Below are 56,575 nucleotides of genomic sequence, written 5' to 3'. Positions count from 1 at the left end.
GTCCACCAGCAGAAGGTCGCCGAACTCACCCTCGAACTGCTCGGCCCGGAAGGCGCGTTGGACGAACCCGCCGCCGGGCAGCGCGCCCTGCACGGCTTCCTGCTGTCCCGCTGCCTGACCATCGCGGGCGGCACCACCCAGGTCCAGCTCAACGTCGTCGCCGAACGCGTCCTCGGGCTCCCCCGGGACTGACGGCATGACAGAGGAAAGAGGACGGAAGAAGATGAAGGCCTACATCGTCGGCGTCGGGATGACGAAGTTCGAGAAGCCCGAGACCCGCGACTGGAGTTACCCGGACATGGTCCGCGAGGCGGCCTCCGCGGCCCTCGACGACGCGGGCGTCCGCTACGAGCAGGTCGAACAAGTCCCCGTCGGCCACTGCTTCCAGCCCTCCACCGCCGGACAGCGCGCCGTCTACGAACTCGGCCTGACCGGCGTGCCCGTCTACAACGTCGACAACAACTGCGCCACCGGCTCCACCGCGCTGATGCTGGCCCGCCAGTTCGTCGAGGGCGGCGCGGCCGACTGCGTACTCGCCGTCGGCTTCGAGAAGATGGCCCGCGGCGCGCTCGGCGGTTCCTCGCGCGGCGGCGACCTCGCGGCCTCACCCGTCGCCCGGCACTACGGGATCATGGCCGCCGCCCACGGCTTCGAGGCGTCACCGCCCACCGCGCAGATCTTCGGCAACGCAGCCCGCGAGCACATGGACCGCTACGGGACGACACCCGCCCAGCTCGCGGCCGTCGGAGCCAAGAACCACCGCCACTCGGTGAACAACCCCTACGCCCAGTTCCAGGACGCGTACACGGTCGAGGAGGTGCTGGCGTCCCGTACCGTCCACCGGCCGCTCACCAAACTCCAGTGCTCGCCCACCTCCGACGGCGCGGCGGCGGCCGTCGTCGTCTCCGAGCGCTTCGCCGACCGCCACGGCCTCGGCGCACGGGCCGTGGAGATCGCCGCCCAGGCCATGACGACCGACACCGCCGCCTCCTTCGCCTCGGGCGCCTGCATCGACGCCGTCGGAGCGCCGATGTCCCGGGCCGCCGCCCAGCGGGTCTACGAGAGCGCCGGCGTCGGCCCCGGGGACCTCGACGTCATCGAGCTGCACGACTGCTTCTCCATCAACGAACTCCTCACCTACGAAGCCCTCGGCCTGTGCGGCGAGGGCGAGTCCGGCAAGCTCGTGGAGTCCGGGGCCACCACCTACGGCGGGCGCTGGGTGGTCAACCCGTCCGGCGGGCTGATCTCCAAGGGCCACCCGCTGGGCGCGACCGGCATCGCCCAGGTCGCCGAACTGACCTGGCAGCTCCGCGGCGAGGCCGGCGCGCGCCAGGTGACCGGCGCGCGCACCGCCCTCGCCCACAACATCGGCCTCGGCGGCGCGGCCGTGGTGACGCTGCTGCGCCGCTGACCGCCCGGCCGTCCGAGCCCTCCCGGGCGCGGCTCCGAGCCGGACGGGGGACCCGATGTACGGGCCGTTCGGGGCCTGCGACCATGACTGCCATGGCAGAAGTCTCGGCACACGTCCCGGCGTCCGCGTCCCTCCGCACCGACCCTCCGCGAATACCGCCCCGCACCTGGGCCGTCGTACTCGCCGCCTGCACCGGACAGTTCCTGGTCGTCCTGGACGTGTCCGTCGTCAACGTGGCGCTGCCCTCCATGCGGACCGACCTGGGGCTGAGCGCCGCGGCCCTCCAGTGGGTCGTCAACGCCTACGCGATCGCCTTCGCCGGGTTCATGCTGCTGGGCGGACGTGCCGCCGACATCTACGGGCGCAAGCTGATGTTCCTCGTCGGGCTCGGCGTCTTCACCCTCGCCTCCCTCGCCGGGGGCCTCGCCCAGGAGGGCTGGCAGCTCCTCGCCGCCCGTGCCGCGCAGGGCCTCGGGGCAGCCGTCCTCGCGCCCGCCACCCTCACCATCCTGACCGCCGCCGTGCCCGAGGGCCCCGCCCGGACGAAGGCCATCGGCACCTGGATGGCGGTCGGCGCGGGCGGGGGAGCGGCCGGCGGGCTCATCGGCGGCGTGCTCACCGACGCCCTCTCCTGGCGCTGGGTGCTCCTGATCAACGTGCCGATCGGCGCGCTCGTCCTGATCGCCGCCGCCCTGCGGATCACCGAGGGCCGGGCGGGCGACCGCCGCCGCATCGACCTGCTGGGCGCGGTGCTCGTCACCGCGGGCCTCGCCACCGTCTCGTACGGGATCGTCCAGACCGAGGCCGAGGGATGGACGGCCGCCGCCACGCTCGTGCCGCTGTCGGCCGGAACGGCGCTGCTCGCCGCCTTCGTGCTGGTCGAGGCGCGGACGGCGGTGCCGCTGATCCCGCTGCGGGTCTTCTCCGCGCGGGCGGTGTCCTCGGCCAACGCGTCGATGCTCCTCATGGGGTCGGCGACCTTCTCCATGTGGTACTTCATGACCGTCTACGCCCAGAACGTGCTGGGCTACACACCGTTGCGGGCCGGCCTGGCCCTGCTGCCCACCTCGGTCGCCGTCGTCATCGGCTCCAAGCTCGCGCCGCGCCTCATGGCGCGCACCGGAGCGAAGAGCCTCGCCGTCGCGGGTGTCCTCGTCACCGCCGCGGGCTTCGGCTGGCAGTCCACGATGGGCGTCGACGGCTCCTACCTCACCGCGATCTGCCTGCCCGGGATCCTGATGATGGCCGGGGCCGGCCTCGCCTCCACGCCGCTCGCCGCCCTCGCCACCTCCGGCGCGGACCCCGGCGACGCCGGGCTCGTCTCCGGGCTGGTCAACACCTCCCGCACCATGGGCGGCGCGCTCGGCCTCGCCGTGCTCTCCACCGTCGCCGCCGCCCGGACCGCGGGCTCCGCCGACGCGGCCGACATCACCGCCGGGTACGCGCTGGCCTTCCGCACCGCGAGCGGGGTCCTCCTCGCCGGTGTCCTGCTGATGCTGCTCTGGCTGCCCGCCCGCCGAAGGCCCCGGCCCTGAGCAGGCCGGACCTGGGAGCACCGGCCGAATCCGTTGTGGCGGAAGGGATCTGACGTAGCGTCAGCACTCTTCCCAACATCCGGGGGCTGCGTTATACATGGGCCATCGGCTAGAACGCGTTCCAGAGGGCGTGCCCTGCCGGTCCCGCACGACCTCGGTGCGGTCGACGGTGCGGACGGCCGCGCCGAGGTCTTCCACCCCAAGGAGCGGCTCCGCCATGCCCATCGACGCCCGCGCGGCCCTCGCCGCGGAACCCCGCCGAGCCGAGATCGCCTGGAACCACAAGGACGTCCTCCTGTACCACCTCGGCATCGGCGCCGGCCGCCCCGCCACCGACCCCCGGGAACTGCGCTACACGCTGGAGTCCCGGCTCCAGGTGCTGCCGAGCTTCGCCACCGTCGCGGGAGCGGGCACCGCCGCGTTCGGCGGCATGGGGGCCCCGGGCATCGACGTCGACCGCGCCGCGATCCTGCACGGCGGGCAGACCGTCCGCGTGCACCGCCCGATCCCGGTCACCGGGAGCGCCGTGCAGACCTCGAAGGTCGCGGCGGTGTACGACAAGGGCAAAGCCGCCGTCATCGTGCTGCGCACCGAGGCGGGCGACGACGACGGGCCGCTGTGGACCAACGACGCCGAGATCTTCGTCCGCGGCGAGGGCGGCTTCGGCGGCGAACGCGGCCCCTCCGCCCGCCCCGACGCTCCACAGGGCCCCCCGGACCACACCGTCGAACAGCCCGTCCGCGAGGACCAGGCGCTGCTCTACCGCCTGTCGGGGGACTGGAACCCGCTGCACGCCGACCCCGCCTTCGCCGAGTCGGCCGGCTTCGACCGCCCGATCCTGCACGGACTGTGCACCTACGGCATCACCCTGAAGGCCGTCACCGACACCCTGCTCGACGGCGACGCCTCCCGCGTCACCGCCTGCCGCACCCGCTTCGCCGGCGTGGTCCTGCCCGGCGAGACCCTCCGCATCCGGATGTGGGCCGGCGACGGCCGGATCCGGGTGGCGGTCACCGCCGCCGAGCGGAACGACGCACCGGTCCTCGCCGACACGTCCGTCGAACACTCCTGAGCACACCACGATCCGAGGGGAGCCGCACCATGCGCGCAGCCGTACTGCACGAGATCGGCCAGGGCGAACTGGAAGTACTCGACGACGTCGAGGCGGTGGGCTTCGGCCCCGGCAAGGTCAGACTCCGGATCCGGGCCACCGGCCTTTGCCACTCCGACGTCTCCGCCATGAGCGGCGTCCTCCCGCAGCCGGCCCCCTTCATCCCCGGCCACGAGGGCGCGGGCGAGGTCGTCGACGTCGGCGACGGCGTGAGCGGACTCAGCGCGGGGGACCGGGTGCTCGTGTGCTGGCTGCCGGCCTGCGGCGCGTGTCCGTCGTGCCGGCGCGGGCAGAGCCACCTCTGCCTGGCCGGCTTCCTGAACGCGGGCACCCCCAACTTCAGGCGGCCCGGCGGCGACGTCTTCGGCTTCGCCGGCACCGGCACCTTCACCGAGGAGGTCGTCGTCGGCGCGGGCTGCGCGGTGCCCATCCCCGACGACGTACCGTTCGAGATCGCCGCCCTGATCGGCTGCGGCGTCACCACCGGCCTCGGCGCGGCCATCAACACGGCACAGGTGGAGGCCGGTTCGTCGGTCGCCGTGATCGGCTGCGGCGGCGTCGGCATCTCCACGATCCAGGGGGCACGCGTCCAGGGCGCCGCCCAGATCATCGCCGTCGACCCGGTCGCCTCCCGGCGCGAGGCCGCCCTGCGCTTCGGCGCCACCGAGGCCGTCGCCCCCGACGCGCTGACCGACGCCAAGCAGCGGATCACCGGCGGCGAGGGCTTCGACTACGTCTTCGAGGTCGTCGGCAAGTCCGCCACCACCCGCACCGCCTACGAGCAGACCCGGCGCGGCGGCACCCTCTGCGTCGTCGGGGCCGGAGCCATGGACGACAACTTCCAGGCCAACATGTTCGAGCTGTTCTTCGACGAGAAGCGCATCCTGCCCTCCCTGTACGGCGGCGGGGACGTGCTGCGCTCCTACGAACGGGCCATCGCCCTGTGGCGGGCGGGCCGGATCGACCTGGAGTCGATGATCACCCACCGGGTGCGGCTCGACGGCGTCAACGACGCCCTGGACCAGATGCGGACCGGTCAGTCGCTGCGCACCTGCATCGAACTCTGACCCCGTCCGGCAGGCACCGACCGTGAGGAACGCGAAGACCGTGAGGAACGCGATGCCCCTCCCCGATCACCTTCCGCTGGACGGACTGTCCGCGATCGTCACCGGCGCCGGCCGCGGTCTGGGCCGCGCCGAAGCCCTCGAACTGGCCCGGCTCGGCGCGGCCGTCGTCGTCAACGACCACGGCCGGCCCGGCCGCGACGGCTCCGGCGAGGCGTCGGCCGGGCCCGCCGAGGAGGTCGCCGCCGAGATCCGGGCGGCGGGCGGCCGGGCCGTCGCCCACCTCGGCGACGTCGCCGACCACGAACAGGCCCGCGCGCTGGTGGAGCTGGCCGTCACCACGTACGGAAAGCTCGACGTCCTGGTCAACAACGCGGGCATCCTGCGCGACCGGATGATCTTCTCCATGACCGAGGAGGAGTGGGACACGGTGATCCGCGTCCACCTCAAGGGCCACTTCAACACCACCCGCTTCGCCGCCGCGCACTGGCGCGAGCGCTCCAAGGCAGCGGGCTCCCCGGTGTACGGGCGGATCGTCAACACCTCCTCGGAGGCGTTCCTCGCGGGCTCGGCGGGCCAGCCGAACTACGCGGCGGCCAAGGGCGGGATCGTCGGCCTCACCACCTCCACCGCGCTCGCCCTGGCCAAGTACGGCGTCACCGCCAACGTCATCTGCCCGCGCGCCCGGACCCGGATGACCGAGGACGTGTTCGCGGGCTTCCAGGAACCGGCGGACGGCACGCTCGACGCGCTGGCCCCCGAGCACGTCTCCCCGCTCGTCGGCTATCTCGCCTCACCCGCGGCGGCCGGGGTCAACGGACAACTGCTCGTCGTCCACGGCGGCATGGTCGCCGTCGTCGAACGGCCGCGGGGGCGGCCAGGTTCGACGCGGCGAAGGAGGCGTTCACCTTCGCCGAACTGGACGGAGCGCTCACCCCGTACTACGCGGACCGGCCGCCGAACGAGACCTTCGCGGCGGCCGAAGTCCTCGGCCTGAAACGGGAGTAGGACTCCGGGACGGGTGGCTCTCGCCCCTGACCTCGGCCGCCGGAGCGGGGCAGGAGCCAGGGGTACGCAGGGCGCAGAGCGCGGGGCGGAACGGAGACGGGGCCCGGACCGGCCTTCCCGCCGGTCCGGGCCCCGAGGCCCCTGTCGCTGGTGCCGCTGGTGCCGCTGGTGCCGCTGGTGCTCAGCGGCTCAGGCCGCCCTCGTCTCCCCCTCGTCGGGGCGGCGGTGGCGGCCGTGCGGCTGCACCGAGGTGTTCTCCATCGACGCACCCCCTCGGTGCCTTCCGGAGCCGCCGGTTTCGGCCCGCTCCGCGTCCGCCCCCTGGGGACGCGTCTGGGTCGTGTCGGTTCGGGCTTCAGACATGTGGGAAGTCACCCCGTCGTGATCGCTAACGTGTGTGTCGCAAGCCCCGCCACCGCCATCCGCCGCGGTCACCGTCGGCGCCCGCCCGGTACGGCCGCGTAGCCCAGGGCCCAGAGTTTAATCAGGTCGCGCCGCTCGGTGCAGAGGCGCCTGCCCCAACGGAACGGGCCTGCGCGCGGCGGGTGCCGCCACGGCGGCGGACGGCTCCGCTCCGCCGTCTCCGGCGCACCGCCCACCGGGCGCCGGCGGCGGTTCCTCGTCCGTCGGCGCGCGGAGCCGCGCCACCGCGCACGGCGTCGCCCCGTTCGCGTACGGCAGGTGCAGCACCCCGTCCCGGCTCCAGTAACCGGCCCCCGCCGACCAGCCCTCCGGCGCGGCGAACCGGTGCAGCCGGCGGCCCGCCGGACGCCACACGCCCACGCCGCCGCCCGCGCTCCCGTCGATGCGCAGGGCCACGGCGCAGTTCTCCGGCGTCAGCATCTGACCGGGCTGCACCGCGAACGGGGTCGCCACCGCGTCCGCCGGACGCAGGCACTCCGGGAACCGCACCGGCAGGCAACTGCCGAGCACGCCCCAGCCGAGCCGGTCGTGCCCCGGCGCGTCGGAGCGCAGCAGCAGCAGGCCGCTGTCCGGGTCGGCGAGCAGCAGCCGGTCGTCGCTGTCCGGCGCGATCTGAAGCAGCGGCGTCACCTCGCCCTGCCGCCCCAGGTCCACGGCGACCGCCTTGACCGGACCGCCGCCCGGCTGCTGCCGGTCCAGCGCCAGCATCCGGCCCGCCCGGTCCAGCCACACCCCGCCCCCGCAGCGCCCCGGGATCTCCGCCACCCGCTCCGGCCCGAAGAGGCCCCCGGCCACCCGCCACAGCACGCAGGAGTGGTCACCGGCCGCCAGGCCGTACACGCTGACGCCGTCCGGCGAGGGCGGCAGCAGCGTCATCCGGGTGCACACGACCGCGCCCAGACGCAGCTCGCCGGTGCCGGGCCCGGTCGGATAGAGCAGGGAGAACATCTCCCGGTCCGCCACCCGCCGCCGGATCAGCACCCGCCCGTCCGCGAGCGGCGCCACCTGAGCGTCCGGCTCCTCGGGCTGGTCCAGCGGGAGCGGGACCGCGTACGGTTCCGGCCCGTCCAGGGTCCACCGCTCCGGATACCAGGCCCGCTGCCCGCCCGCCCTGACCGGGGCCGCGGTGAGCCGGGCCGCGTAACCGCCGTCCGCGGTGAGCGTGAACGCCGCGGGGTCGCGGGGCGGCGCGGGCGCGCGCGACGGCCGCGCCGTCCGTCCGCCCGGTCCCGCCGTCACGACGCGGGTCCAGCGGCCGGCGCCGGGCGCGGCCGATCCGGACGGGCCGGGCGCTCTCGCCCCGGCGGGTTCCTCGGGCCCCGCGGACTCTTCGGGTCCGGGATCCGCCGTCGTGGCGGTCCCGGCGGTTCCGCCCTCGATGGCACAGGCAGTCATGGACTGGTCACCTCCGGCTACGAAAGCTAGTTTTCGCACTTCCTGCCGAACAACACGAGCCACGCCACTTCACACATAAGGGTGGCAAAGCGTGCATTCTCCTGAGGGGGCGGGTCCGAATGTGCCTGCACGCGGAACGATTCACCGCCCGGCCGTCCGCCCTCACCCTGCGCCCGCCCTCCGTCCCGTTCTCCGGTCCGCCCTCCGGTCCGGCCGTCAGGGGCGGCGGGCCACGGCGTACAGGTAGCCTTTCCCCCGTGCCCCGTCTGTCTGAAGTCATCGCCGCCCTCGACGCTCTCTGGCCCCCCGAGCGGGCCGAGGGATGGGACGCGGTCGGCACGGTCTGCGGCGAACCCGACGCCGAGGTCGACCGGGTGCTGTTCGCCGTCGATCCGGTCCACGAGATCGTCGACGAGGCCCGCGAGCTCGGGGCCCAGCTGATCGTCGCCCACCACCCGCTCTATCTGCGCGGGACGACGACGGTCGCCGCCGACACCTTCAAGGGCCGGGTCGTGCACACCCTCATCCGGCACGGCATCGCCCTGCACGTCGCGCACACCAACGCCGACACCGCCGACCCCGGCGTCTCCGACGCCCTCGCCGGCGCCCTGGACCTGCGCGTCACCGGACCCCTCGTACCGGACCCAACCGACCCCGCCGGGCGACGCGGACTCGGCCGGATCTGCGAACTCGACCGCCCCGAGACACTGGCCGAGTTCGCCGCCCGCGCCGCCGCCCGGCTCCCCGCCACCGCGCAGGGCGTCCGGCTGGCCGGCGACCCCGGGGCGACGGTCCGCACGGTCGCCGTCAGCGGCGGTTCCGGCGACAGCCTCTTCGATGCCGTGCGCGCCGCGGGCGTCGACGCCTTCCTCACCGCCGACCTGCGCCACCACCCGGCGTCCGAGGCCGTGCGGCACTCGCCGCTCGGCCTGGTCGACGCCGCGCACTGGGCCACCGAGTGGCCCTGGTGCGAACAGGCGGCGGCCCAGCTCGACGCGCTTTCCGACCGCCACGGATGGGACCTGCGGGTCCACGTCTCGAAGCGGGTCACCGACCCCTGGACCACCCACCATTCCTCTGGAGCCCCCAACTGAACGCCGCGCCCGCCGACCAGATCCGACTCCTCGACGTCCAGGCCCTCGACGTACGCCTCGCCCAGCTCTCCCACAAGCGCACCTCGCTGCCGGAGCACGCCGAGATCGAGTCGCTGAGCAGCGACCTCGCCCAGCTGCGCGACCTGCTCGTCGCCTCCACCACCGAGGAGAGCGACACCACCCGCGAGCAGACCAAGGCCGAGCAGGACGTCGACCAGGTGCGCCAGCGCGCCGTCCGCGACCAGCAGCGCCTCGACTCCGGCGCGGTCTCCTCGCCCAAGGACCTGGAGAGCCTCCAGCGCGAGATCACCTCGCTCGCCAAGCGCCAGGGCGACCTGGAGGACGTCGTCCTCGAAATCATGGAGCGCCGCGAGGCCGCCCAGGAGCGGGTCGCCGAGCTGACCGGGCGGGTCTCCGCCGTCCAGGCCAAGGTCGACGACGCCACCGCCCGCCGGGACGCCGCCACCGCCGAACTCGACGCCGAGGCCGCCGCGGTGGCCAAGGACCGCCAGGTCGTCGCCGAGGTGATCCCCGCCGACCTGATGAAGCTGTACGACAAGCTCCGCGCCCAGCAGGGCGGCGTCGGCGCGGCCCGCCTCTACCAGCGCCGCTGCGAGGGCTGCCGACTGGAACTGAACATGGCCGAGGTCAACGACGTGAAGTCCGCGTCCCCGGAGACCGTCCTGCGCTGCGAGAACTGCCACCGCATCCTGGTGCGCACCTCGGAGTCGGGCCTGTAATGCCCGCCACCCGCCGGCTCGTCGTCGAGGCCGACGGCGGCTCCCGGGGCAACCCGGGGCCCGCCGGATACGGCGCCGCCGTGATCGACCCGGACACCGGCGAGACGCTCGCCGAGGCCGCCGAGTACATCGGCGTCGCGACGAACAACGTCGCCGAGTACCGGGGGCTGATCGCCGGACTCACGGCCGCGAAGGCGCTGTTCCCGGACGCGGAGGACTCCTTGGAGGTCCGCGTCCGGATGGACTCCAAGCTGGTGGTCGAGCAGATGTCGGGCCGCTGGCAGATCAAGCACCCCGACATGAAGCCGCTGGCCGCCCGCGCCGCCGAGATCCTGCCGCGGTCGGCGGTCACCTACGAGTGGATCCCGCGCGCGCGGAACCAGCACGCGGACCGGCTCGCCAACGAGGCGATGGACGCGGGCGTCAACGGCGGGCGGTGGGAGCCGTCCGCCTCGACGGCCGCACTGGACGCACCCGCCCGGAGCGCCGCGACCGCGCCGCCACTGGTCCAGGGCCCGCCCGGCGACGCGGTCGCCGGGGCGGCGAAGGCGCGCGCCGCGCTGGCCGCCGCGCGCACCGCGCGGACGTCCGGCCCGGTGCGGCCGGCGGCCGGGACTCCGCAGGTGGGCTGGGCATCCGCCCCCGACCTGGGCGAACCGGCCACCTTCATCCTGCTCCGGCACGGCGAGACGGCGCTCACGCCCGAGAAGCGGTTCTCCGGCAGCGGCGGCACCGACCCCGAACTCTCGGCCACCGGACGCGGGCAGGCCGAGCGGGCCGCGGCGCACTTCGCCGCCCTGGGCGCCGTCCAGGAGATCGTCTCCTCCCCGCTGCGGCGCTGCCGCGAGACGGCGGACGCCGTCGCCGGCCGCCTCGGTCTGGACGTCGCCGTCGAGGACGGCCTGCGCGAGACGGACTTCGGGGCCTGGGAGGGGCTGACCTTCGCCGAGACGCGGGAACGGTACGCCGACGACCTCACCGCCTGGCTGGCCTCGCCGGACACGGCCCCGACAGGCGGCGGCGAGAGCTTCACGGAGGTGGCCGAACGGGTCGCGGCGGCCCGGGACCGGCTGATCGCCCGCTACGCGGGGCGCACGGTGCTGGTCGTCACCCACGTGACGCCGATCAAGACCCTGGTCCGGCTCGCCCTGGAGGCTCCGGCGCAGGCGGTGTTCCGGATGGAGCTGTCGGCGGCCTCGATCTCGACGGTCGCCTACTACGGGGACGGCAACGCCTCCGTACGCCTGCTCAACGACACCTCGCACCTGCGTTAGGACCGGCGCCACGGGGAGCGCCCGCGGGGAACCGCCCCGGGGGAGGCGTCGCGGGAGACGCCCCCGGCGGCGGTGTCACCCGCGTGTCACCCGCGCAGCGCCGCGGCCTCCGCCGCCAGGCGGGCCACCCGGTCCCAGTCCTTCGCCTCGATCGCGTCGCCCGGCACCATCCAACTCCCGCCCACGCAGCCGACGTTCGGAAGCGCGAGGTAGGAGGGGGCCGAGGCGGGCGAGATGCCGCCGGTCGGGCAGAAGCGGGCCCGGGGGAGCGGGGCGGCCAGGGCCGTGAGATAGGCCGTGCCGCCCGCAGCCTCGGCCGGGAAGAACTTCATCTCGTGCACGCCGCGCTCCAGCAGGGCCACCACCTCGGACGCGGTCGAGACGCCGGGCAGGAACGGCACACCGGACGCCTTCATCGCGTCGAGCAGCACGTCCGTCCACCCCGGGCTGACCAGGAAGCGCGCCCCGGCGGCGACCGAGTCCCGCACCTGCTCCGGCGAGACCACGGTGCCAGCGCCGACGACCGCGCCGGGGACCTCCGCGGCCATGGCCCGGATGGACTCCAACGCGGCGGGAGTGCGCAGCGTGACCTCGATCGCCGGAAGACCGCCGGCGACCAGCGCCCGTGCCAGGGGCGCCGCGTCGGCCGCGTCGTGCAGGACGACGACGGGGACGACGGGCGCGAGATCCAGCACGGAGACGGGCGGTGCGGCGGCGGACGCGGCGGACGGCACGGAGGAGGTCATGGGGGCCATCCTGCCGCGCGCGCAGCGATATCTGCAACGAGCGTTGCGCACTGCACAACGCCACTCGGTGAACGCCATCCGATCCCAGTGGATCCCACTGGGATCTCAGTGGATCTCCGTCACCACCACGTCGAGCGACCACGACCGCCCGGCCCGCGCCGGAGCCTCGGCCTCGACCGCGTACCCGAGGTCCCGCAACGCCTCGACCAGCTCCGCCGGACCCGTCGGCCGCGCGCCCGCCACCAGCAGGTCGCGTACCAGCCGGCCCTTGGTCGCCTTGTTGAAGTGGCTCACCACGGACCGCTTCTCCACCCCGTCGACCATCCGCGCGTGGAGCACCCGCACGCTCGCGGTGCGCTCGGCCACCTCGCCCCCGGGCTTCCAGGCGGCGGCGTACGCCGCCGACCGCAGGTCCAGGACGAGCCCGCCGCCCGCCACCTCCGGCAGCACCTGCGCCATCGGGGCCCGCCAGTACGCGCCGAGCGCACCGAGGGCCGGCAGCTTCACGCCCATCGAGCAGCGGTAGGGCGGAATCCGGTCACCGACGCGGACCGCGCCCCACAGCCCGGAGAAGACCAGCAGCGACCTGCCCGCCCGCCGCCGCGCCTCCGCGTCCAACGAGCCCAGATCCAGGGCGTCGTACAGCACCCCCGTGTACAGCTCCCCGGCCGGCCGCGTCCCGGCGGTCCGCAGCTCGGCGTTCTTCGCGACCTCGCCCCGCAGCCCCACACTCAGCCCGAGGACATCACGGGCCTTCTCCTCGTCCGCCTGGCACAGCTCGACCAGCTCCTCCAGCACCGCCGCCCGGGCCTCGGCCAGCCCGGGCAACGACAGCGACTCCGGCTGCAACGGAGCGCCGCGCCCCGAGGCGGCCTTTCCTTCGGAGGGCGGCAACAGCACGAGCACTGCGGTTCTCCTTCGCACACGAGCCAAGGCCCCGGCCTGCGCACGGGGTCCCCGGCAAGGGTACGGCGACCACCCCGGCCACCCGGGCCGCCTCCGACCGGTACGGGGGCGCGGGCGGGGACGTACGCGGGCGCGGAGGCGGGGTCCGTATGGAGCAGTGGCCACGGTTCGGTGGCGAGCGCGCCGAGCCCTACGAGCCCGGTCACCGGGAACGGTCCGCGCCCGGCGCGGGCCCCGTCTCCTTCCCCGAGAGCGCGGCGACCACGGCACGCGGGTCGTCCGCGTGGAATCGCAGAGTCCGGGCCGTCCCGCGCTTCCCGAGTGGTCGCGTGAACTCCACCGGTCCGGTCAGCTCCACCGTGACCGTCGTCCGGCCACCCACCGCGAGGTCGAGCGTTCCGTCGTCTCCCAGCCGCATCATCCCGCCGTCCGGGAAGCGCTGCTCGACCCGGGCGGACGCCACGGCGGAGGCGGGCACCCGGAGGTCGAACAGGGCGCCGTACCGTACCCGCAGGGAACCGTCCGCACCGACGACATGCGGCCGTGTCACGCACCCCGCGTGGTGCGCGAGGACCAGCACCATGCCGTACACGTCCACCGCGAGCAGGACCGCGTCTACCGGCGGCCAGGGGATCACCAGAGCCAGAACCGCGGTCTCCACGGCGCAGACGAACAGCAGCACGTATACCGTCCCCGTCTGCGGTCCGGTATAGGCGACCGGTGACGCGCCCTCCGGGATGCGGTGGCGCCGCCGCAGCAGCCACAGCCCGAGGCTGTGCAGCGTCCGCAACTCGTTCACGACGAGTCGCCCCACGGCCACCGGCACCAGAGCGGACACCGTCTCGCGCCACGCCTCCCCGCGCTCCGTGCCCGCCCGGCGTCGGGCCGCGTACAGCCGCCCCAGCACCGAGACCTCCACCGCGAGCAGCGCCACGACCACGACCTGGGCCCCGACCAGGACCGCGCCGGGCATCCGCACCCCGGCCGCCCCGACGGCAACCAGCACCAGTTCAGCGGGCAGGGCCGCCCACACCGCGTACCGGCCCACCCGGACCCCCGTTCCGCCTGCGCCGACCGCCCCGGCGCTCACGGCGTCCGCCCGCGCGCCCGCTCCGTCAGTGCGGCCATCACCCCGCGCACCACTTCGCGCTGCGCGGGCGGATAGTCCTCCAGCAGAGCCGTTCCCACACCGGAAGCCCGCGGCTCTCCTTGAGGCAGGTACGCCAGCACCTCGTCCGGTACGGCGGCGGCGAGATCGGCCGCCAGCGGCGCGACGCGGGGATCGTCCACCGCCGCGCCTTCCAGTTCGTCCAGCCGCTCGTACAGGTCGAGGACACCTGGGTCCTCGACCAGGGGGTGCAGTGCCGCGAACACGTCACTCGCGTCACCGGCCGCGTCCAACAGCTCAAGGTGCCGGCGGTCCTTGGCCGCGGCCCTGGACGTGGTGGCGGGCGAGCGGTCCAGGAGCGCGGCGAGCGCGGGGGAGAACGGCCCGCCCGGGGTGAGCGGGCCGGCCAGGAGAGCCGACAGCACTCGTCGCCGTTCGCGGATCGCGTCCTCCTGCCGGGCGAGATCCGCGTCCAACTCGGCCAGCACTTCTGAGAGTTCCCGCCCGGCGTCGTCCGCCAGCGCGTCCCGCACCTCGTCGAGGGAGAGGCCCAGTTCGGTGAGCCGTCGGATCCGGGCGAGGAGGACGGCGTCGCGGACGCCGTATACGCGGTAGCCGTTGGACCGCCGCGCGGGCTCCGGTAGCAGGCCGACGTGGTGGTAGTGCCGGACGGCCCTTGAGGTCACTCCGACGAGTCCGGCGATCTCTCCGATACGCATACGGGCCAGTAGAAACCCTGACGCCGCGACAAGGTCAAGCCCTTGCCACCGGGACCGGCTAGGATGGCGGGCACGGCAGACGAGCCGGGCGGACGGCCGCGTGGGGATCTCCGATCCTCCCGAGGAACGTCCGGGCTCCACAGAGCAGGGTGGTGGCTAACGGCCACCCGGGGTGACCCGCGGGACAGTGCCACAGAAAGCAGACCGCCCGGGACCTCGGTCCCGGGTAAGGGTGAAACGGTGGTGTAAGAGACCACCAGCGCCTGAGGCGACTCAGGCGGCTAGGTAAACCCCACCCGGAGCAAGGTCAAGAGGGGTCGTCCCAGGACGGCCCTGCGCGAACGTCCGAGGGCTGCTCGCCCGAGTTCGCGGGTAGACCGCACGAGGCCGGCAGCAATGCCGGCCCTAGATGGATGGCCGTCTCCCCGGCCGCCGCGAGGCGACCGGGTGACAGAACCCGGCGTACAGCCCGACTCGTCTGCCGCCACCCGTGGCTCCGCCTCAGAATGGATCACCGGCGCATCATGGTCGCCGCCGCGTGCGAGGTCGTTCACCGCCCGCCGCTCCCTGAAGTTCCGGTCGACGGCGCCGTGGGGCGCCTTGCTCCGGTGGCCGTCGCGAAGAGCATGGACAGGACCGAGACGCCGGCCAGCAGAAGGAAGAGACGAGGGTAGCCGCCCAGCAGCGGGGCCAGCGCCGCGGTGATGAAGGGTGTCAGGGCACTGGTGACGGTGACGGGAGCGGCCAGGAGTGCCGAGAGGCGGCCGTAGGCGGCGATGCCCCAGCGGTCGGAGACGGCGGTGGCTTGCAGCAGTGTGAGGTTGCCGCGGACGATGCCGGCGAACGCCGCCAGCACGAGGAGCAGCCAGATCGGTCCGCGTACGAGACCCAGCAGGGCCGTGCTGACGCCGCCGGCCCCGATGAGCAGACAGGTGCGGGTGGCGACAGTCGTCCGGCGGGCGACTGCGGCGTAACAGGCGCGCCCGACCGCTTGGCCCACACCGCACAACCCCAGCGCCCAGGCGGCCGTCGTGACACTGGCGCCGCGTTCGATCATCAGCGGCACCATCGCGATGAGGACGGCCCAGATGGTGAACCCGGAGAGCGTCATGGCACACGTCAGGAGGACGAAGGGACGGGAACGGGCGATGTGCTCCTCGGGCTTGCGGGCCGTCGAATCGGTGCTCTCGGGCAGCGGCGGCCAAGGGGCGCGCAGAGCCAGAGCGTGCGCGGGGATGGTGATGAGAGCGAGCACCAGGGCGAGGACGACGTAGGTGCCACGCCAGCCGAGGGGGCCGACGAGCAGGGCGGTGAGCGGTGAGAAGACCGTGGACGCCAATCCGCCGGTGAGCGTCACGGCCGTCAGCGCTTTGACCCGGCTCTCCCCCCACCACCGCGTCACGGCGGCGAACGCGGGTTGATAGAAGGTCGCGGCCATCGCGGTGCCCGCGGCGAACCAGGCCGCGACGAAGAGGGGCAGCGTGGGCGCGGCGGCCACCGCGAGAAGTGACAGGGAGGCCAGTACGGATCCGCCCGTCATGACGGCGCGGGGCCCGTTGCGGTCGAGGACCCGGCCGAGGGGGATGCCCACCGCCGCGGACGTGAGAAGTGCTGCTGAGAAGGCCGCGGTGGTGACGGTGGCGGACCATCCGGTCTCTGCGGTGATGGCTGACCGCAGGTTGGGAAAGGCGTAGTAGAGAACGCCCCAGCTGGTGATCTGGGTGGCGCACAGGGCGGGTAACACAGCACGTGGAACGGATGGAATCGCGGGTTTCGCGCTCTCCGCCTCGATCGGCTGACGGCGCGCGCGGGCCTCAGGCATCGGACCTCGTCGAATCGGCTGGGGCAGGTGCTCGGGCGGGTGCGGGGCGGCTCACGGGTGCTGCTCCAGGAAGTCTCGAACGCGGGCTCCGGCGATGTCGCGGAACTCGTCGAAGTAGGCGTGTCTGGCTCCCGGGAGGAGGTGCAGGACGGCGCGGGGAATGCGTTCGCGCAGAAGCCGCGCGTTGGCCACCGGATTGAGCCGGTCGGCGTCACCGTGCAGGACGAGGGTGGGCGCGCCGATGCTCGGCAGCACGTGCCACGCGTCGTGCTGGTCGCCGGCCAGTCGGTGTCGCCGCCGTGCGTGAGCGGGCATCGTGGCGTCACCGAGGACGTGGTACGGCCCGGGGTGGCTTCCCAGCCACCCCGGCGTGTACATCAGGTCCAGAAGCGCTTGCCGGGCGGCGGTCGGGCAGGGCTGGGACAGCGCACGACGCACCTCCGCGTCCCGCTCGACGGAGTGGGCGCCGCCGGGCGAGGTGCAACCGAGGACGAGGGCACGGACCCGGTCCGGGTTGCGGACGGCGAGCCACTGCGCGACCCGTCCGCCCATGGACGTGCCGTAGACGTCCGCCCGGTCCACATCCAGCGCGTCGAGCACCGCGACGGCGTCCCGGGCGAACAACTCGGTGCTGTACGCCTCGTCGGGCCGGTCGCTCGACCCGGTGCCTCGATAGTCGAGGGTGATGGTGCGGCGCGCTGTGTGGAAGTCCTCGCGGACGCCGTCCCACCAGTGGTGGCTGTTGGCCTGGCCGGACAGGAGGAGAAGGGGAGGACCGCTGCCCTGTGACTGATACGCGATACGGGCCCCGTCTTCGGCCACGGCGTACGGCACCCGTGAAGGTCCTCTCGCTCGAACTCGATGAACGCCCTCGGGACACCCGGGGCCGCCGCGATCACGGGCCCGGCGTCCGTCATCGAGCCGCATCCCCCCGTCATGGTGCGAGGCGGCTCCGCGGGCAGACTAGTCGGCTTTCGTCTCGTGCGAGAAGTATCCGGTCGAGGACTTCTTCGCGTCGAGGTGCGACCCCTCCTGGATCTGGTAGAGGGAGTTGAACTCGGCGGCAGCCAGGGGCAACTGCCATACGCCTTCCTCGCAACGCGCGGTCGTGGCTTGCCTGCCCCGCACCAGCTTGGCCGTGGGTTCGTTGTGCGCTGCGTGCGGGCCGTAGTAGATGGGCAGGGCGTCGGCACTGCGGAATGCGGGGATGAACACGCGGCGGTAGCGGTCCGACGTGTTCTTCTCCGAGGCGTGGGCCGCGAGGGGATGCAGGAAGACCACGGTGCCGGCGGGTCCGGGGCAGTCGACCACGGTGGATTCGTCGACACCGACGTCGGCCAGCGAGGTGATCTTCCCCCCGAAATGCTCGTCGACGTGGTGACTCAGGATGCCCTGCCGGTGCGAGCCGGCCGCCACCTTCAGGCAGGAGTTCTCCGGAGTCGCATCGTCGAGGTAGATCAGGCAGGCCAGCAGATCCGTGTTGGTGTGCGGATAGTAGGCGAAGTCCTGATGCCACTCGACCACGCTCCCCACCTTCGGGGGCTTGACGTTCAGCTTGGAGTACTGGAGGACGATGTCAGGTCCTATTAGTTGAGCCGCGGCGTCGAGCAGGATCTCATCCTCGGCAATTTCCACGAAGACCTTGTCGCGGCTGGTCGGGGCCCAGATCCGGCGGGCCATCATCTCGTCACCCGGTTCCAGTTCCGCGACGTCGGTGATGTCGGGGGAAGAAAGCAAGCCGTCGATGACGTTCCGCGCCCTTTCCACGAGCTGGTCGCCGATGATGCCTTCCGCGACGCAGAACCCGTTGTTCCGGTAGAACTCCACCTGCTGGTCGGTGAGTACCTGACTCATGGATGCGTGCCCCAATCTGAAAGATCTGGAAACTGCGGCCTCGCCAAGGCATTCGGTACGAGCCGGCAAGGGGGCCGGGTTTCCTGCCCGCCCGGCGCATCGAATGGTCGTCACCATCGCACTTCCGCCTGACTCCGCACAAGCGTAGGGGCATGCAGAACAGAGGCACTTTGGGAACTGCCGCCCGTTCTGCCGCTTCGAACATTCTTCCGCCCGTCCCTGCCGGTCGACCTCCCTCCTCTCGACTAATCTTCTCGACGACATGTCTCCGGATGCGCCGGCAGGCCAAGGGCTGTCCCGCGATTCCAGGCGGGCGTCGCGAGGAATCGCGGGACAGCCCTGATGTTCTGCCTCGGGGCAGTCCGGGGATTCCGGCGTTTCATCACGCCGGTACACGGTCCGAGTGCCGCCCATTCCGTCCCATGGGGTTTCCATGAAAATCTCGTCGACAGAGACACCCTCCAACACGGTCCCAGGCGTTGTCGAGTTACTCGACTGCACGCTCAGGGACGGCAGCTACTCCGTCGATTTCCAGTTCACCGAGCAGACCATCCGGCGCGTCCTGGTCGGCCTGGAGCGGTCGGGCATACGCCTGATCGAGCTGGGACACGGTCTGGGGCTCAACGCGGCCGACGCCTTGGGCAAGCCGACACTGGTCCCGGACGAGCGGAGCTTCGAGCTCGCCTCCGAAACCCTCCGTGAGGCGAGCTGGGGGATGTTCTGTATCCCCGGTATCGCGAAACTGACCGACCTGAAACAGGCCATCGCGGGCGGAATGCGCTTCGTGCGCGTGGGCGTGGACATCACGGACACCGCTCCGGCCGAGGAATTCGTCGGGTTGGCGCGCGAGCACGGCTTGCAGACCTTCATCAACCTGATGAAGACGAACGTGCTGGACACGGCAGGTGTCATATCCGCGGTCCGCGACTGTGCGCGGTACGGCGCGGAGAGCGTCTATCTGGTCGACTCGGTCGGCGGCTTCCTGCCGACCGAGGTGACGGAGTTGTTCCAGCACGTGGGCGAAGCGGTCCCCGTGCCGCTCGGATTCCACGGCCACGACAACCTGGGGCTGGCCAATGCCAATGCCCTCGCCGCGGTGGAGGGCGGCGCTCGCTATGTCGACACCACACTCGACGGAATCGGCAGAGGGGCCGGCAACACGATCACCGAGGCGTTCGCCGCGATCCTGGAGGGGCGCGTCGGAGACGCGACGCCCTACGACTACCAGGAGCTGGCCCGACTGAGCGAGACCGTGGTGCGTCCTCTCCCGCGACTCCACGACGACCGCATCTACCAGGTGGTCGGCGGGCTGACGCAGATGCACTCCAGCTTCTTCCCGCTGATCACGAAGTGCGCAAAGGCCAAAGGCGTCGACGTGTTCAAGCTGATGGCTGCTGTGGCGGAAAGCGAAAGAGTACGCCCCAGCGAGGATCTGGTCAGGGAGATCGCAGGCAGCCTCGCAGCACATCGATTCTGAGGCCCTCCCGCAGTCCCTGGTCGGGCGCGCGACGACAACTACCGCACCTCGCCGCGTTGTCGGAACGTCCGCATACATCCAGTGTGCGGACGCCCCTCCGCCTTGCGACGCACCGCATCCGACGCCGCACGCCGATCCGCTCAGTCGGCCACCCGGGTCGGTATCGGAATCGCGACTGCCCACCGCTGCCTGCGTGAGGCCGCCGAGGCCCTGGCCGGCCGAGCCGTACGGACGGCCGCTCCTGGTGTCGCGGGCGCGCGGGCTCCCGCTGAGCTACCGGGCGTCGCGCCGCCGACGCGCGCGCTCGAACTCGGCGGCATCCGACATCCAGGGACCGTGCTCTTCGAGTGCGGCGCAGCCGCCGCGGACGAAGGCGCTCACCAGGTTCCGGTATCCGCCGATCCCGTCGACCAGGCTGTACTCGACCCGGTACTCCGGATCCGAACTGCCGTCGCCCTCGCGCAGCGTCGTGATCCGGGCGATGGAGTCTGCGTAGAAGTGGAGCTGGATCCCCTCGCCCATCTCCTCGTCCTCGATGGTGAACACTTCGTTGTCCGCGGCAGAGCGATCGCCGACGAACTCCCAGAACTCCGCGGCGGCAGTGCGGGGGCTGTCCCGTAGCCATTTCCTCTCGACGCCCTTGTCGTCGGTGAACGACAGGACCGTCTTCCTCGCACTCCCGCCGGAGTCGGCACGGTGGGCGGCGGCGTCCTCGTCATCCTCCACGGGGGTGTTCCTGGAGCGGTCCGCGGCCTCCGAGCACATCAGGACGCCCACGGTACGCACCGCGTCATCGACGAGCTGAGGGTGTGCACGGCGCACGGCCGCTTCGACCGTCGTCTCCATCCGATCCCAGTCGCGCCTGTCCGTGGCGCGGTTTCCCCGTCGCGGATCGCGGCCGATCCGCATTCCGGCGCACGCCTGCTCAGCGGTGGCGACCACCCGTATGACGTCGGGCAGCAGCGCGGGGTCGACGGCATCGGGCATCCGCCTCGGAACCGTCGCGCCGTGCAGGTACTGGCCCGTGTACCTCAGAATCGCGGCGTCAAGTGGGCCGAGTACTGCTCCGCGCTCGGCGCGACGGCGGTCCGCGTGGTACTCCTGAGCCCGTTTCCCGTTCGACGCCTCTGTCGCCGCGCGCATCGCCGCGCACACCTGACCGCGCTCCAGCAGACCGATGTCGGCCCCGTGGGCGATGAGCCGGCTCCTGTCCCACCGGATGCGCCGGAAGAGCGCGTCGACATCCGCGGGCGCGGCGAGGAGGATCGGGTCCAGGAGCGCGACGGCGGCGTCCTCGTCGAGCCGGCCCCGGGTTCCGGCGGCGTCGCACAGCGGGAGGGCCGCACTCCACAGCAGCAGGTGTCTGGCCAGTTCCTCCCGGATCACCGCGAGATGGGCCTCGCTGATCGAGAACGTGAAGGTGCGAGGAGCGTGGTTGGCGTCGGCCCCGGCACCGAGCATCAGCCTCAGCTCGCCGTCCTCGCGGATCACGTTCGGGATCCAGCCGCTCTCGCGCGTGAAAACGATGTCTCTCATGGACTCAGTCTTCCCCGGAACGCCACCGGTCGGCATCACGGCGATGACCTGTGGTCGGCACGCCCCGCTCGTCCCGGCCCACCGGGCCGTTCGCGCCCACCGACTCGACTGCGGAGATTCCCCGTGATGGGCCCCGGAGAAACCCGGGGACCCATCACCCTTCTACCAACGGTCTGTCGACGGGCCGGGCCGGGCCGAGGCCCTCTCCGTGTCGCTTGATGCTTCAGCCGGCAGGGTTGGTCGAGTGGCGCACCCGGTTACGGAGCCGGCCCACCCCCGTCACGTCCGCCTCGACCGTGTCGCCGTCCTGGATGACCCCGGCACCGGGAGTTCCCGTGGCGATGATGGTTCCCGCTTCCAGGACCATGCCACCGGAGAAGTGGCTGACCTGCCAGTATGGGTTCCGCAGCATCGCGGATACCTGGTTGGTGGCGATGGTCCGGCCGTTGACGATGGTGGAGATGCGCACCGAGGCCAGGTCCTTCACCTCGTCGGGGGTGACGATCCACGGTCCGATACTGCAGAAGGTGTCGAACGCCTTGGCCCACGGTATGTAGCGCGGGTTGACGCGGATGGCGTCCTCGGCCGTCATGTCGAGCACCGTGGTGAAGCCGAAGACGACTGAGCCGGCCTCGGCCTCCGGGACATCCCGGCAGGTGGTGCCCACCACCACCCCGAGTTCGGCCTCGGCGGTCACCCGTTGGGACTGGCCCGGCAGGAGAATCTCGTCCCCGTCCCCGATCACCGTGCTGTTGGGCCTCAGATACGAGCCGGGGACGTCCGGCGGTTGGACCGCTTCCAGGTCGTCCGCGTGCCGACGGTAGTTGAGTCCCACCCCCCACAGCTTCGGAGGATTCCGGTAGAGGGGCAAGAAGTTCGGGTGGTCGTCTCGGACCGCGGTGGCCAGTACGTCGGGGTTGGCCAGAGCGGATTCCAGCCGATCGCGCTGCCCCTCGGTGACGATCTCGAAGAGGGTCGGGCCGAACTCGTTGCCCGTCACCTTGTTGATCGAGCTGAGCAGGACGATTCCGCCGGCCGTTTCGAAGCCTACGTCTTCACCGCTGTCGGACCGAAGGCTGCACAGTTTCATATTCTTTCCTCAACGTCGAAAGGGACGGAACAGGACAGGAACAGGGCCAGGAGTCGTCATGGCGCCCAGGCTCACCGCGCCCAACAGGATTCCGACCAGGGGGAGGTCGAGCCCGTAGTACGCGCGGAGCTGCGGGACCACCGACGGCAGGCCCAGGAACACGGCCGCGTTGGCTCCCTGGGCCCGGATCCCAGCGCCAGGACCCACCATCGGTCATGGGCGTGCGTCCGATCGGGCCGCGGACGGCCCGGGGACGTCATGCGGCCCTCTGAGCGCCCTGCCCGAAGATGCATCTGGCGGTGTTGAGCACGTGGAAGCGCGGTTGCTCCGCGTTCTCCGTCCGGCGCACGAGTCCGAGCATCAGCAAGGTGCACATATCCGATGCGAGTTGCGTTTCGGGAATTCCCGTCGTCCCGACGACATCGGGTATCGACCAGGGCGTGGAGCGTTCGGCCATGGCGAAGAGCACACGCTGCTGCTGTGCGGTGAGGGAGCGTTCGGCGGCGCGGAGGGAGGCGACGATGTCGGGGCAGCGGGTCTCGTTCGGACTCCTCCGCGGTTCCAGCGCCAGCGGTTCAACGGCGAGGCGGTCCGCCAGCTGGTGCGGTGAATACACCATGCCGCCCAGGGCGCTGAACTCCAGAGCCCCCGGAATTCCGTCCAACGCAAGGCAGATGGAAGCTATCGCCGAGGCGTTCTCACTGGTCAGTTCGAAGGACGGATTCAACTGCCGCATCCGGGTCAGTAGCAGTTGTGCGGCTGCTGATTTCTCGATCGCCGATAACGCGTCGGACTGGTCGATGTCGGGTGGAGGCAGAGGTGCGAGCGGGAAGAGCGATCCGGATCGGGTGCCCGCGGTGTCCCGAGTGGTGACCACCACACGGAGCTGTGCGTGTTCCACGAGGAGTTCGGCGATGACCTCCTCCGCGCGACGTGCGTGTCGGACACCGTCGAGCACGAGGAGCGGGCGACGGCGTCCGGTCCGGTCCGCCGTCCCGAGGCTGTCCCGCAGGGATTTCCTCAGGGATTCCCTCACGCGATGCGGCAGTGCCGGCTGATCGCCAGGGAGTCCGCATCCCTCAGGCAATTCGTCGTAACGCACCCAGTGAACCGGCACGGACTCGCACGCGTGGACCCTCCGTGCCAGCTCCAGGGCCAGTCGCGTCTTGCCGACCCCCGCGATGCCCGCGACAGTGATCAGCCTTCGCTGCGCGACGCCCAGCAGCCGCATCAGCGCGCCGAGTTCGTGATCCCGTCCGATGAGGACGCCGTCGGGCACCGGCGGGAGAGCGGAGTTCCGTGGGCCTGAGGCCCTGGGGGGCCGGGGTCCCGGTCCGCGCCGGCCGCTCAGCTCCGGTAGACGTCTGAGCTGGTCGGGATCGACGCGCAAGGCGGCGGCGAGCAACTGGATCGTGCCGTGGCGAGGGGTCAGCACCCGCCCGTTCTCCAGATCCCGGAGCGCACGGACACTGAGCGTGCTCAGATCAGCCAGCTGCGTCTGGGACAACCTCGCGCGAAGACGCAGAGACCGTAGCGACGCTGCTCCCTCGTCAGCGGCATCCTCTGCCATTGACGAGGCTTTACCCGTGCTCATTGATCCACCCTTCTGCCGTGTGCCGTGGAGGGGGCCTTGAGGGGATTGAGTGCGGTTCGAACACCTTTTGGCGCGGAGGAACGGAGCTGCCCGGTGCCCGATGATGGAGACAGTGGGGGAAGCGGACCGGACGTCACATATTCTTCGAGACGGCGCCCAGCTCTTGTTAGGGTCTTCGGAATTCTCTTGTCGGTCGCACAGGGTCGACTCGAAATGCGCGATGCGTCATGAGGCATTGCGGGCCGGGGCTTACTTTCCCATATAAGAGTCCGCAACAAGGCATGCCGAATCGCCCTCTACTGGATGCGATGAAAAAGGTGAGTGGATTATGAAGTCAAGACTAGCATTGCAATCGGTCAAGCTCCAGTAAAAATAGTAGGCTAGTTTTAGCCAATTCCCTTACCTCGGCCTTTTGTCACCGTCCGTCGCTTGTCCGGGAGGGAGGGAGGGAGGGAGGGAGGGAGGCGAGGCGGGCAGACCGGATCAGATGACCGGCGGTCGGCCCAGGCGCGTCATCCGCCACACCGTGGACCAGCGCATCGGGCGCCGCTCGCCGCACGGGGTGCGGACGCCCTCCGCGAAGCCGCCCGCCCAGGCGCGCAGCCCCTTCGCCGACCGGGTGCGGGCCAGCGTGAGCAGCGTCCAGGTGCCGAGGTAGGCCGGGACGAGAGGGAGCGGGAGGTTGCGGCGGGCGAGCCAGACCCGGTTGCGCGCCGTCATCCGGTAGTAGACCGCGTGCCGGGCCGGGGAGGTCTTCGGGTGCTGGAGCAGCAGCTCCGGTTCGTAGAGCACCTTCCAGCCCGCGTCGAGCGCCCGCCAGGCCAGGTCCGTCTCCTCGTGCGTGAAGAAGAACTCGGCGGGCCACAGGCCGGTCTGCTCCAGCATCTTCATAGAGAAGGCGTGCCCGCCGCCGAGGAAGGCGGTCACCGGGCCGCCGCGCATCGGATCGCCGGCCCGCAGCCGGGGCACGTGCCGACGCTGCGTCTCGCCGTGCTCGTCGGCGATCCGGAAGCCGACGATGCCGAGCCGGTCGTCAGCGGCGAAGTGGTCGCGGACCCGCCGGAAGACGTCCTTGTCGACGAGCAGCCCGTCGTCGTCCAGCTCGATCACGACGTCCACGTCGCCGATCTCGGCCAGCCTGCGCAGACCCGCGTTCCGGCCGCCCGGGCAGCCCAGGTTCTCCGGCAGCTCGATCGTCGTCACGCCGCCGTCGAGGTCGCTCAGGCCGGGGAAGGCGGCGAAGTCGGGCAGCGCGGTCCCGTTGCCGATGATCACGAGCCGGGTCGGTCGGACGTCCTGCATGGCGACCGACGCCAGCAGCGCCTCGACCGCCTGCGGGCGGTCCCCCATGGTCACGATGGAAACGCCGATGCGTGGTGCGGTCAAGATCGGTACTCCTGGGTTCGGCTGCTGGGCCGGCGGGCGGCCGCGGTGCCCGCGATCGTAACGTCTCGGTGTTCAGTCCGTCCTTGCCGCCCGGCCATCAGCGGGCCGGCCGGTGTTCAGCCGGACGTGCCGGGACGGCGGGGGCGCGGAGGCGGCGGGCGGCCCGGCCGACCGGCTGCGGCGTTCTGCCGGGCGCGTCGGTAGAGTGCAGGAAATGATATTCGGTAGAGCCGGGTTCGGGGACGCCGTCGCGGACTTCGAGGCCGCCGTCGTGGCCCAGGACCCCAAGCGGTCCGGCAAGGCGTTCACGCGGTTGCAGGAGACCTTCGGCCAGGCCAAGGAGGCCGAGCTGCTGGAGGGCGGCCCCCGGCTGGCCGCTGTCCTGCGGCAGGTGCCGCCGGGGCCGCGTGCCGTCGTCGCCGTCCTCGTCGGCGCCTGCGTCGAGCGCGGTGCGGACGCCGTGCGCTGTGCGCCCGCCGTGCTCGCCGGGCTGCGGACGGCGCTGGAGGCGGCCGAGGCGTTCGCCGAGGCGTGGACCGCGACGGGCGGCGGCCCCTTTCCGGCCCCGGGCGACGGCGAGCCCGGCGAGGACGTCGTGGCGCGGACGGGCTCCGAGGCGGCCGTCGGCTGGTGGACGCTGCGCGAGTGGGAGCGTGCCGCCGTCGCGATGCTGAACGACCCCGCCGTACGGACCGCCGCCGCGGACCGCGGCGAGCTGCTGGAACTGCTCGCCGCGGTGGAGCAGGCGTCCGACGCCGAGTTCACCTCGCTCGCCCACATGCTCCGGGTGCTGGACGACGAACCCCTCGTCGCCCTCCACCGGCCCAGCGGTACCGGCTACCTGCTGCGGTTCTCCGGGATCGGCGACATCTTCCAACTGCACACCCTGCTCGCGGACGCCCTGATCGGCGGCGGGCACGTCGAGGGGCGGGCGCCGCTGCCCCAGGAGGCGGCCGTCTGCCGGGAGACGCCGGGGCAGGTCGACACCGTCGGCTCGTTCGACCTCGTCACGCCGGACGGGGACGCGATCTGGAACGAGGGCGCCCCGGCCGACATCCCCGTCGTCGACGGCGTCCGGCTGCTCGTACTGGACGAGCCTTCCCTGCGGCGCACCTGGCCCGCCGGACGCTTCTTCCCCGGCATGCGCGGTGACGTCCTGCTGGAGCGCCCCCTCGACCCGCAGGAGGCCGAACGCTGGTTCGCCCGCGTCTCGCCGGTCAAGGCCACCGAGGACTGACCGGGCCGCGTCCCCCCCCGCTGCCTCGGCGGCCGGGACGGTATACGGCGGGCGCGCCCTCGGCGGTCAGTGGCAGCTCTTGACGCCCTTGTTCGCCGAGGTGGACCGCTTCCAGGAGCAGGAGTCCAGCAGCTTGCCGCCCGGCTTGATCAGGCGGGCCTTGTCACCGGTGTTGTTCCAGACGTACGAGCCCCGGTTCCAGTACACGGTGCCCGACCCGTTCCCGCCCTTGCCCGTACGGACCCTGACGGTCTTGCCCGCGCCGATGGTGTAGCTGCCGAAGGTGTACGTGTAGCCGGTGTCGTCCTTCAGCTTCAGGCCCTTGAGCTGGAGCTTCTTCCTGCCGTTGTTGTGGATGTCCACCCACTCGGCGTTCAGGGACCTCTTCGACCGGTCGTCCTTGCCGGGCCCGTCGTACTGGACCGTGCCGAGGTGCAGTCCGCCCTGGTGGCCGGCGGCCGAGACCGGGGCCGCGGCGAGGAGCGAGCCGGCCAGGGCGGTGGCGGCGGTCAGAGCGATCGGCACAGCGGTGCGTATGCGCATGCGGTGTTCCTTGCGTGTCGTTCCGGTGAAGGTGGAGGTGGAGCGGGTGTGATCATACGGACGGAGCGGGCTCATGCGGGCCTGGATGCCGAAATTCGCAAACTCGGTCGTGGGCGGCCGAGTTCGGTCGTAATCCGTCACCTCTGAGTCGACCAGGGCTGAGCCGAGCCCAGCCGGGCAGAGCTGAGCGGACCGGCCCCTCCGGCTCGCACGGGGTGCTCATCGACCCGCCATGCGGATGTTGTGCACGCGACAACGGCGCGTCGTCGGCCGGGTCTGCCATGAAGTCCGACAGCATCCGGCACGGGAGGGGCATATGACAGCCGCACCGAACATCCTGACGCCCGATCACGGCAGCCGATCCACCGAGCTCACGGCCGCCCGGTTACTCGGACCCGGCCTGGCGCGCCGGCGTTTCCTCACCGCCACCGGAGCCGCCGCCGCGCTCGCCTTCACCATGAACCTGCCCGCCGCCGGGGCGGCGAGCGCCGCCGAGCTGGACGCCCGCAGGATCGCCGAGGACCCGTTCACCCTCGGCGTCGCCTCCGGCGACCCGCTCCCCGGTTCCGTACTGCTCTGGACCCGGCTGGCCCCGCGCCCCTACGAGCCCGGCGGCGGACTGCCCGCGAGCCGCGTCGAGGTGGACTGGGAGCTGGCCCACGACGAGCGCTTCCGGCGCGTCGTGCAGCGCGGTTCGGCCACCGCGCACCCGGAGTTCGCCCACAGCGTCCGCGCCGACGTCCAGGGCCTGGAGGCCGGGCGCACCTTCTACTACCGCTTCCGCACCGGCGCCTGGACCAGCCCCGTCGGCCGCACCCGCACCGCACCCGCCGAGACCGCCGCGCCCGGCTCCCTCACCCTGGCCGCCGTTTCCTGCCAGGCGTACCACGACGGGTACTTCACCGCCTACCACCACCTCGCCCGGGAGGACGTCGACGTCGTCCTCCACCTCGGCGACTACCTGTACGAGTACGCCGTCTCCGCCACCGGCGGCGCCCGGGACTACACCGACCGGACGCTTCCGGCGCACTTCAACCGCGAGACGATCACGCTGGAGGACTACCGGCTGCGCTACGCCCTCTACAAGTCCGACCCCGACCTGTGCGCCGCGCACGCCGCCCACCCCTTCGTCGTCACCTGGGACGACCACGAGACCGAGAACAACTACGCGGGCGGCACCCCGGAGAACGACCTGCCGCCCGAGGAGTTCCTGCTGCGCCGGGCCGCCGCGTACCGCGCGTACTGGGAGAACCAGCCGCTGCGCACCCCGCAGCAGCCCAGCGGACCCGACATGCGGCTCTACCGGCGCCTGACGTTCGGCAGGCTGGCCCAGTTCGACATCCTCGACACCCGCCAGTACCGCAGCGACCAGGCGTACGGGGACGGCTGGCGCACGCCCGGCCCGGAGTCGGAGGACCCCGCGCGCACCATGACCGGTGCCGCCCAGGAACGCTGGCTGATCGACGGCTGGCGCGCCTCGCAGGCCACCTGGAACGTGGTCCCGCAGCAGGTCGTCCTCGCCCAGCGGCGTGATGTGCCCACCGACGCCTTCAAGCTCTCCATGGACTCCTGGGACGGCTACCCCGCCTCCCGGCAGCGCATCCTGGCCGGCGCGGAGTCCGCCGGGATCGACAACCTGATGGTCCTCACCGGAGACGTGCACGTCTCCTACGCCTTCGACCTCAAGAAGGACTTCGCGGACCCCGCCTCGCGCACCATCGGCACCGAGATCGTCACCACCTCCATCACCAGCGGCAAGAACGGATCGGACCAGCCCGCCAACTGGGACACCCTGACCCGCGCCAACCCGCACCTGAAGCACTACAACGGACGCCGCGGCTACACGCTCGTCACCCTCGGCGCGAAGGAGGCCCGCGTCGACTTCCGTACGGTCGCGGCGGTCACCACGCCGGGAGCACCCGTGGCCACGGCCGCGTCCTTCGTCACCGAGGCGGGCGACCCGGGGCTCAGGCCCGTCTGAACACCCGGGCCGCCGTCCCGCCCGCCCGCTCCGCCGAAAAGGGTGTCGACCACTCCGGCCGAGCTGAGAGCATAGGTGCGGATTCAACGATGTGGAGATGAGAATGCCGGACAGCGGCGGCAGCCGGGCTCAGCGAGAACACATACCCGCGAACGAGACCGGGGCCGAGGCGCCGGCCCCGGACGGCCGGACGGCGCTCACCCCGCACGGGGACGCCGGCGCCCTCTCCGTCGACCCGGCCGCCCCACCGGTCACCGCGCCGCCCGGACTCCCCGGACCCGCGGCGACGGCGGCCCGCCGCACCGGCCTGCTGGTCACCCTGGTCCTCGGCGGGCTCACCGCCCTGCCGCCGCTCTCCATGGACATGTACCTCCCGGCCCTGCCCGCGGTCACCGACTCCCTCGCCGCACCCGCCGCCACCGTCCAGCTCACGCTGACCGCGTGCCTGGCCGGGATGGCGCTCGGCCAGCTCGTCGTCGGACCGATGAGCGACCGGTGGGGGCGGCGCAGGCCGCTCATCCTCGGCATGGTCGTCTACGTCCTCGCCACCGCCATCTGCGCCCTCGCCCCCACCGTCGAACTCCTCATCGGCTTCCGCCTGCTCCAGGGGCTGGCGGGCGCGGCCGGGATAGTGATCGCGCGGGCCGTGGTGCGCGACCTGTACGACGGCGTGGAGATGGCCCGGTTCTTCTCCACGCTGATGCTCATCTCCGGCGTCGCCCCGATCATCGCCCCGCTGATCGGCGGGCAGGTCCTGCGGATCACCGACTGGCGCGGCATCTTCGTCGTCCTGACCGGCGTCGGCGTCCTGCTCACCCTCGTCGTCGTCAAGTGGCTGCACGAGACGCTGCCGCCGGGCGACCGCCACACCGGCGGGGTCCCCGACGCCCTGCGCACCATGCGCGGCCTCCTGGCCGACCGGGTCTTCACCGGCTACATGGTGGCGGGCGGCCTCGCCTTCGCCGTGCTCTTCGCCTACATCTCCGCCTCACCGTTCGTGGTGCAGGAGATCTACGGGGCCTCGCCGCAGACCTTCAGCCTGCTCTTCGGGCTCAACTCCGTCGGGCTGATCGTGGTCGGTCAGATCAACGGCAAGCTGCTCGTCGGCCGGATCAGCCTGGACAAGGTGCTCGGGTTCGGCCTCGCCGTGATCGTGCTGTCCTCCGTGGCGCTGCTGCTCATGACCCTCGGCGTGTTCGGCGAGGTCGGGCTCGTGCCCGTGGCGTCCGGGCTCTTCGTGCTGATGTCGGCGATGGGCCTCGCGATGCCCAACACCAACGCCCAGGCCCTGATGCGGACCAAGCACGCGGCGGGGTCCGCCTCCGCGCTGCTGGGCACCTCCTCGTTCCTGATCGGCGCGATCGCCTCGCCGCTGGTCGGCATCGCGGGGGAGCGGACGGCGGTGCCGATGGCGGTCGTCCAGGTGGTCTGCGCCCTGGCCGCCGTCGCCTGCTTCCTGGGCCTGTGCCGCCCCTGGCAGCCCGCCCGCCGCGAGGCCGGAGCCCTCTGAGGCCGGAGCGGAGCCCGGCGGGGCTGCCGCCCGTACGGGCCGAGTCGGTTTCGGCCGGGGCGGCTCAGTCGGTGCGCGGATAGCCGATCAGGTGGGCCCGGTCCTGCCGGTCCGTCCAGCGGAACACCCCGACCCCGGTCGTCTCCAGCCAGGGCAGCCGCACGCTGCGCGGGAGCCGGCCGGTGGTCCAGGTCGCGAAGTCCATCGAGACCGGGAAGCCGCCGCCGGCCAGCGCCTCCGCCGCGTCACGGGCGTTCTCCGCCCCGTAGGCGATGCCGTCGTCGGTCACGGTGGCCAGCGCCAGATGGCTGGAACCGTCCTCCGCCTCGAAGCAGAAGCCCTTCTTCGCCGCCAGGTCGAACGCGAGGTTCCCGGCGACCAGGTAGTTTCCGGACGGCGAGAGGACGGCCTGCGGATAGCGGCCCGGCTCGATGGCGGGCCGGTGGCACTCCACCGAGGCCAGTGCCTTGCCGGTCCGCGCGTCGTGCACCGCCCACAGCTCGTGGGTCGCCGCCCGCTTCGCCTTCTTCCCCAGCGCCCATTTGGCGAGCACCTGGCCCGGCGTCGTCGAGGTCACCACACCGCTGCGCCGGTCCGTCCCCTTGGGCGCCGCGTCCCGGCTGAACCAGCCGCCGCGCACCCAGAACTCCCGCGCCCCGCCCACCAGCAGACCCCGCTCGGTCTGCCCCAGGACCTCGGTGAGCTGCTTGCAGGCCGTGCAGCCCTTGGGGTACTTCAGCTCGTCCGCGCTCAGTTCGGACACCGTGCCGGTGACCGGGTCGACCAGCACACTGTTGGCCTTGCCGTCGCTGATCACGATGTCCGGGCCCGTCGTGCTGACGTCGGGAGCCCCGGACCACGGCACCTCGACGCGCTGCCGGGTGCCGTCCGTCACGTCGTACACGTCGAACGAGACGAACGTGCTCGCCGGGGTGAGCCCGTCGCCGACCTTCCCGTACGACCAGGTCACGAAGAACTGCCGGCCGTCACGGGAGACCGTGGCGAGCTTCGGGTAGTGCAGCGGGTCCGGCGGACGCCAGGTCTGACCGCGCCAGCCGAGCCGGCCGGTCGCCGTGTCGACGGTGCGCAGCCGGTAGCGGTTCTCGGCGGACCGCTCCAGGTAGGCGAGCCGGCCCGTGGCGTGGGAGACCGCCACGTCGGGGGAGGAGCCGATGATCTCCCAGCCGCGCTCGGCCGTGTACTGCGGCGGGACGGTGAGCCGGGTGACCGGGCCGCCGCTCGGCGCCGCCGGCTTCACGGCCCCGGTGGCCGCCCGGCCCGCGTCGTCGCTCCCGCCGTCCGGATCGCCGCCGCACATGGACAGGAGGAGCAGGAGGGCCAGAAAGGCCACTCCGCCGACCAGCGTCAGCCGCACGATCCTCTGTCTCATGGTTCTCCCGATGGACAATCCCGATCCGGCGCGGGTCAGCGTAGCAACAGGCCCGTACGGAAGAGGAGTTCGGTTCCGACCCCGTCCGGTGTCCGTCGCCGCGCGGTGAAGCCGAGTGCGCCCGCCGTGCTCCCTACCCCTACAATTCGCCGGTGAACGTCACCCTCCCCGATGCCTGGTCCCTGCGCGCGGCGCTGGCCGGACTGCTCGACGGGCTGCCGCCGAAGCAGGCCGCGCAGGCCGTCGACCGGCTGATCGCCGACTACCGCGGGGAGACCCCGACCGACGCCCCGATCCTGCGCGACCGCTCCGACGTCGTGGCCTACGCCGCGTACCGGATGCCCGCCACCTTCGAGGCCGTACGGTCCGCCCTCGACGCGCTGCGCGAGACCGCGCCCGGCTGGGCTCCCGCCACCCACACGGACGTCGGAGGCGGCACCGGCGCGGCGAGCTGGGCGGTGGCCGGGGCCTGGGAGGGGCAGCGGACGACCGTCCTGGACTGGGCCGAACCCGCGCTCGCGCTCGGCCGTGAACTCGCCGACGCCTCCGGCGTCCCTGCGCTGCTCGGCGTCCGGTGGGAACGGGCCAGGATCGGCCAGGCCCTGGAGCTGGCCCCCGCGGACCTGGTGACCGTCAGCTACGTACTCAAGGAGCTGACCGGGCGGGCCAGGACCGAACTGGTCGACGCGGCGGCGGCGGCCGGGCAGGCCGTGGTGATCGTGGAGCCGGGCACGCCCGACGGCTACGCCCGGATCATCGAGGCCCGCGACCGGCTGATCGCCGCCGGGCTGCGGATCGCCGCGCCCTGCCCGCACAGCGCCGCCTGCCCGATCGAACCGGGCACGGACTGGTGCCACTTCTCCGCCCGGGTGAGCCGGTCCTCGCTGCACCGGCAGGTCAAGGGCGGCTCGCTGAGCCACGAGGACGAGAAGTTCAGTTACGTCGTCGCCACCCGCTTCCCCACCGACCCCGCGCCCGCACGGGTCACCCGCAGGCCGCAGATCCGCAAGGGCCAGGTGCTGCTGGAACTGTGCACCCGCGACGAGGGCCTGGCCCGCTCCACGGTCACCAAGCGGCACGGCGGGCTGTACCGGGCGGCCAGGGACACCGCCTGGGGCGATTCCTGGCCGCCGGAGGACTCCGACGGGTGAGGCGGGGGGACCTCAGCCGCGCAGCTCCTGGGTGCAGCACTTCACGCTGCCGCCGCCCTTGAGCAGTTCGCCCAGATCCATCGGGACCGGCTCGAAACCGCGGTCGCGCAACGGGTCCAGCAGCCCCGTCGCGGCCTGCGGCAGCAGCACGTGGCGGCCGTCGCTCACCGAGTTCAGCCCGAACGCCGCCGCGTCCTCCTCCCGGGCGAGCAGCGCGTCCGGGAAGAGCCGCGCCAGCACGGACCGGCTGCCGGGGGAGAAGGCGTCCGGGTAGTACATGATCTCGTCGGCCGCCGCGTCCAGCACGCACAGCGCGGTGTCCAGGTGGTAGTAGCGCGGGTCCACCAGGTCGAGCCCGATCACCGGCAGGCCGAAGAACTCCTGCGCCTCGTCGTGCGAGAGCGGGCTGGAGCGGAAGCCCCGGCCGGCCAGCAGGTAGGACGAGGTGACCGCGAAGTCGCCCTCGCCCTCGTTGACGTGGTCGGGCTCCCGGATCTCGGTGAAACCGTTCTCCCGGAACCACTCCCGGTGGGCCGCGGCCTCCTCGAAGCGCTCCCGGTAGGCGAACAGGGCGCCCAGCACCCGCCCGCCGATGACGGTGGCGCCGTTGGCCGCGAAGACCATGTCCGGCAGGTCGGGGCGGGGGGTGAGCAGTTCGACGGTGTGCCCGAGGCCGCGGTAGCGGTCGCGCAGGTCCTCCCACTGGGTCTGGGCCAGCGGCAGGTCGACGGGCTTGGACGGGTCCATCCACGGGTTGATGGAATAGGTGACCCGGAAGTGCGCCGGAGCGCACATCAGGTAGCGACGAGGGGTGGCGTCACGGTTCAACTGGGTCTCCTCGCGATCGGCGGCGGGGCCGCGGAACGGTGGGATGCGCACGGTCTGTACGTGAGCCCATGGTGCGCCGTGTCCGCCGGATTCCGCAGTGATCCGATCGGGTGGTTCGCCGGAAGCACGGACGGGCGGGCTCGCGGGCGTGCTCGTTCCCCGGGGCGCATGCAAGACGATACGTATCGGCTCGTCCGGCGTAGGATCGGCGCATGGCACCCCACAAGGCCCCCGACGCCGCCCGCCGCAGCGAACGTTCCCGCCGCGCGATCTACGCCGCCGCCCTCGCCCTCGTCGGCGAGACCGGCTACCCGCGCACGACGATCGAGGGTATCGCCGCCCGCGCCGGGGTCGGCAAGCAGACCATCTACCGCTGGTGGCCCTCGAAGGCCGCCGTGTTGATGGAGGCGTTCCTGGACCTGGCCGAGCGCGCCGCCGAGCAGGCCGGCCAGCGGTCCGGCGGGGCCGAGCAGGGCATTCCCGACACGGGCGACCTGGCCGCCGACCTCAAGCACGTCCTGCGCGCCACCGTCGACGAGCTGAACGACCCGGCGATGGAGGCGCCCTTCCGCGCGCTGACCGCCGAGGGCATCGTGGACGCGAAACTGGGCGCCGAATTCGTCGAACGACTGCTGGAGCCGCAGCTCGCGTTGTATGTCACACGGCTGCGGTCCGCCCAAGAGGCCGGAGACCTGCGGGCGGACGCGGATCCCCGTATCGCGCTGGAGCTGCTGATCGCCCCGCTGACCCACCGCTGGCTGCTCCGGACCCTCCCGCTCACCCACGCCTACGCCGACACCGTCGTCGACCACGCCCTGGGCGGGCTGGCTCCCCGCCCCTGATCCGTATCCGTCATGTCATGACATCGGGCGTGATGGTACTCACTCGGTCCGGGGGCACGGCGGCCCCGCCGGCGAACTCTGGCCACCTGAGGCGCAGGATGGTGCGACCATGGAGGGGCAACGCTGAGGTGAGGGGATAGATGGGCGCCGATTCCGGCCGCGGTCGCGGCACAGAGAGCAGGATCTCCCAGTGGCTGCGGCGACGTCCCAAGTCACCGGGGGCCGAGACCGGCAGCGCGGACCGGGTGGCGCTTCTCCTGGCCGTCGCCGACGCGGGCATGCCCATCGCCCCCGCCGCCCATCCCCACGGATACCGATGTTCGTGCGAGCGCATCGGCTGTCCCACCCCGGCCCGGCACCCCGTCTCGTTCGCCTGGCAGACGCAGTCGACCACCGACCGCGCCCAGATCGAGCGCTGGGCCCACAGTCAGCCCTTGGCCAACTTCATCACCGCGACCGGGATGATCCACGACGTGCTGGACGTCCCGCTCACCGCCGGCCGCCAGGCCCTGGAGCGGCTGCTGGACGCCGGCATCGACGTCGGTCCGGTCGCGCAGTCCGGCGAGGACCGGATGCTCTTCTTCACCGCCACCCGCGGCACCCCCGAGGACGAGGACGAGTGGTGGCCCTGCGAGCTGGACTGCCACCCCGAGACCATGGACGCGCACCCGGGCCTGCGCTGGCACTGCCGCGGCAGCTACGTCCTCCTGCCGCCCGCCCGGCTCCCCGGTGAGCTGGACGTGCGCTGGGTGCGCGGCCCCGAGCACGAACTGCCCGACCCGCTGACCCTGCTGGAAACCCTCACCGACGCCTGCGCCCGCTACGCGGGCAGCGCCGAGCAGAGCGAGCTGGACCACGACTCGGTGGCCTGGCCGCTCAGCCGCTGATCCATGCCGGGCGAGTGGAGCGACCGGAGGGCGTGAGCCGTCCGCCGAGTCCTGAGGCCCGAGCCCTGGAGCCCGGGATATCAGTGCCGCGGACCGCGACCGGCCTGGTGAACCCGGTCGACGGGCTTCCTCCACTCGCCCGCACCCGCGCCACCGCCGACCGAGCGCCCGCGCCATCGCCGACCCAGCGCCTGGTGAGCGGTCCATCCGGCATGCCTGCGGCCCTCCTCCCGGCCGGTTCGCTGCCGCACCCGATCGACGGCCGTGACGGGGAGCGCGCCCCCCGTTAAAGCGTCAGGTGTTGCATTAGGTGTCTCTGCGTCGTACCGTGCCTAAAGCGACTCAAGGCGACTTTAGGAGTGCTCCATGAAGCCGGTCCTTTTCCACGACGACACCTCGTTCTGGTTCGAGACGGTGCGTGTGCTCGGAGCCACCGCGTACGGCGGAGCCGACATCGGCGAGGTGCTGACCACGGCGCAGGCCATCACCGCGAGCGACTACGACAGCTGGCACGACCAGTGGCTGGCCACCGCCGATTGGGTCGCCGCCGAAGCGAAGGAGGCCCAGGGCGCAGGACATCTCGTCAGTGCGCGCGACGGTCTGCTGCGCGCGAGCAGCTACTACCGGTCGGCCGACTTCTACCTGCACGGCAACCCCGACGATCCGCGCATCCGCCACGCGTACACCCGCGCCCGCGAATCCTTCGCCGCCGCGGCCGCCCTGCTCGATCCGCCCGTGGAGCCGATCGAGATCCCCTACGAGCACACCGTGCTCCACGGCTACTTCTACCCCGCGCTCCGCCGCGCCGGGGACACCGGGCCGAGGCCGACGGTCATCATGCACAGCGGATTCGACGGCACCTGCGAGGAGATGCACTTCTTGGGCGCGGCAGCCGCCCAGGAGCGCGGCTACAACGTCGTCACGTTCGACGGTCCGGGCCAGCCCGCCGCGCTGCATTTCGACGGACTCGTCTTCCGCCCCGACTGGGAGAACGTCATCACACCCGTACTGGACTGGGTGCTGGACCGTCCCGGCGTCGACCCGGACCGGGTCGCGTTGCTGGGTGCTTCCCTGGGTGGTCTACTGGCACCGCGGGCGGCTGCCTTCGAACACCGCCTCGCCGCGTGCATCGCGTTCGACGGTGTCTACGACCTGGGCGACTTGGCGACCCGACAGATGCCCGGTCCTCGCGCCGAGTCCGAAGCGCTGCTGCGGGCCGAGTCGGCACCGGAGGTCGATGCGATGGTTGAGCAGCTCATGGCCCGTGACCCGAACATGCGCTGGGCCGCCACGCACGGCCAGTACGTCATGGGCGCCGACAGCCCCCGTGCCTTCTTCGCCTCCTACCTGGACTACACCCTCGCCGGAGGGATCGCCGAGCGGATCACCTGCCCGACCCTGGTGTGCGAAGCGGACACCGACATCTTCTTCGAGGGCCAGCCCCAGCTGCTGTTCGACCACCTCACCTGCCAGAAGGCCCTGCTCCGCTTCACCGAGGCCGAGGGCGCCGGGGCGCACTGCCAGGCCGGCGCTCAGCGCCTGGCTTTCGCGCGCATATACGACTGGCTCGACGACGTCGTCGCCGCTCACTGAACGCGCTCACCGAAGGGGCAGGGTCCCGGGTGCCGGGACCCTGCCCGCCATCTGTCCCGGCACCAGCCGGAACACCGCAAGAGACATCGCCGACTCCGCAGGGAGCGCATCATGAGTCCGACCTCGCTTCCCCCGGCTTCGCCGGCGTCCCTCGGCTTCTCGCCGGAGCGCCTCGACCGCCTGGACGACGCGATGCGGGGCGAGATCGACGCCGGTCACTACGCCGCCATCAGCGTCGCCGTCGCCCGCTGCGGCAAGCTCGCGAAATTCCGCACGTACGGCTGTCAGAGCCTCGAAACCGGTGCGCCACTCCGGGAAGACGCGATTTTCCGCATCGCCTCGATGACCAAACCGGTCATCGCCGTCGCGATGATGTCCCTCTACGAGGAGGGCAGGTGGCAGCTCGACGATCCCGTCACGAAGTTCGTGCCCGAGTTCGCGGATCTGAAGGTGATGCGGGACGGTCGGCTCGTGCCGCTCGACCGGCCCATGACGATGCGCCATCTGATGGCCTCCTGCGCGGGTTTCGCCTTTCTCGTCCCGATGGGCAGCACCAACCCGAAGCTGGACGAGATGTATCTGGCCGCTGATCTCTTCAGCGGTACCAACGAGGACATGGTCGCCAAGCTGGCCCGGCTTCCGCTGGAGGCACAACCCGGCACCCTCTTCCGGTACGGGCTCCAGCAGGAGGTCCAGGGCGTCATCATCCAGCGGCTGTCCGGCGAACCGCTCGACGCCTTCCTCGAACGCCGGATCTTCGGGCCACTGGGCATGACCGACACCGGCTTCGGCGTCGCGCCAAAGGAGCGCGAGCGCATCGCACCCCGGTACGCCCTGGACGAGAACCTGAAGCTCGGGCTCGCCGCCGATCAGTCGCCGTTCCCCGTGCTGGCGGGCACAGCGGCCGGGGAGAAGCCGACGTACCTGCTGTCGATCGCCGGGCTGTACTCGACCGTGCAGGACTACCTGCGCTTCGCGCAGATGCTGGCCGACCGCGGGACTCTCGACGGCGCCAGGATCCTGGCACCGTCGTCGGTGAAGCTGATGACGAGCGACCTGCTGCCCGAGGGCGTCCCGCTGCGCTTCCTCCAACCGTTCGCGGGCGTCGGTTACGGCATGGGGGTCGGCATCGTGCTCGACCCCGCACACGCCGACTTCAACGGCGGGGCGATCGGCGCGGGCAGCTACTACTGGGGCGGCGTGCACGGCACCTGGTTCTGGGTCGACCCGGTCAACGACGTCATCGTCGTCGGCATGGTCCAGCAGGTCGACGCCGGCAACGCGATGACCGGCCGTCCCTATCCCGTTCCCGACATCCGCGGGATGGCGCGGTCCATCGTCTACGGGGCGCTCGTCGAGCCCGACACGCAGGCGTGACGGCCCGGGAGGGTGGGCAGGGCCGGTCCGCCCTCCCGGCCACCCGGTCCGCGCGCCGCTACTCGCCCTTGGCCGCGACCAGTCCCGGCAGCCGGTTCAGCACCCGCACCCTGCCCGTGCCGGAGCCCCGCTCCGGCACGTGCACCAACTGGCTGGAGATCCGCTCCTTGGTGAGGCTGCTGGTCACCTCGCCCGTCAGCAGCGCCTTCACGTCCGCGTTGACCTCCGGCCGCAGCCCCTTCGCCGCGGTCTGCCGCTCGAAGTGCCGGCTGCTGAAGAAGACCAGCGCGCCGCCGCCCTCGGTGCGCAGCCCCAGCGGCGCGAACGACGCTCCGGCCAGCGGCTGGTCGACGTACTGGTACGAGAAGCCCGCCCGCCGGGTGGCCTGCCGGGCCTGCCGCCAGCCCGACGTCGTCGTGCCGGGCGCGAACACGTCCGGCGCGCCGTCCCGCAGGTAGGCCGTGTACGTCCGGCTCAAGTCCTCCGGTACGACGGCCAGTCCGGGCTCCCGCGGCTCCACCGGAAGGGCCATGCCGTCCTCGTCCCGGCTGAACTCCGGTACCTGGGACGGCCGTACGACCGCGAGGTAGGACGCCTTCCACACCGCGTCGGGGCCCGTCCGCACGAACGCCACCAGCCAGCGGGTGTCCAGCCGCCCGCCGTCGCGGTCCCGGTTGGAGTCGGTGTCCGCGAGGAACCAGCGCGGCCAGCCCGCCTTCTTGGGGATGACGTAGGCCGTGTCCGTCAGCTCCAGCGGCTTGTGCGCCGGATTGCCGTTCGGGCTGTAGGACTTCCGCGCCTTCAGCCCCGCCTGGTTGATCGCGCCGAGCGACCCCGTCACCCGCCCCGCGTCCAGGGCCGGATCGAACGCCTTGTCCGCCGCGTTGTAGGCGGAGGTGAAGTCCTTCAGTGCCTGCTCGGCCTCAGACTCCGTCGCCCCCGGGAGCACGGCCAGCTCCCCGTGTACCGTCACGCAGCCGCTCGCCGTCACGCACAGCACCGTCGCCGTCGCGAGCCCCGCCGTCAGTCGCCCCAGCCTTGTCATCCGTCGCCTTCTGCGCCTTGAGATCCGTCGCCCGCACCGAGGGTCGAAACCCTACCGGGGCGAGGAACAGCACGAGGGTGGGGACCAGGTACAGCACCCACACCGTGACCTGGAGGACGGTCGGGTCCGGCTGGAAGTTGAGGACGCCCTTCAGGAGCGTGCCGTACCAGCTGTCCGGCGGGACCGCGCCGCTGACGTCGAACGCCCGGTCCGCCAACCCGCCCAGGAAGCGCGCCTCCTGGAGGTCGTGGACCCCGTACGCCAGCACACCGGCCGCCACCACGACCAGCATGCCGCCGGTCCAGGTGAAGAACCGCGCCAGATCGATCCGCAGCGCGCCCCGGTAGAACAGCCAGCCCAGCACGATCGCGGTGGCCAGGCCCAGCAGCACCCCGGCCAGCGGCGAGGAGGAGCCCTCACCACTGGCCCGTACCGAGGCCCAGACGAACAGCGCGGTCTCCAGACCCTCGCGGCCGACCGCCAGGAACGCGGTGGCCACCAGCGCCCCGGTGCCCATCGCGAGCGCCGCGTCCAGCCTGCCGTGCAGCTCCGCCCGCAGATGGCGCGCGGTGCGCCGCATCCAGAACACCATCCACGTCACCAGCCCGACGGCGACGATGGACAGCGAACCGCCCAGCAGCTCCTGCGCCTCGAACGTCATCTCCCGCGAGCCGAACTCCAGGGCCGCGCCGAAGCCGAACGAGATCGCGACGGCGATGCCGATCCCGGACCAGACCGGGCGCAGCGCGTCCCGCCGCCCGGTCTTCACCAGGTAGGCGACCAGGATGCAGACGACGAGACTCGCCTCCAGGCCCTCGCGCAGGCCGATCAGATAGTTGCCGAACATGCCGGTCCCTCCACGGTGTCGATCACGCCGGTCCCTCCACGGTGTCGATCATGCGAACAGCCCCCGGCCCCACCAGTCGTCCCCGTCCCGGACGCCCGGCGGCACGGCGAACACGGCCGAACCCACGTGCTGGATGTACTCGTTGAGCGCGTCGGCGGCGGCCAGGCGGCGCTGCACCGGGACGAACCCGGTCCGCACGTCGCGCTGGTAGGCGAGGAAGAACAGGCCCGCGTCGAGCCGCCCGAGCCCGTCCGTGCCGTTGGTGAAGGAGTAGCCCCGCCGCAGGATCGTCGCCCCGCCGTTGGAGTCCGGGTGCGCCAGCCGCACGTGCGCCGTCGGCAGCATCGCCTCCAGGAACGGCTCGTCGCGCTCCTTCGCCTTCCCTACCGCCGCGCCCTCGCGCTTGTCCCGGCCGAAGACGTCCTCCTGCTCCTGGAGAGGAGCCCGGTCCCAGGTCTCGACGTGCATCCGGATGCGGCGCGCGACGAGATAGGAACCGCCCGTCATCCACCCGGCGCCGTCCCCCGCGCCGACCCACACGTGCCGCTCCAGCGCCGCCGTGTCCGAGCCCGCGATGTTCCGCGTGCCGTCCTTGAAGCCCATCATGTTGCGCGGTGTCTGCGCGTCCGGCGTGGTGGACGACGTCTTCCCGAAGCCCAGCTGGGACCAGCGGATCGCGGCGCGGCCCATGCCGATCCTGGCCAGGTTGCGGATGGCGTGCACCGCCACCTGCGGATCGTCCGCGCACGCCTGTACGCACAGGTCGCCGCCGCTGCGGGCCCGGTCCAGGCCGTCCCCCGGGAACTTCGGCAGGTCCACCAGCGCCTTTGGCCGCCGGTCCGCCAGCCCGAACCGCCCCTCGGCGAACAGCGAGGGCCCGAAGCCTAGGGTCAGCGTCAGCCGCGAGGGCGGCAGCCCCAGCGCCTCGCCCGTGTCGTCCGGCGGAGCCTCGGGCGCCTGGCCGTACGCCCCCGTGCCGACCGGGCGGCCGGCGGTCATGCGCTCCGCCGCCCGCGTCCACTCGGTCAGCAGCGCGACCAGTTCGGAGCGCTCCTTGGTCGTGACGTCGAACGCGGCGAAGTGCAGCCGGTCCTGTACGGCGGTGGCGATGCCCGCCTGGTGCGCCCCGTGGAACGGCACCGCGGCCCCGCTCCGGCCGTCCTGCTCCGCCCCGCCGCCCCGGGCGGCGGACACGCCCCAGCCCGCGGCGGCGCCGGCGGCCAGCCCGCCGCCGCCCCAGCCGAGGAGGGCGCGCCGGGACGGGCCGGGGGCGCGCGACGGGTCCGCGCTCGGGTCGGACATGGCTCCAGCCTCCTTGTCGCAGCCGTTACTTCGTGACCGCGGCGGCCAGCCGGGACAGCGGCTCGGCGAGCGCGTTGACCGCGTCGGAGAGCTTCTTGCGGTCCGCCTCGCCGACCTTGTCGTACGAGGTGAACACGTAGGAGCCCGGGTCGGCCCGGTACTGCTCCAGCAGCGCGTTCAGCGCCGCGAACCGCTGGTCCAGGGTCTGCGTGAGGGCCGCGTCGTTCTTGGCGGCGACGGGCTTCAGCAGCGCGTAGGACCGCTCCGCGCCCTCGACGTTCGCCTTGAAGTCGACCAGGTCGGTGTGGCTGTAGCGCTCCTCCTCGCCGGTGACCTTGCCGGTGGCCACCTCGTCCAGGAGCTCCTTCGCGCCGTTGGCCATCGAGGTGGGCGTGATGTCCGCCCGGCCCACCCGCTTCTGCCAGTCCGCCAGGTCGGCCTGGAGGCGCGGGGCGAGCGCCTTCTCCTGGGGGCCGAGCTTCCCGTCCTGCCACAGCGCCTTCTCCAGGCGGTGCCAGCCGGTCCACTCCTGCCCGTCCTCCAGGCCGTCCGCGCGGACATCCACCTTGGGGTCGATGTCGCCGAAGGACTCGGCGACCGGCTCGGTGCGCTCCCAGCCGATCCGCGACGCGGCGTACGCCTTCTTCGCGGCCTCGACGTTACCGGCGGCGACCGCGTCCGTGAACACCTTCGCCTTCGGCAGCGTGGCGTCGGCCTGGGCCTGGACGTAGGTGCGGTAGCCGGCCACCGCGCGGTCCATCTCGGGGCTGCGCTCGGCCGCCCTGCCGCCGGTGACCTCGACCTTCTGCCGGATGCCGGCGCCCTTCATGCCGGGCTTGCAGGCGATCTCGTACGAGCCGGCCTTGATCTCGGCGGTGATCGTCGCCCGGGTGCCGGGGCCGATGTTCTCGCGCTCGGTCACGATGCGGTCGTCCGGGAACAGGACGTACACCTCGGTGACCTTCGACCCCTTGTTCTCCACGGCGAGTTCGAGGTGGCCGGCGGGGACGGAGGTCCGGGAGACCTCGCAGGCGTCGTCCTTGGCGACGACCCGCACCGCGCCGTCGCCCTTCCCGTCGCTCTTCTGCGCGCAGCCCGTGACGGCGGTCAGCGCGGCGACCGTGGCGGCGGCGGTGACGACGGAGAGACGAAGAGGTCGCATGCGGGCTCCACGGAGGTGAGGAAAGACGGGGACATAGCCGGACACGGGCCGGTCGGGCGGGCTTAACTTAGCCGACCCTTACCTCGTCGATACCTCTCCGCGCAGTGATTCGGCTCTCATCTCCGGGCCCCGGAAGAGGTCCGGTCACGGGCGACCCACGGGCGACCCGCGGAAGAGTCACGTACGGGTCAAGCGGGGCGTTTCGGCACCACGAGCGGTGTCCCCGTGCGCGGGTGCGGGAACACCTCGACCGGCTGCCGGTAGACCTCGCCGAGCAGTTCGCCGCTGAAGACCGCCTCCGGAGGGCCCGCCACCGCGATCCGCCCGTCGTGCAGTACGGCGGCCCGGTCCGCGTACGCCGCGGCGAGCCCCAGATCGTGGAGCACGACCACGACGGCGTCCCCGGCGGCGGCCCGTTCGCGGCAGATCCGCAGGACCAGCTCCTGGTGGCGCAGGTCGAGCGCGGCCGTCGGCTCGTCGAGCAGCATCAGCGGAGCCCGCTGGGCCAGCACCCGGGCGAGCGCCACCCGGGCCCGTTCGCCGCCGGACAGCTCGGAGAACGGGCGGGCGGCGAACCGCGTCACCTCGGTGGCCGCCATCGCCGCCGCCACCGCCGCGTCGTCCTCGTCCTCCCGCTCCGTACCGGCCCACGGGGCCCGTCCCATCCGTACGACGTCCTCCACCGGGAACGGGAAGGACAGGGCGGCGGACTGCGGCAGCACCGAGCGGCGCAGAGCCAGTTCGGGCGCGGACCAGGCGGCGGCCGGACGGCCCGCGACGCGGACCTCGCCGCCGTCGGGCGCCAGATCGGCGGCGAGCGCCGCCAGCAGCGTCGACTTCCCCGCGCCGTTGGGCCCGACCAGGGCCACCACCTCGCCCGCGTGCGCCGCCAGGTCGATGGCGTCCAGCACCTGCCGCCGCCCCAGCCGGACCGAGAGCGCGACGGCCTCGACGACGGGGGAGCCGGGGGCCGCCGGAGCGGGCAGCTCCCGGGATCGGGGAGCGAACAGGTCTCGCAGTGTCCTCATGCCCAACCACCTTGCTTGCGACGGGTCCTGCGCAGCAGCCAGAAGAAGAACGGGCTGCCGAAGAGCGCGGTCAGCACGCCGAGCGGCAGCTCGGCCGGGGCGGCCACGGTCCGGGCCGCCAGGTCGCCCGCCACCAGGACCAGCGCGCCGCCGAGGGCGCTGCCCGGCACCAGGAAGCGGTGACCGGGGCCGTTCGCCATCCGCAGCAGATGCGGGACGAGCAGGCCGACGAAGGAGATGATGCCCGCGACCGCGACGGCGGCGGCCGTCAGCAGGGCCACGACCAGGACCAGGACGATCCGCAGCCGTTCCACGTCCACGCCCAGGTGCCGGGCGGGACGTTCGCCGAGCGCCAGCAGGTCCAGCTTGCGCGCGTAGAACGGGGCCACGAGCAGGCCCGCCAGCGCGCACGGCAGCACCGCCAGCACCTTGGGCCAGGTCGCCTGGGCGAGCGAGCCGAGCTGCCAGAAGGTGATCTGGGTGATCTGCGCGTTGTCCGCGAAGAAGATGAACAGGCCGATCAGCGCGCCCGCGAAGGCGTTGACGGCGATGCCGGTGAGGATCAGCGTCACCACTTCGGTCCGGCCCCCGGACCGTGACAGCGCGTAGACGAGCAGGACGGTCGCGAGACCGGCCACGAACGCGCAGACCGTGATGGTCCAGTTGCCGAGGAAGCTCAGCCCGAGCGCGATCGAGCCGACCGCGCCGACCGCCGCGCCCGCCGAGATCCCGATCACGCCGGGCTCCGCCAGCGGGTTGCCGAACACGCCCTGCATCAGAGCGCCCGCGCAGCCGAGCGAGGCCCCGACGAGCAGCGCGAGCGCGACCCGGGGGAGCCGGACGTTCCACAGGACGCTCTCGCCGACCCGGTCGAGCTCCTGGCCGCCGAGTCCGATCCGGTGCTGCACGGAGGCCAGCACATCGCCGATCGGGAGGGAGTACGCGCCGATCGCGGCGGACAGCAGGCATCCGGCGAGCAGGGCGAGGGCGAGAGCGGCGGTGAGCACGAAGGCGGTGCTCCGGCGGGACGCGCCGGCCGGCGCGGGCTTCCCCACGGACGGGGCCACGGACAGGGCCACGGGCGGGGCGGAGCCGGAGGACGGCCTCTCGGCGCGTTCCTCGTACGAGGTGGTCACCGGCCCTTTCCGCCCTTCGGGTAGAGCTGTTCGACGATCTCGCTGAGCACCCGGTCGGTGCGCGGGCCGTAGTTCAGCAGCACGCCGTCGTCGATCGAGACGACCCGGCGGTCCATTCCGGCCGGGGTCTCCGCGATGCCGGGGATCTTCACCAGCCCGTCCATGCCGTCCACCGAGGCGAGCCCCTTGCTCATCACGAGGATCGCGTCCGGCGCGGCCTCGGCCAGGGCCTCGCTGGTGATGGCGGTGAAGTCCTTGTCCAGCCCGGACGCCTTGCCCGCGTCGACGGCGCCGGCCGCCTCCAGCAGCGAACTCGCCCCCGACTCCGCGCCGCCCAGCAGGTAGACCGAGGCCGAACCGCGCAGATACAGGAACGCCACCCGGGGCTTCTCGCCGTCCGCGCGGTCCGGGATGGTCTTCTGCACGGCGGCGATCCGCGCCTCGGTGCGCTTCTTCAGCTCGGCTCCGGCGGACGGCACGCCCAGCGCCTCGGCGACGGTGTCGATCCGGCGTCCGACGTCGGCGAGTTCCGTGGCGGGCTCGACGACGACGAGCGGGATGCCGGCGTCGCGGATCTGGTCGACGGCCTCGCCGGGGCCGGTCGTGGTGTCCGCGAGGACGACGGTGGGCTTCAGCGAGAGAACGCTCTCGGCCGAGACGTCGTGCGCCCGCGTCACCACCGGGAGCTCCTCGGCCTGTTCGAAGGTGGCGGTGATGTCGCGCGCCACGACCTGATCGCCGAAGCCCAGGGTGAAGACGATCTCGTTCAGGGAACCGGTCAGCGGCACGATCCGGTCCGTCGAGTCGATCGTGACCTTCGTGCCGTCGGCCGAGTCGACCGTCACCGGCAGCTTCGGCGCGGGGGCGGCGGCCAGCGGCTCCACCCGGTCGGCATCCGCCGAGGCCGTGCTCCCGGCCGCCTTCGGGGCGGCGTCGCCGCCGCCTCCGCAGCCGGTCAGGACCAGGGCCAGGGCCGTCGCGGCGGCGAGTGCCGCGCCCGTCCCGCGGCGGGTCGACCGGGCGCGGCGGGCCCGCCGGCCGGTGTCCGGGCCCGTCGGGGCGAAGTCCTGCGAGATGCGCACTGGGCACCGTCCTGTCGTTCTGCGGCGTGCGGTTGGCGGTCGGCCGGAGGGGCGAGCGACGGAGGGGTTCCGGCGCGGGCTGGAGATAGCTTAGGTTAGCCTTACCTGCCTAACCACCCCCTGGAGGGTCCCTCATGCTGTCGTCCAGATCTGCCCGCGCGCTCGCCGTAGCGCTTCTCGCGGTGCTGGTGGGAGCCCTGCTCCCGGCCGCCACCGCGCACGCGGCGAGCCGCACGGTGCAGGGCGGCCGACTGGACTGGGGCATCAAGTCCTCCTTCCAGAGCTACGTCACCGGGCCCATCGCGAACGGCAGTTGGAGCCTGACCGGCGGCGCGGCCACGGTCGGCGGCAGCCAGTTCCGCTTCCACTCCGCGACCGGTTCCTACGACCCGGCCACCGGGGCCTTCGCCTCCGGCTTCTCGGGCGGGGTCCACTTCACCGGCCACCGCAAGGCCGACGGCTCCAACGAACTCGACCTCACCATCAGCCGTCCCACCGTCCGCATCGAGGGCGGCAGCGGCACCGTCTACGCCGACATGCTCAGCAAGGAGCGCCGCACCGGCAAGGTCGCCCGCTCCTCCCAGGTACCGCTCGCCACACTCGGCCTCTCCGGGATCGACATGAAGGGCGGCTCCACGCCCGTCGCCCTCACCGACGTGCCCACCACGCTGACCGCCCAGGGCGCCGCCGCCTTCGCCGGCTACTACACCGCCGGCACCCCGCTGGACCCGATCAGCCTCTCCGTGGACACCCGGGGCCCGGCCGCCGATCCGAAGCCGTCCGCCCCGGCGGAGAAGAAGGACGGCGAGGACGCCGGGAAGGAGAAGTCCGGGAAGAAGGCGGGGAAGGAGAAGGCGGGCCGCTTCGAGGACGCCGCCGTCGACTGGGGGGTGCGCCGCACCTTCCGCGAGTACGTCACCGGCTCCATCGGCCGAGGGAAGTGGGCCCTCGCCGACGGCGCGCAGGACGGCGGAGCGCTCTTCCGCTTCCCGGAGGGCAGCGGCACGTACGACGCGAAGAAGCAGACCCTGGACGCCGGCTTCGACGGCAGCGTCCGCTTCACCGGAGCCCACGGCCTCGACCTGACCCTCGCCGGCGTCTCCGTGGAGATCGCAGACGGCGAGGGCACCCTCTCGGCGGACGTCACCAGCGAGGGCGACACCCGCGCGGACGTCCCCCTGGTCACCTTCGCCGCCGAGGACTTCGCGCCGAAGGACGGCCTCGCCCGCCTCACCGAGGCCCCCGCCACCCTCACCGCCGACGGCGCGAAGGCGTTCGGCTCCCTGTACAGGGCGGGCACCGCCATGGACCCGGTCTCCCTGGCCGTGGCCGTCGACCCGAGGACCCCGCTGCCCGCGCTCCCCGACCTCGGCAGCGAGCCGACGGCCGCCGCCGAACCGGCGAAGCAGGCCGCCGAGCCTTCCGCCGCACCGGCCGCCGCCTCCTCGGCCTCCGGTCCCGGCGCCGGCACGTACCTCGCCGTCGGCGGCGGCGTGCTGCTGCTCGCCGCCGCCGGAGCGTTCCTCGCCCGCCGCCGCGCGCGGCCGGCCGCCGCACCCGCCGACTCCACTCCGACCGACTGAAGCCCCGCATGCGCGCCTTATGGACCGTCACTCCCTGCCCTCTCGCCTCTCTTCCACCCCCGTTTCCCCTAGGAGACCCGCCACCATGGCTGCTGCCCGCCCTCTGGCCCTCGCCGCCGCCGTCGCCACGGCCGCCGCTCTGGGCGCGACCTTCGCCCTCCCCGCCCTCGCCGCCGACAGCGGCGCGGCCGAGGACACCGCCGCCTCCACCACCGCCGCGCCGAAGGTGGACCTGACGGACGGCACGCTCGACTGGGGCTTCAAGGAGTCCTTCCGCAAGTACCTCGCCTCGCCGTTCGCCCACGGGAAGATCACCGTCTCCGGCGGCGCGCGGCAGGCTGCGGACAACGGCGCGTTCACCTTCGTCAACGGCAAGGGCGTCTACGATACGGACACCCACGGCACCGACACCGCCTTCGAGGGCGCGGTCAACTTCTCCGCCCACCAAGGCGTCCTGGACATCACGCTGTCCGACCTGAAGGTCTCCACCACCGGCAAGGGCGGAGCGATCACCGCCGACGTGAAGACGCCTCAGGGCGCCAAGGACGACGTGGCCGTCGCCGCGCTGGACCTCTCCGCCGTGCGGCCGGGCCAGGGAGCCGGCGGCGCGATGGTCTTCAAGGACATCCCGGCCACGCTGACGAAGGCGGGCTCGGAGGCGTTCAACGGCCAGTACAAGGAGGGGGACGCGCTCGACCCGGCCACCCTCTCGGTGAAGCAGGCCGCCGCCCCGCCGACCGGCGGGCCCACCGACGAGCCGACCGACCGGCCCACGGAGAAGCCCGCCGACGAGCCGACGAAGGAGCCGACGAAGCCGACCGGGGAGCCGACCGAGGAACCGGGCACGGACCCGACGGACGACCCCGCCCCCGACCCGTCCGCCTCCCAGGACGCCCCTCCCGTCAGCGGCCCGGTCGTCGACGGCACCCTGAACTGGGGCGTCAAGGAGTCCTTCCGTTCGTACGTCACCGGTCCGATCGCCCGCGGCAAGGTCGAGACGAGCGGCGGCGCGACCGCCTCCGGCGACGGCTACCGCTTCGGCGACGCCACCGGCAGCGTCGACGCGGACAAGAACACGCTCAACGCCGCCTTCCGGGGCACCGTACGCTTCCTGGGCCACGAGGCCGACGGCGCGTACGCCCTCGACCTCTCCCTCGGCAACCTGAAGATCGACGCGCAGGGCGTCCGGGGCAAGCTCCTCGCCGACGTCTCGACCAAGGACCGCGGCAGCGGCAAGGTCAGCAAGCTCACCGAGCTGCACTTCGCCGACCTGGAGCTGCCCGTCGGAGCCCTCAAGGCCAAGGACGGCGTCGTGAGCCTCGCGGGCGTCCCCGCGACCCTCACCGAGGACGGCTCCGAGGCGTTCAGCGGCATGTACGAGAAGGGCGAGCGGCTCGACGCCCTGACCGCCGCCGTCTCCCTCGACGAGGACGCCCAGTTGCCGGGCGGTTCGGCCGGCGGCTCCGGCTCCACCGGAAGCTCCGGCTCCACGGGCGGCTCCGGCTCCACGACCGGCGGCTCCACCGCCGCCGGCGGCACGGGGGGCACGGTCGGCGGCTCCACCGGCTCCACGGTCGGCGGTTCGGCGGGCGGTTCGGTCGGCAGCTCCGGCGCACTCGCCTCCACCGGCTCCGACGTCCCGACCGGCGCGCTGATCGCCGCCTCCGGCCTCGTCGTGGCGGCCGGCGCGGGCACGCTCGCCGCCACCCGCCGTCGCCGCGCCACCGCCTGACCCGGCCCCGCCCGGCGCGGGGCAGTGCTTGAATGCGCACGTGAGCGACTACGACGTACCCCGAGGCATCGACGTCCTGCGGGTGTTCTGCGGACCGGACGGCCGACACGGCAACGAGCTCGGCGTCGTACGCGACGGGCGCGGCCACCCGGATCAGGCGTCCCGGCAGCGGCTGACCCGGCGACTCGGCTTCAGCGAGACCGTGTTCGTCGACGACCCGGAGCGCGGCCGGGTGGACATCCACGCGCCGGGCCTGCGGCTGCCGTTCGCCGGGCACCCGCTGGTGGGCGCGGCCTGGCTGCTGGACCTGGAGATCCTGGAACTCTCCGTCGGCGACGTGTTCGCCCGCCAGGACGGGGAGTTCACCTGGATCACCGCCCGCCCCGAATGGGCTCCGCGGCGCACGCTCCGGCAGTACGCCACGGCCGCCGAGGTGGAGGCGCTGCCCGCGCCGCCGCCGGGCGAGGGGTGGCTCTACGCCTGGGCCTGGGAGGACGAGGCCGCGGGCCGGGTGCGCGCGCGGGCCTTCCCCCGGCGCCGTCAGGGCGTCGTGGAGGACGAGGCGACGGGCGCGGCGGCCCTCCTGCTCAGCGCCCGCCTCGGCCGGGCCCTGAACATCAGACAAGGACGCGGCTCCCAGATCCTCACGGCGCCCGCGCCGGACGGCACGGTGGAGGTCGGGGGCCGCGTCCTGATGGCCGCGCGTGGCTGAACCGCGCCCGCTGCCGGCGCCGAACCGCGCCCGCGCTACGCGCTGAGCGGGAACACCTCGCCCAGTTCGCGGAAGACGGCGGTGTTCAGCGCGAAGGCGCGCTTGCACTCCTCCACGATGCGCTGCTTCTCCAGGTCGTCCGCGTTCACCGCGTCCAGCAGCTCGCGGTAACCCCGCTTGAACGCCGCCGGGTTGGCGATCTCCTCGAAGACGTAGAACCGGACGCCGTCGCCCTTGCGTTCGAAGCCCCAGGTCTTCTCCGCCTTGTCGCGGATGATCTGGCCGCCCGAGAGGTCGCCGAGGTAGCGGGTGTAGTGGTGCGCGACGTAACCGGCGGGCCAGGTGCGGGCGCACTCGGCGACCCGGGCGGCGTACGCGGCGGTGGCGGGCAGCGGCTCCAGGCCCTCGCGCCAGCCGGGCCCGCGCAGGTGCAGAAGGTCCCGCTCCAGCTCGGCGGAGCGCATCAGCTCGGGCTGGATGAAGGGGCCCGCCACCGGGTCGTCGCGCAGGGTCTGCGCGCCCTCCTCCAGCGCCCGGTAGACGAACCACAGCTGCTCGGTGTAGCGCGTGTAGGCGTCCACGCCCAGCCGGCCGCCGAGCAGGTCGCTCATGAACGTCGATGTCTCCGCTTCGGTGTGCTGCTCGTGCGACGCGATGCGGATGAGCGTCGAGAAGGGAGTGACGGTGGCGGTTGCGTCCAAGGCGGGCCTCCGGGGACCGAGGGGGACGGGAAGTCCAGAAAGAGACGGAGATACCGGCCTGCGCCCGCCGTGGTGCGGCGGCAGCGCGTGCCGGTACGCCGATCCTCCTACTTAGGCTTACCTAAGTCAACTGGTTCCCGACTGTCTGTCGGTAAAAACGTACCCCCGCGACGGCCGGAGCGGGAGGTCAGGGAAGAGTGAGGATGTCCGCCCCGGTCTCCGTCACCACCAGGGTGTGTTCGAACTGCGCGGTCCGCCGCCGGTCCTTCGTCACCACCGTCCAGCCGTCCTCCCACATGTCGTACTCGTGCGTGCCCAGCGTCAGCATCGGCTCGATCGTGAACGTCATGCCCGGCCGCATCACCGTGGTCGCGTGCGGGCTGTCGTAGTGCGGGATGATCAGCCCGGAGTGGAACGAGGAGTTGATCCCGTGCCCGGTGAAGTCGCGCACGACCCCGTACCCGAACCGCTTCGCGTACGACTCGATGACCCGGCCGATCACGTTGATCTGCCGTCCGGGCCGCACGGCCTTGACGGCCCGGTTCAGCGACTCGCGGGTGCGCTCGACGAGCAGCCGCGACTCCTCGTCCACGTCGCCGCAGAGGTAGGTGGCGTTGTTGTCGCCGTGCACCCCGTTGATGTACGCGGTCACGTCCAGGTTCACGATGTCGCCGTCGCGCAGCACCGTGGAGTCGGGGATGCCGTGGCAGACGACCTCGTTGACCGAGGTGCACAGCGACTTCGGGAAGCCGCGGTAGCCGAGCGTGGACGGGTACGCGCCGTGGTCGACCATGAAGTCGTGGGCGACCCGGTCGAGTTCGTCCGTGGTGACGCCCGGCGCGATGTGCTTGGCGGCCTCCTCCATCGCCTGCGCGGCGATGCGGCCCGCGACGCGCATCCGCTCCACGGTGTCGGAGTCCTGGACCTCCGGGCCGGTGTACGGCGTCGGAGCCGGCTTCCCCACGTACTCGGGACGCCGGATGTTTCCGGGTACGGAACGGACGGGAGTGATCTCCCCTGGTACGAGAAGCGACTGGCCAGACATGCCGGCGAGTCTAACCAGCGACCTCGGGGCACCATGGCAGAGAGGAAAGGAGCCGTCGATGGCCCTGTTCAAGAAGCGCACGGTCGGAAAGCCGGGCGAGTGGTACTACTGCCTGGAGCACAAGACGGTCGAGGAGGGCCCCGACTGCCCGGCGAAGAACCGGTTCGGCCCCTACGCCTCACGTGAGGCGGCGCAACACGCGATGGACACCGCGCGCGAGCGGAACGCGGAGTGGGACACCGACCCCAAGTGGCACGACCGCGACAAGGACGCCCCGCCGGCCGACTGAGGCGCGGCCCCCGACCTGATGCGGGGAGCCCCGCGGCGGTCACCCGCCGGATGAGGCGGGGCGGACGCGGGGCGCGGGCCCCGGGTGAGCCGGACCACCGGACCCCGGGGCCCGCGCCCACCACCCGCCCGTGTCACGCCCCGACCCGCGCCTCCCGCCGCCGTACCGCGTCCTCGTCCGTCTCCGAGTCGTACCGCAGCAGCTTCGGCAGGGCCGCCGTCAGCAGCGCGACGGACGCGACGCACGCCACCCCGCCCGTCCAGATCGCCGACCGGGTGCCCGTCCAGCCCGCCATCGCCCCGGCCCGCACCTGGCCGAGCTGCGGGCCGATGCTGTACGAGAGCACCTCGATGCCCGCCAGCCGGCCGCGCAGCTCCTCCGGAATGGTCTGGTTCCAGATGGTGGCGCGGCCCAGACCGCTCAGCATGTCGCCCGCCCCCGCCACGCCCAGGCACAGCAGCACCACCCACACGTCGGAGAACCAGCCCGCCGCGGCGATGGCCAGCCCCCACACCGCCGCGCCGAACACCACGAACAGCCCGTGCCGCCGCACCCGCGCGGTCCAGCCGCTGGTCAGGCCGAGCACCAGCGACCCGACCGAGCCCGCCGCGTACATGAGGCCGAGCGACCACTCGGCGTCCAGTTCGTCCGCCAGGAACGGGAAGATCGTGTTCGGGAAGGCGAAGAACATCGCCGCCAGGTCGATCGCGTACGTCCCCAGCAGCACCGGCCGGCTCCACGCGTACCGCGCGCCCTCCGCGATCCCGCGCAGCGACGGCTTCCGCGCGTCGTGCGCGGGCGGCGCGGGGGCCAGCCTCAGGCAGAGCACCACCGAGACGGCGAAGGTGCAGACCGTCACCCCGTACGCCGTCCCGTGTCCCGCGTACGCCACGACCAGGCCGGCCAGCGCCGGACCCGCGATGGCCCCGATCTGCCAGCGCAGCGAGTTCAGCGCGGCGGCCGCCGTCTGCTGCGCGTGCGGCACGATCCGCGCCATCAGGGAGTCCAGCGCGGGCCGCTGGAGCCCGGCGAGCGCCGAGACCCCGCCGGCCACCACGTACAGCGGCCACAGCAGCGGCTCCGGCAGCAGGGCGTTCACCAGCAGCACGGCGGCGAGCACACCGAGCCCGGCCTCCGTGAGCAGGATGACCCGGCGCCGGTCCACCGAGTCCGCCAGCGCGCCGCCGTAGAGCCCGAAGACGACCAGCGGCACCAGCTCCACCGCGCCCATCGCCCCGACCGCCAGCGGCGAACCCGTGAGGTCCTTGATCTGGAGCGGCAGCGCGATGAGCGCCATGAAGCTGCCGAAGTACGTGATCAGCCCCTGCACCCACAGCAGCCGGAAGTCCGCCGAGGAACGCCAGGGCGAGAGATCCGGCAGCAGGGCGCGCAGGCGGGACGACGGAGGCGGGGCGATGGGCGCGGAGGTCACGAGGAGCCATATTCCGTTTCGTCCGCCGCCCCCGGCAAGTCGTTTACCCGTTGACGACCGCGCGCCGCGCCGCGGACAGCCCTCACCACCCGGCGGGCGGCGGCTCCGTCAGCTGGTCGGCGAGCCGGGACAGCCGGTCGCGGAAGGTGCGCCCGCCGCGCGCCGCGGGCCTGCCGTTCTCCCCGGCCGCCGCGCTCACCAGGTGCTGGACGACGTCCAGGTCCACGTCCTCCCCGCTCACGGCGAGCACTTCGTGGGCCAGGCTCCCGACGTCCGGGTCGCCTCCGTCCAGGGCCAGCACCCGGGCCCCGGCCCGCCGGGCGTCGTGCACCCGCTCCAACAGCCCGCCGTCCGGCCGCTCCGGCGCGACCAGCAGCAGCGTCTCGCCACGCCCCGCCGCCGCGATCCGGCCGAGCCCGACCGCCAGATGCGCCGGGTCGCCGGGCTCGACCCGGTGCCGCACCAGGGTCGGCGTCAGCTCCGGCAGGCCCGACCAGGCCGACTCGTCGGACAGATGGGCCGCCAGGTGCCACGGCTCGTACGCCCGCGTCCCCACCAGGAGCAGCCCGCCGCCCCGCGGTACGACGGACGAGCGCAGGGCGAGCGCGAACCCCCGGGCGGCGGCCGGCCACCGGGTCCCGGCCAGCACGTCGCGGAGCAGGGCGACACGTACGGCATCCATGGCCCGGCATCCTGCCCGGCCGCAGGCCCCCGCCGGGCCCGCCGCCCGCCTCCTCACCCGAACGGAGGACCGCGGCGGACGACGCCTCCCGGCGGGCGGCGCGGCGGTACGGCGGTTCTCCCGCCTGCTCTCCCGCGCCCTACCTGGCAGTAGGGTCGGCCCCATGACTACACAGGACAGCGGCGGCGCGCCCAAGCCCCCCGCCAAGGACCCGTGGGACCTGCCCGACGTCTCCGGCCTCCGCGTCGGAGTGCTCGGCGGAACCGGCCCGCAGGGCCGCGGCCTCGCCTACCGCCTCGCCCGCGCCGGACAGCGCGTCACCCTCGGCTCCCGCGACGCCGGACGCGCCGAACAGGCGGCGGCCGAGCTGGGATTCGGCGTCGAGGGCGCGGACAACGCGGAGTGCGCCCGGCGCAGCGACGTCGTCATCGTCGCGGTGCCGTGGGACGGCCACGCGGCCACCCTGGAATCGCTGCGCGAGGAACTGGCGGGCAAGCTCGTCATCGACTGCGTCAACCCGCTCGGCTTCGACAAGAAGGGCGCCTACGCCCTCAAGCCGGAGGAGGGCAGCGCGGCCGAGCAGGCGGCGGCCCTGCTGCCCGACTCGCGCGTCACCGCGGCCTTCCACCACCTCTCGGCGGTGCTGCTCCAGGACGAGGGCATCGAGGAGATCGACACCGACGTCCTGGTCCTGGGCGAGGCGCGGGCCGACACGGACACCGTCCAGGCGCTCGCGGGCCGCATCCCCGGCATGCGCGGCGTCTTCGCGGGCCGGCTGCGCAACGCCCACCAGGTCGAGTCGCTGGTGGCCAACCTGATCTCCGTCAACCGCCGCTACAAGGCGCACGCCGGACTGCGGGCCACCGACCTCTGACCGCCCGAGCCGACGGAAGGGACCCGCGTCCGGCGGACCGCCTCCGCCACCGGCCGGAGACCTGTCCGGCCGGAGACCTGTCCCGGCCGCAGGCCCCTCCGGCCGGGACCGGAGGCGGGGCACAACGGGGCATGGGGGACACTGGACGGGACCACGACCACTCCCGACAGGAGCCGCCCTCCATGCCCCGCCTCGCTCTCTACGCCCTCATCGTCTGCGTCCTGGCCGTCGTGGCGGCCGTGGTCTCCTTCGCGCAGGGCAGCCTGCTCGGGATCCTCTGGGTGCTCATCGCGGGACTCTCCTCGAACATGGCCTGGTTCGCCGTGCGCAAGGAGCGGATGACGGCGTCCGACGCGGGCTGAGCCGCCGCCCGGTGCGGAACCGGGTACGCCGTCCGCCGTCACCGCACCGCGCAGAACGGGTTCTGCTCGTCGAAGAGGCCCTGCCAGAAGCGGTAGAGGTCCAGTCCGCAGGAGCGCTGGACCTCGCTCACTCCCAGGCTCCGCAGCAGCGCGTCGATCGCGTCGAAGAAGACGATGTTCGCCTCCGGGATCCACAGGATGGCGAACACCGCGATCAGCCCGAACGGCGCGATCGGCTCGACCCGGCGGCGGACGCCGTACGAGAGCCAGGGCTCGATCACCCCGTAGCCGTCCAGCCCCGGAATCGGCAGGAAGTTCAGGATCGCCGCCGTCACCTGGAGCATCGCCAGGAACGCCAGCGCGTACTGGAAGGCGAGCGGTACGCCGTCGAGCGCGTCCAGCCAGAACGGGGCGGTGCACACCACGGCGAAGGCGACGTTCGTCAGGGGGCCCGCCGCCGAGATCAGACTGTGCTTCCACCGGCCGCGGATCCGGCCCCGCTCGATGTAGACCGCCCCGCCGGGCAGCCCGATCCCGCCCATGATCACGAAGAGCACCGGCAGCACGATGCTGAGCAGCGCGTGTGTGTACTTCAGCGGGTTCAGCGTGAGATAGCCCTTGGACCCGACCGAGAGGTCCCCGCTGTGCAGCGCGGTCCGGGCGTGCGCGTACTCGTGCAGGCAGAGCGAGACGATCCAGGCCCCCGTCACGAACAGGAAGACCGCGAACCCGGCCTGGTCGGCGAAGTCCGTCCACACCGCCCAGCCCGAGACCGCGGTGACGGCGGCGATGCCGAGGAACACCGGGCTGATTCTCCGGTCGCTCCGGGTGGCTGCGGTGGTCATCGGTGCGGCTCCTGGTCTCTGCGGCGGACGACGGCTGGAGGGGCTGGAGGGGGCGGGGCGGGGAGGGGCGAGGGGGTACGGAGA

50 protein-coding genes, 1 other RNA gene and 1 pseudogene (1 of these 52 only partly in view) are annotated in these 56,575 nt (G+C 72.6%); 25 read left to right on the top strand and 27 right to left on the bottom strand.

From position 1 onward, the window contains the following. The 6 genes and pseudogenes from EES43_RS07610 to EES43_RS07585 all read left to right on the top strand — a co-directional run. Positions 1–192, top strand: the 3' end of a protein-coding gene (locus EES43_RS07610) for an acyl-CoA dehydrogenase (RefSeq protein WP_124271838.1). Its footprint begins 2,058 nt before the window's first position; only the last 192 of its 2,250 coding nucleotides appear in the window; its start codon lies beyond the left edge, outside the window; the stop codon is at positions 190–192. A 4-nt stretch (positions 193–196) separates the two neighbouring features. After that, on the top strand, positions 197–1,411 hold the full coding sequence (locus EES43_RS07605) for a lipid-transfer protein (RefSeq protein ID WP_124268012.1): 1,215 nt from the start codon (positions 197–199) through the stop codon (positions 1,409–1,411). A gap of 83 nt (positions 1,412–1,494) precedes the next feature. Beyond that, positions 1,495–2,946, top strand: coding sequence for an MFS transporter (locus EES43_RS07600; protein ID WP_124268011.1), 1,452 nt, complete (start codon positions 1,495–1,497; stop codon positions 2,944–2,946). Between the two features lie 217 nt (positions 2,947–3,163). Beyond that, positions 3,164–4,018 carry a MaoC/PaaZ C-terminal domain-containing protein gene (locus EES43_RS07595; RefSeq protein WP_124268010.1) on the top strand — a complete coding sequence of 285 codons (855 nt, stop codon included), beginning with the start codon at positions 3,164–3,166 and terminating at the stop codon, positions 4,016–4,018. Positions 4,019–4,047: 29 nt separating this feature from the next. Beyond that, entirely contained in the window at positions 4,048–5,124 is a 1,077-nt protein-coding gene (locus EES43_RS07590) for a Zn-dependent alcohol dehydrogenase (protein ID WP_124268009.1), read from the top strand. A 52-nt stretch (positions 5,125–5,176) separates the two neighbouring features. Next, a pseudogene (locus EES43_RS07585) lies at positions 5,177–6,129 on the top strand (3-oxoacyl-ACP reductase). Positions 6,130–6,609: 480 nt separating this feature from the next. On the opposite strand, the gene EES43_RS07580 reads toward EES43_RS07585, so the two are convergent. Beyond that, positions 6,610–7,947: a hypothetical protein gene (locus EES43_RS07580; RefSeq protein ID WP_124268008.1), complete on the bottom strand. Its 1,338-nt coding sequence runs from the start codon at positions 7,945–7,947 to the stop codon at positions 6,610–6,612. A 257-nt stretch (positions 7,948–8,204) separates the two neighbouring features. Here EES43_RS07580 and EES43_RS07575 point away from each other — a divergent pair, with 257 nt between their 5' ends. From EES43_RS07575 to EES43_RS07565, 3 genes are read left to right on the top strand one after another with little or no spacing between them, the layout of a single operon-like run. Further along, on the top strand, positions 8,205–9,041 hold the full coding sequence (locus tag EES43_RS07575; protein ID WP_124268007.1) for a Nif3-like dinuclear metal center hexameric protein: 837 nt from the start codon (positions 8,205–8,207) through the stop codon (positions 9,039–9,041). Next, positions 9,038–9,781: a zinc ribbon domain-containing protein gene (locus EES43_RS07570; protein WP_206430170.1), complete on the top strand. Its 744-nt coding sequence runs from the start codon at positions 9,038–9,040 to the stop codon at positions 9,779–9,781. The genes EES43_RS07575 and EES43_RS07570 overlap by 4 nt, the downstream gene beginning before the upstream one ends. After that, positions 9,781–11,055: a bifunctional RNase H/acid phosphatase gene (locus tag EES43_RS07565; RefSeq protein WP_124268005.1), complete on the top strand. Its 1,275-nt coding sequence runs from the start codon at positions 9,781–9,783 to the stop codon at positions 11,053–11,055. Before EES43_RS07570 ends, EES43_RS07565 begins: the two co-directional genes overlap by 1 nt. Before the next feature lie 86 nt (positions 11,056–11,141). Here EES43_RS07565 and eda read toward each other — a convergent pair whose 3' ends face one another. From eda to EES43_RS07545, 4 genes are all read right to left on the bottom strand, one after another. After that, positions 11,142–11,801, bottom strand: a complete 660-nt coding sequence (gene eda / locus EES43_RS07560; RefSeq protein ID WP_124268004.1) for a bifunctional 4-hydroxy-2-oxoglutarate aldolase/2-dehydro-3-deoxy-phosphogluconate aldolase — start codon at positions 11,799–11,801, stop codon at positions 11,142–11,144. A gap of 105 nt (positions 11,802–11,906) precedes the next feature. Further along, positions 11,907–12,707 (bottom strand): peroxide stress protein YaaA, encoded by an 801-nt coding sequence (gene yaaA / locus EES43_RS07555; protein ID WP_124268003.1) that lies wholly within the window; start codon positions 12,705–12,707, stop codon positions 11,907–11,909. A gap of 202 nt (positions 12,708–12,909) precedes the next feature. Further along, positions 12,910–13,797, bottom strand: a complete 888-nt coding sequence (locus EES43_RS07550; RefSeq protein WP_241192346.1) for a hypothetical protein — start codon at positions 13,795–13,797, stop codon at positions 12,910–12,912. Then, positions 13,794–14,534: a MerR family transcriptional regulator gene (locus EES43_RS07545; RefSeq protein ID WP_124268002.1), complete on the bottom strand. Its 741-nt coding sequence runs from the start codon at positions 14,532–14,534 to the stop codon at positions 13,794–13,796. Before EES43_RS07545 ends, EES43_RS07550 begins: the two co-directional genes overlap by 4 nt. An 80-nt stretch (positions 14,535–14,614) precedes the next feature. Between EES43_RS07545 and rnpB the strand changes: the two genes are divergently transcribed. Then, positions 14,615–15,015, top strand: an RNA gene (gene rnpB, locus EES43_RS07540) — RNase P RNA component class A. Between the two features lie 69 nt (positions 15,016–15,084). Here rnpB and EES43_RS07535 read toward each other — a convergent pair. The 3 genes from EES43_RS07535 to EES43_RS07525 all read right to left on the bottom strand — a co-directional run bounded on the left by EES43_RS07535 (position 15,085) and on the right by EES43_RS07525 (position 18,210). Continuing rightward, the gene (locus EES43_RS07535; protein WP_241192345.1) at positions 15,085–16,278 is read right to left on the bottom strand and encodes an MFS transporter; all 1,194 of its coding nucleotides are present in this window, start codon (positions 16,276–16,278) and stop codon (positions 15,085–15,087) included. Positions 16,279–16,407: 129 nt separating this feature from the next. Continuing rightward, positions 16,408–17,190 (bottom strand): alpha/beta fold hydrolase, encoded by a 783-nt coding sequence (locus EES43_RS07530; RefSeq protein ID WP_241192344.1) that lies wholly within the window; start codon positions 17,188–17,190, stop codon positions 16,408–16,410. Between the two features lie 129 nt (positions 17,191–17,319). Further along, on the bottom strand, positions 17,320–18,210 hold the full coding sequence (locus EES43_RS07525; RefSeq protein ID WP_124267999.1) for a phytanoyl-CoA dioxygenase family protein: 891 nt from the start codon (positions 18,208–18,210) through the stop codon (positions 17,320–17,322). Between the two features lie 433 nt (positions 18,211–18,643). Here EES43_RS07525 and EES43_RS07520 point away from each other — a divergent pair, with 433 nt between their 5' ends. After that, a complete protein-coding gene (locus EES43_RS07520; RefSeq protein WP_124267998.1) occupies positions 18,644–19,687 on the top strand; it encodes a beta/alpha barrel domain-containing protein in 1,044 nt (347 codons plus the stop codon). A gap of 273 nt (positions 19,688–19,960) precedes the next feature. Here the strand turns inward: EES43_RS07520 and EES43_RS07515 are convergent, their stop codons facing one another. From EES43_RS07515 to EES43_RS07500, 4 genes are all read right to left on the bottom strand, one after another. Continuing rightward, positions 19,961–21,223, bottom strand: coding sequence for a DUF6357 family protein (locus EES43_RS07515; protein WP_124267997.1), 1,263 nt, complete (start codon positions 21,221–21,223; stop codon positions 19,961–19,963). 223 nt (positions 21,224–21,446) lie between these two features. Beyond that, entirely contained in the window at positions 21,447–22,313 is an 867-nt protein-coding gene (locus EES43_RS07510) for a fumarylacetoacetate hydrolase family protein (RefSeq protein WP_124267996.1), read from the bottom strand. Positions 22,314–22,569: 256 nt separating this feature from the next. After that, positions 22,570–23,592, bottom strand: coding sequence for a hypothetical protein (locus tag EES43_RS07505; protein WP_241192343.1), 1,023 nt, complete (start codon positions 23,590–23,592; stop codon positions 22,570–22,572). A gap of 798 nt (positions 23,593–24,390) precedes the next feature. Next, positions 24,391–25,293, bottom strand: a complete 903-nt coding sequence (locus EES43_RS07500) for a glycosyltransferase family 2 protein (protein ID WP_124267994.1) — start codon at positions 25,291–25,293, stop codon at positions 24,391–24,393. Positions 25,294–25,507: 214 nt separating this feature from the next. On the opposite strand from EES43_RS07500, the gene EES43_RS07495 reads away from it, so the two are divergent. Continuing rightward, positions 25,508–26,530: a hypothetical protein gene (locus EES43_RS07495; RefSeq protein WP_124267993.1), complete on the top strand. Its 1,023-nt coding sequence runs from the start codon at positions 25,508–25,510 to the stop codon at positions 26,528–26,530. Between the two features lie 66 nt (positions 26,531–26,596). Here the strand turns inward: EES43_RS07495 and EES43_RS07490 are convergent, their stop codons facing one another. Continuing rightward, complete coding sequence (locus EES43_RS07490; protein WP_124267992.1) at positions 26,597–27,073, bottom strand: lamin tail domain-containing protein; 477 nt, start codon at positions 27,071–27,073, stop codon at positions 26,597–26,599. Positions 27,074–27,389: 316 nt separating this feature from the next. On the opposite strand from EES43_RS07490, the gene EES43_RS07485 reads away from it, so the two are divergent. Both EES43_RS07485 and EES43_RS07480 read left to right on the top strand, forming a co-directional pair. After that, complete coding sequence (locus EES43_RS07485; protein WP_124267991.1) at positions 27,390–29,054, top strand: alkaline phosphatase D family protein; 1,665 nt, start codon at positions 27,390–27,392, stop codon at positions 29,052–29,054. A 103-nt stretch (positions 29,055–29,157) separates the two neighbouring features. Then, positions 29,158–30,564: a multidrug effflux MFS transporter gene (locus tag EES43_RS07480; protein ID WP_124271836.1), complete on the top strand. Its 1,407-nt coding sequence runs from the start codon at positions 29,158–29,160 to the stop codon at positions 30,562–30,564. 64 nt (positions 30,565–30,628) lie between these two features. Here the strand turns inward: EES43_RS07480 and EES43_RS07475 are convergent, their stop codons facing one another. Then, positions 30,629–31,954 carry a hypothetical protein gene (locus EES43_RS07475; protein WP_124267990.1) on the bottom strand — a complete coding sequence of 442 codons (1,326 nt, stop codon included), beginning with the start codon at positions 31,952–31,954 and terminating at the stop codon, positions 30,629–30,631. Between the two features lie 152 nt (positions 31,955–32,106). Here EES43_RS07475 and EES43_RS07470 point away from each other — a divergent pair, with 152 nt between their 5' ends. Continuing rightward, complete coding sequence (locus EES43_RS07470; RefSeq protein ID WP_124267989.1) at positions 32,107–33,105, top strand: small ribosomal subunit Rsm22 family protein; 999 nt, start codon at positions 32,107–32,109, stop codon at positions 33,103–33,105. A 12-nt stretch (positions 33,106–33,117) separates the two neighbouring features. Here the strand turns inward: EES43_RS07470 and ddaH are convergent, their stop codons facing one another. Next, a complete protein-coding gene (gene ddaH, locus EES43_RS07465; RefSeq protein WP_124271835.1) occupies positions 33,118–33,933 on the bottom strand; it encodes a dimethylargininase in 816 nt (271 codons plus the stop codon). A 212-nt stretch (positions 33,934–34,145) separates the two neighbouring features. Between ddaH and EES43_RS07460 the strand changes: the two genes are divergently transcribed. From EES43_RS07460 to EES43_RS07445, 4 genes are all read left to right on the top strand, one after another. Next, the gene (locus tag EES43_RS07460) at positions 34,146–34,775 is read left to right on the top strand and encodes a TetR/AcrR family transcriptional regulator (RefSeq protein WP_124267988.1); all 630 of its coding nucleotides are present in this window, start codon (positions 34,146–34,148) and stop codon (positions 34,773–34,775) included. 140 nt (positions 34,776–34,915) lie between these two features. Next, positions 34,916–35,662, top strand: a complete 747-nt coding sequence (locus EES43_RS07455; protein WP_124267987.1) for a bifunctional DNA primase/polymerase — start codon at positions 34,916–34,918, stop codon at positions 35,660–35,662. Positions 35,663–36,028: 366 nt separating this feature from the next. After that, positions 36,029–37,255 (top strand): alpha/beta hydrolase family protein, encoded by a 1,227-nt coding sequence (locus EES43_RS07450; protein ID WP_124267986.1) that lies wholly within the window; start codon positions 36,029–36,031, stop codon positions 37,253–37,255. A 111-nt stretch (positions 37,256–37,366) separates the two neighbouring features. Continuing rightward, positions 37,367–38,632: a serine hydrolase domain-containing protein gene (locus EES43_RS07445; protein WP_124267985.1), complete on the top strand. Its 1,266-nt coding sequence runs from the start codon at positions 37,367–37,369 to the stop codon at positions 38,630–38,632. 58 nt (positions 38,633–38,690) lie between these two features. Here EES43_RS07445 and EES43_RS07440 read toward each other — a convergent pair whose 3' ends face one another. The 7 genes from EES43_RS07440 to EES43_RS07410 form a co-directional block, all read right to left on the bottom strand. Further along, entirely contained in the window at positions 38,691–39,605 is a 915-nt protein-coding gene (locus EES43_RS07440) for an SCO2278 family lipoprotein (protein WP_241192342.1), read from the bottom strand. Further along, positions 39,556–40,524: an iron uptake transporter permease EfeU gene (efeU, locus tag EES43_RS07435; protein ID WP_124267984.1), complete on the bottom strand. Its 969-nt coding sequence runs from the start codon at positions 40,522–40,524 to the stop codon at positions 39,556–39,558. Before efeU ends, EES43_RS07440 begins: the two co-directional genes overlap by 50 nt. 48 nt (positions 40,525–40,572) lie before the next feature. After that, positions 40,573–41,826 carry an iron uptake transporter deferrochelatase/peroxidase subunit gene (gene efeB / locus EES43_RS07430; RefSeq protein ID WP_124267983.1) on the bottom strand — a complete coding sequence of 418 codons (1,254 nt, stop codon included), beginning with the start codon at positions 41,824–41,826 and terminating at the stop codon, positions 40,573–40,575. 25 nt (positions 41,827–41,851) lie between these two features. Then, on the bottom strand, positions 41,852–42,988 hold the full coding sequence (gene efeO, locus EES43_RS07425; RefSeq protein WP_124267982.1) for an iron uptake system protein EfeO: 1,137 nt from the start codon (positions 42,986–42,988) through the stop codon (positions 41,852–41,854). Between the two features lie 188 nt (positions 42,989–43,176). Beyond that, the gene (locus tag EES43_RS07420; protein ID WP_124267981.1) at positions 43,177–44,016 is read right to left on the bottom strand and encodes a heme ABC transporter ATP-binding protein; all 840 of its coding nucleotides are present in this window, start codon (positions 44,014–44,016) and stop codon (positions 43,177–43,179) included. Then, entirely contained in the window at positions 44,013–45,083 is a 1,071-nt protein-coding gene (locus tag EES43_RS07415; RefSeq protein WP_241192622.1) for a FecCD family ABC transporter permease, read from the bottom strand. The genes EES43_RS07420 and EES43_RS07415 overlap by 4 nt, the downstream gene beginning before the upstream one ends. A gap of 65 nt (positions 45,084–45,148) precedes the next feature. After that, on the bottom strand, positions 45,149–46,234 hold the full coding sequence (locus EES43_RS07410; protein WP_124267979.1) for a heme/hemin ABC transporter substrate-binding protein: 1,086 nt from the start codon (positions 46,232–46,234) through the stop codon (positions 45,149–45,151). Positions 46,235–46,368: 134 nt separating this feature from the next. Here EES43_RS07410 and EES43_RS07405 point away from each other — a divergent pair, with 134 nt between their 5' ends. The 3 genes from EES43_RS07405 to EES43_RS07395 all read left to right on the top strand — a co-directional run bounded on the left by EES43_RS07405 (position 46,369) and on the right by EES43_RS07395 (position 50,261). Next, entirely contained in the window at positions 46,369–47,817 is a 1,449-nt protein-coding gene (locus EES43_RS07405; protein ID WP_124267978.1) for an HtaA domain-containing protein, read from the top strand. 85 nt (positions 47,818–47,902) lie between these two features. Further along, positions 47,903–49,549 (top strand): HtaA domain-containing protein, encoded by a 1,647-nt coding sequence (locus tag EES43_RS07400; protein WP_124267977.1) that lies wholly within the window; start codon positions 47,903–47,905, stop codon positions 49,547–49,549. A 40-nt stretch (positions 49,550–49,589) separates the two neighbouring features. Further along, positions 49,590–50,261 (top strand): PhzF family phenazine biosynthesis protein, encoded by a 672-nt coding sequence (locus EES43_RS07395; protein ID WP_124267976.1) that lies wholly within the window; start codon positions 49,590–49,592, stop codon positions 50,259–50,261. 35 nt (positions 50,262–50,296) lie between these two features. Here EES43_RS07395 and EES43_RS07390 read toward each other — a convergent pair whose 3' ends face one another. Both EES43_RS07390 and map read right to left on the bottom strand, forming a co-directional pair. Further along, complete coding sequence (locus EES43_RS07390; protein ID WP_124267975.1) at positions 50,297–50,962, bottom strand: biliverdin-producing heme oxygenase; 666 nt, start codon at positions 50,960–50,962, stop codon at positions 50,297–50,299. Between the two features lie 187 nt (positions 50,963–51,149). Beyond that, positions 51,150–52,007, bottom strand: a complete 858-nt coding sequence (gene map / locus EES43_RS07385; RefSeq protein WP_124267974.1) for a type I methionyl aminopeptidase — start codon at positions 52,005–52,007, stop codon at positions 51,150–51,152. A gap of 58 nt (positions 52,008–52,065) precedes the next feature. Between map and EES43_RS07380 the strand changes: the two genes are divergently transcribed. Beyond that, positions 52,066–52,296: a hypothetical protein gene (locus tag EES43_RS07380; protein WP_124267973.1), complete on the top strand. Its 231-nt coding sequence runs from the start codon at positions 52,066–52,068 to the stop codon at positions 52,294–52,296. Positions 52,297–52,429: 133 nt separating this feature from the next. Here EES43_RS07380 and EES43_RS07375 read toward each other — a convergent pair whose 3' ends face one another. After that, positions 52,430–53,689, bottom strand: coding sequence for an MFS transporter (locus EES43_RS07375; protein ID WP_124271833.1), 1,260 nt, complete (start codon positions 53,687–53,689; stop codon positions 52,430–52,432). Between the two features lie 121 nt (positions 53,690–53,810). Next, entirely contained in the window at positions 53,811–54,410 is a 600-nt protein-coding gene (locus EES43_RS07370; RefSeq protein ID WP_124267972.1) for a hypothetical protein, read from the bottom strand. A gap of 163 nt (positions 54,411–54,573) precedes the next feature. Here EES43_RS07370 and npdG point away from each other — a divergent pair, with 163 nt between their 5' ends. Together npdG and EES43_RS07360 are read left to right on the top strand one after the other, a co-directional pair. After that, positions 54,574–55,284: an NADPH-dependent F420 reductase gene (npdG, locus tag EES43_RS07365; RefSeq protein WP_124267971.1), complete on the top strand. Its 711-nt coding sequence runs from the start codon at positions 54,574–54,576 to the stop codon at positions 55,282–55,284. Positions 55,285–55,466: 182 nt separating this feature from the next. Beyond that, entirely contained in the window at positions 55,467–55,646 is a 180-nt protein-coding gene (locus EES43_RS07360) for a hypothetical protein (protein WP_124267970.1), read from the top strand. A 38-nt stretch (positions 55,647–55,684) separates the two neighbouring features. Here EES43_RS07360 and EES43_RS07355 read toward each other — a convergent pair whose 3' ends face one another. Next, entirely contained in the window at positions 55,685–56,491 is an 807-nt protein-coding gene (locus EES43_RS07355) for a site-2 protease family protein (protein WP_124267969.1), read from the bottom strand. Positions 56,492–56,575 lie beyond the last annotated feature (84 nt).

It is taken from the genome of Streptomyces sp. ADI96-02, from assembly GCF_003846185.1.
Taxonomy (GTDB): domain Bacteria; phylum Actinomycetota; class Actinomycetes; order Streptomycetales; family Streptomycetaceae; genus Streptomyces.
Note: the sequence above shows the minus strand (reverse complement) of the source record. Positions and strands in the feature narration are given on the sequence as shown.

What these genes read in the sequence shown, in the direction of transcription:
- EES43_RS07605 (WP_124268012.1), top strand. Translation starts at nt 197, where the DNA reads ATGACAGAGGAAAGAGGACGGAAGAAGATGAAGGCCTACATCGTCGGC.
- EES43_RS07600 (WP_124268011.1), top strand. Translation starts at nt 1,495, where the DNA reads ATGACTGCCATGGCAGAAGTCTCGGCACACGTCCCGGCGTCCGCGTCC.
- EES43_RS07595 (WP_124268010.1), top strand. Translation starts at nt 3,164, where the DNA reads ATGCCCATCGACGCCCGCGCGGCCCTCGCCGCGGAACCCCGCCGAGCC.
- EES43_RS07590 (WP_124268009.1), top strand. Translation starts at nt 4,048, where the DNA reads ATGCGCGCAGCCGTACTGCACGAGATCGGCCAGGGCGAACTGGAAGTA.
- EES43_RS07580 (WP_124268008.1), bottom strand. Translation starts at nt 7,947, where the DNA reads ATGACTGCCTGTGCCATCGAGGGCGGAACCGCCGGGACCGCCACGACG.
- EES43_RS07565 (WP_124268005.1), top strand. Translation starts at nt 9,781, where the DNA reads ATGCCCGCCACCCGCCGGCTCGTCGTCGAGGCCGACGGCGGCTCCCGG.
- eda (WP_124268004.1), bottom strand. Translation starts at nt 11,801, where the DNA reads ATGACCTCCTCCGTGCCGTCCGCCGCGTCCGCCGCCGCACCGCCCGTC.
- EES43_RS07545 (WP_124268002.1), bottom strand. Translation starts at nt 14,534, where the DNA reads ATGCGTATCGGAGAGATCGCCGGACTCGTCGGAGTGACCTCAAGGGCC.
- EES43_RS07525 (WP_124267999.1), bottom strand. Translation starts at nt 18,210, where the DNA reads ATGAGTCAGGTACTCACCGACCAGCAGGTGGAGTTCTACCGGAACAAC.
- EES43_RS07520 (WP_124267998.1), top strand. Translation starts at nt 18,644, where the DNA reads ATGAAAATCTCGTCGACAGAGACACCCTCCAACACGGTCCCAGGCGTT.
- EES43_RS07515 (WP_124267997.1), bottom strand. Translation starts at nt 21,223, where the DNA reads ATGAGAGACATCGTTTTCACGCGCGAGAGCGGCTGGATCCCGAACGTG.
- EES43_RS07510 (WP_124267996.1), bottom strand. Translation starts at nt 22,313, where the DNA reads ATGAAACTGTGCAGCCTTCGGTCCGACAGCGGTGAAGACGTAGGCTTC.
- EES43_RS07495 (WP_124267993.1), top strand. Translation starts at nt 25,508, where the DNA reads ATGATATTCGGTAGAGCCGGGTTCGGGGACGCCGTCGCGGACTTCGAG.
- EES43_RS07490 (WP_124267992.1), bottom strand. Translation starts at nt 27,073, where the DNA reads ATGCGCATACGCACCGCTGTGCCGATCGCTCTGACCGCCGCCACCGCC.
- EES43_RS07485 (WP_124267991.1), top strand. Translation starts at nt 27,390, where the DNA reads ATGACAGCCGCACCGAACATCCTGACGCCCGATCACGGCAGCCGATCC.
- EES43_RS07480 (WP_124271836.1), top strand. Translation starts at nt 29,158, where the DNA reads ATGCCGGACAGCGGCGGCAGCCGGGCTCAGCGAGAACACATACCCGCG.
- EES43_RS07475 (WP_124267990.1), bottom strand. Translation starts at nt 31,954, where the DNA reads ATGAGACAGAGGATCGTGCGGCTGACGCTGGTCGGCGGAGTGGCCTTT.
- EES43_RS07460 (WP_124267988.1), top strand. Translation starts at nt 34,146, where the DNA reads ATGGCACCCCACAAGGCCCCCGACGCCGCCCGCCGCAGCGAACGTTCC.
- EES43_RS07455 (WP_124267987.1), top strand. Translation starts at nt 34,916, where the DNA reads ATGGGCGCCGATTCCGGCCGCGGTCGCGGCACAGAGAGCAGGATCTCC.
- EES43_RS07450 (WP_124267986.1), top strand. Translation starts at nt 36,029, where the DNA reads ATGAAGCCGGTCCTTTTCCACGACGACACCTCGTTCTGGTTCGAGACG.
- EES43_RS07445 (WP_124267985.1), top strand. Translation starts at nt 37,367, where the DNA reads ATGAGTCCGACCTCGCTTCCCCCGGCTTCGCCGGCGTCCCTCGGCTTC.
- efeU (WP_124267984.1), bottom strand. Translation starts at nt 40,524, where the DNA reads ATGTTCGGCAACTATCTGATCGGCCTGCGCGAGGGCCTGGAGGCGAGT.
- efeB (WP_124267983.1), bottom strand. Translation starts at nt 41,826, where the DNA reads ATGTCCGACCCGAGCGCGGACCCGTCGCGCGCCCCCGGCCCGTCCCGG.
- efeO (WP_124267982.1), bottom strand. Translation starts at nt 42,988, where the DNA reads ATGCGACCTCTTCGTCTCTCCGTCGTCACCGCCGCCGCCACGGTCGCC.
- EES43_RS07420 (WP_124267981.1), bottom strand. Translation starts at nt 44,016, where the DNA reads ATGAGGACACTGCGAGACCTGTTCGCTCCCCGATCCCGGGAGCTGCCC.
- EES43_RS07405 (WP_124267978.1), top strand. Translation starts at nt 46,369, where the DNA reads ATGCTGTCGTCCAGATCTGCCCGCGCGCTCGCCGTAGCGCTTCTCGCG.
- EES43_RS07400 (WP_124267977.1), top strand. Translation starts at nt 47,903, where the DNA reads ATGGCTGCTGCCCGCCCTCTGGCCCTCGCCGCCGCCGTCGCCACGGCC.
- map (WP_124267974.1), bottom strand. Translation starts at nt 52,007, where the DNA reads ATGTCTGGCCAGTCGCTTCTCGTACCAGGGGAGATCACTCCCGTCCGT.
- EES43_RS07380 (WP_124267973.1), top strand. Translation starts at nt 52,066, where the DNA reads ATGGCCCTGTTCAAGAAGCGCACGGTCGGAAAGCCGGGCGAGTGGTAC.
- EES43_RS07370 (WP_124267972.1), bottom strand. Translation starts at nt 54,410, where the DNA reads ATGGATGCCGTACGTGTCGCCCTGCTCCGCGACGTGCTGGCCGGGACC.
- npdG (WP_124267971.1), top strand. Translation starts at nt 54,574, where the DNA reads ATGACTACACAGGACAGCGGCGGCGCGCCCAAGCCCCCCGCCAAGGAC.
- EES43_RS07360 (WP_124267970.1), top strand. Translation starts at nt 55,467, where the DNA reads ATGCCCCGCCTCGCTCTCTACGCCCTCATCGTCTGCGTCCTGGCCGTC.
- EES43_RS07355 (WP_124267969.1), bottom strand. Translation starts at nt 56,491, where the DNA reads ATGACCACCGCAGCCACCCGGAGCGACCGGAGAATCAGCCCGGTGTTC.